Source organism: Kluyvera genomosp. 1 (assembly GCF_001266615.1).
Lineage (GTDB): Bacteria > Pseudomonadota > Gammaproteobacteria > Enterobacterales > Enterobacteriaceae > Kluyvera > Kluyvera cryocrescens_A.
Genome location: NZ_LGHZ01000001.1, coordinates 170268 through 227165 on the forward strand (window position 1 = coordinate 170268; position 56898 = coordinate 227165).

Annotated in this window: 57 protein-coding genes (2 of these 57 running past the window's edge); 29 read left to right on the forward strand and 28 right to left on the reverse strand. The window is 54.1% G+C overall.

All coding sequences use genetic code 11. The annotated features are described in order from the left end of the window. Positions 1–213, reverse strand: the start of a protein-coding gene (locus KP80_RS00825) for an alkyl/aryl-sulfatase (protein ID WP_052281667.1). It extends 1761 nt beyond the left edge of the window; the window shows 213 of its 1974 coding nt (coding positions 1–213); its start codon is at positions 211–213; its stop codon lies beyond the left edge, outside the window. Between the two features lie 220 nt (positions 214–433). Here KP80_RS00825 and KP80_RS00835 point away from each other — a divergent pair, with 220 nt between their 5' ends. Then, the gene (locus KP80_RS00835) at positions 434–1069 is read left to right on the forward strand and encodes a helix-turn-helix domain-containing protein (RefSeq protein WP_052281669.1); all 636 of its coding nucleotides are present in this window, start codon (positions 434–436) and stop codon (positions 1067–1069) included. Positions 1070–1159: 90 nt separating this feature from the next. Here the strand turns inward: KP80_RS00835 and ompW are convergent, their stop codons facing one another. Continuing rightward, positions 1160–1795: an outer membrane protein OmpW gene (gene ompW / locus KP80_RS00840; RefSeq protein ID WP_052281670.1), complete on the reverse strand. Its 636-nt coding sequence runs from the start codon at positions 1793–1795 to the stop codon at positions 1160–1162. 369 nt (positions 1796–2164) lie between these two features. Between ompW and KP80_RS00845 the strand changes: the two genes are divergently transcribed. Genes KP80_RS00845 through yciA form a run of 3 tightly spaced genes read left to right on the forward strand, consistent with a single transcriptional unit; the run spans position 2165 to position 3907 of the window. Next, on the forward strand, positions 2165–2908 hold the full coding sequence (locus KP80_RS00845; RefSeq protein WP_052281671.1) for a YciC family protein: 744 nt from the start codon (positions 2165–2167) through the stop codon (positions 2906–2908). 45 nt (positions 2909–2953) lie between these two features. After that, the gene (locus KP80_RS00850) at positions 2954–3493 is read left to right on the forward strand and encodes a septation protein A (RefSeq protein WP_052281672.1); all 540 of its coding nucleotides are present in this window, start codon (positions 2954–2956) and stop codon (positions 3491–3493) included. 15 nt (positions 3494–3508) lie between these two features. Then, positions 3509–3907, forward strand: coding sequence for an acyl-CoA thioester hydrolase YciA (gene yciA / locus KP80_RS00855; RefSeq protein WP_052281673.1), 399 nt, complete (start codon positions 3509–3511; stop codon positions 3905–3907). Between the two features lie 32 nt (positions 3908–3939). Here the strand turns inward: yciA and KP80_RS00860 are convergent, their stop codons facing one another. Then, a complete protein-coding gene (locus tag KP80_RS00860) occupies positions 3940–4476 on the reverse strand; it encodes a YniB family protein (protein ID WP_052281674.1) in 537 nt (178 codons plus the stop codon). Positions 4477–4609: 133 nt separating this feature from the next. On the opposite strand from KP80_RS00860, the gene hxpB reads away from it, so the two are divergent. The 4 genes from hxpB to KP80_RS00880 all read left to right on the forward strand — a co-directional run bounded on the left by hxpB (position 4610) and on the right by KP80_RS00880 (position 8441). Continuing rightward, a complete protein-coding gene (hxpB, locus tag KP80_RS00865) occupies positions 4610–5278 on the forward strand; it encodes a hexitol phosphatase HxpB (RefSeq protein WP_052281675.1) in 669 nt (222 codons plus the stop codon). Between the two features lie 151 nt (positions 5279–5429). Continuing rightward, the gene (kduD, locus tag KP80_RS00870; protein WP_052281676.1) at positions 5430–6191 is read left to right on the forward strand and encodes a 2-dehydro-3-deoxy-D-gluconate 5-dehydrogenase KduD; all 762 of its coding nucleotides are present in this window, start codon (positions 5430–5432) and stop codon (positions 6189–6191) included. Positions 6192–6280: 89 nt separating this feature from the next. Beyond that, a complete protein-coding gene (locus KP80_RS00875) occupies positions 6281–6871 on the forward strand; it encodes a metal-dependent hydrolase (protein ID WP_052281677.1) in 591 nt (196 codons plus the stop codon). 178 nt (positions 6872–7049) lie between these two features. Then, positions 7050–8441 (forward strand): L-cystine transporter, encoded by a 1392-nt coding sequence (locus KP80_RS00880; protein WP_052281678.1) that lies wholly within the window; start codon positions 7050–7052, stop codon positions 8439–8441. Between the two features lie 96 nt (positions 8442–8537). Here KP80_RS00880 and cedA read toward each other — a convergent pair whose 3' ends face one another. The 8 genes from cedA to osmE form a co-directional block, all read right to left on the reverse strand. Then, positions 8538–8777: a cell division activator CedA gene (cedA, locus tag KP80_RS00885; RefSeq protein WP_052281679.1), complete on the reverse strand. Its 240-nt coding sequence runs from the start codon at positions 8775–8777 to the stop codon at positions 8538–8540. Positions 8778–8908: 131 nt separating this feature from the next. Further along, a complete protein-coding gene (chbG, locus tag KP80_RS00890; RefSeq protein ID WP_052281680.1) occupies positions 8909–9664 on the reverse strand; it encodes a chitin disaccharide deacetylase in 756 nt (251 codons plus the stop codon). Positions 9665–9675: 11 nt separating this feature from the next. Further along, positions 9676–11022, reverse strand: coding sequence for a 6-phospho-beta-glucosidase (locus tag KP80_RS00895; RefSeq protein ID WP_052281681.1), 1347 nt, complete (start codon positions 11020–11022; stop codon positions 9676–9678). Positions 11023–11127: 105 nt separating this feature from the next. Next, entirely contained in the window at positions 11128–11952 is an 825-nt protein-coding gene (gene chbR / locus KP80_RS00900) for a transcriptional regulator ChbR (RefSeq protein WP_156315544.1), read from the reverse strand. A gap of 25 nt (positions 11953–11977) precedes the next feature. Further along, entirely contained in the window at positions 11978–12325 is a 348-nt protein-coding gene (chbA, locus tag KP80_RS00905) for a PTS N,N'-diacetylchitobiose transporter subunit IIA (protein ID WP_052281683.1), read from the reverse strand. Positions 12326–12380: 55 nt separating this feature from the next. After that, on the reverse strand, positions 12381–13739 hold the full coding sequence (gene chbC / locus KP80_RS00910) for a PTS N,N'-diacetylchitobiose transporter subunit IIC (RefSeq protein ID WP_052281684.1): 1359 nt from the start codon (positions 13737–13739) through the stop codon (positions 12381–12383). 80 nt (positions 13740–13819) lie between these two features. Further along, entirely contained in the window at positions 13820–14140 is a 321-nt protein-coding gene (locus KP80_RS00915) for a PTS sugar transporter subunit IIB (protein ID WP_052281685.1), read from the reverse strand. A gap of 285 nt (positions 14141–14425) precedes the next feature. After that, positions 14426–14767, reverse strand: a complete 342-nt coding sequence (gene osmE / locus KP80_RS00920; protein WP_052281686.1) for an osmotically-inducible lipoprotein OsmE — start codon at positions 14765–14767, stop codon at positions 14426–14428. Between the two features lie 217 nt (positions 14768–14984). On the opposite strand from osmE, the gene nadE reads away from it, so the two are divergent. After that, positions 14985–15812, forward strand: coding sequence for an ammonia-dependent NAD(+) synthetase (gene nadE / locus KP80_RS00925; protein WP_052281687.1), 828 nt, complete (start codon positions 14985–14987; stop codon positions 15810–15812). Between the two features lie 82 nt (positions 15813–15894). Here nadE and spy read toward each other — a convergent pair whose 3' ends face one another. The 6 genes from spy to KP80_RS00955 form a co-directional block, all read right to left on the reverse strand. Further along, positions 15895–16395, reverse strand: coding sequence for an ATP-independent periplasmic protein-refolding chaperone Spy (gene spy / locus KP80_RS00930; RefSeq protein ID WP_052281688.1), 501 nt, complete (start codon positions 16393–16395; stop codon positions 15895–15897). A 318-nt stretch (positions 16396–16713) separates the two neighbouring features. Then, positions 16714–17691, reverse strand: a complete 978-nt coding sequence (gene astE, locus KP80_RS00935; RefSeq protein ID WP_052281689.1) for a succinylglutamate desuccinylase — start codon at positions 17689–17691, stop codon at positions 16714–16716. Positions 17692–17700: 9 nt separating this feature from the next. Beyond that, positions 17701–19026, reverse strand: coding sequence for an N-succinylarginine dihydrolase (gene astB / locus KP80_RS00940; RefSeq protein ID WP_052281690.1), 1326 nt, complete (start codon positions 19024–19026; stop codon positions 17701–17703). Further along, positions 19023–20501: a succinylglutamate-semialdehyde dehydrogenase gene (gene astD / locus KP80_RS00945; RefSeq protein ID WP_052281691.1), complete on the reverse strand. Its 1479-nt coding sequence runs from the start codon at positions 20499–20501 to the stop codon at positions 19023–19025. Before astD ends, astB begins: the two co-directional genes overlap by 4 nt. Next, positions 20501–21532 carry an arginine N-succinyltransferase gene (astA, locus tag KP80_RS00950; RefSeq protein WP_052281692.1) on the reverse strand — a complete coding sequence of 344 codons (1032 nt, stop codon included), beginning with the start codon at positions 21530–21532 and terminating at the stop codon, positions 20501–20503. The genes astD and astA overlap by 1 nt, the downstream gene beginning before the upstream one ends. Further along, positions 21529–22749: an aspartate aminotransferase family protein gene (locus tag KP80_RS00955; RefSeq protein ID WP_052281693.1), complete on the reverse strand. Its 1221-nt coding sequence runs from the start codon at positions 22747–22749 to the stop codon at positions 21529–21531. The genes astA and KP80_RS00955 overlap by 4 nt, the downstream gene beginning before the upstream one ends. 448 nt (positions 22750–23197) lie before the next feature. Between KP80_RS00955 and xthA the strand changes: the two genes are divergently transcribed. From xthA to KP80_RS00990, 7 genes are all read left to right on the forward strand, one after another. Then, positions 23198–24001, forward strand: a complete 804-nt coding sequence (xthA, locus tag KP80_RS00960; RefSeq protein WP_052281694.1) for an exodeoxyribonuclease III — start codon at positions 23198–23200, stop codon at positions 23999–24001. Positions 24002–24203: 202 nt separating this feature from the next. Beyond that, a complete protein-coding gene (locus KP80_RS00965) occupies positions 24204–24863 on the forward strand; it encodes a TVP38/TMEM64 family protein (protein ID WP_072129028.1) in 660 nt (219 codons plus the stop codon). After that, entirely contained in the window at positions 24863–25567 is a 705-nt protein-coding gene (locus tag KP80_RS00970) for a TVP38/TMEM64 family protein (RefSeq protein WP_052281695.1), read from the forward strand. Before KP80_RS00965 ends, KP80_RS00970 begins: the two co-directional genes overlap by 1 nt. Beyond that, positions 25567–26757 carry an ABC transporter substrate-binding protein gene (locus KP80_RS00975; protein ID WP_052281696.1) on the forward strand — a complete coding sequence of 397 codons (1191 nt, stop codon included), beginning with the start codon at positions 25567–25569 and terminating at the stop codon, positions 26755–26757. The genes KP80_RS00970 and KP80_RS00975 overlap by 1 nt, the downstream gene beginning before the upstream one ends. Then, positions 26730–28265, forward strand: coding sequence for an ABC transporter permease subunit (locus KP80_RS00980; RefSeq protein WP_052281697.1), 1536 nt, complete (start codon positions 26730–26732; stop codon positions 28263–28265). Before KP80_RS00975 ends, KP80_RS00980 begins: the two co-directional genes overlap by 28 nt. Further along, positions 28265–28897: an ATP-binding cassette domain-containing protein gene (locus KP80_RS00985; RefSeq protein ID WP_052281698.1), complete on the forward strand. Its 633-nt coding sequence runs from the start codon at positions 28265–28267 to the stop codon at positions 28895–28897. Before KP80_RS00980 ends, KP80_RS00985 begins: the two co-directional genes overlap by 1 nt. A gap of 84 nt (positions 28898–28981) precedes the next feature. Continuing rightward, positions 28982–30286 carry a rhodanese-like domain-containing protein gene (locus KP80_RS00990; protein ID WP_052281780.1) on the forward strand — a complete coding sequence of 435 codons (1305 nt, stop codon included), beginning with the start codon at positions 28982–28984 and terminating at the stop codon, positions 30284–30286. Here KP80_RS00990 and KP80_RS00995 read toward each other — a convergent pair. Both KP80_RS00995 and KP80_RS01000 read right to left on the reverse strand, forming a co-directional pair. Continuing rightward, positions 30283–30915, reverse strand: a complete 633-nt coding sequence (locus tag KP80_RS00995; protein WP_052281699.1) for a CDP-alcohol phosphatidyltransferase family protein — start codon at positions 30913–30915, stop codon at positions 30283–30285. The two genes, KP80_RS00990 and KP80_RS00995, sit on opposite strands and share 4 nt — an antisense overlap. Next, positions 30905–31474, reverse strand: a complete 570-nt coding sequence (locus KP80_RS01000; protein ID WP_052281700.1) for a carboxymuconolactone decarboxylase family protein — start codon at positions 31472–31474, stop codon at positions 30905–30907. The genes KP80_RS00995 and KP80_RS01000 overlap by 11 nt, the downstream gene beginning before the upstream one ends. 78 nt (positions 31475–31552) lie before the next feature. Here KP80_RS01000 and KP80_RS01005 point away from each other — a divergent pair, with 78 nt between their 5' ends. Then, positions 31553–31969, forward strand: coding sequence for a pyrimidine (deoxy)nucleoside triphosphate diphosphatase (locus tag KP80_RS01005; protein ID WP_052281701.1), 417 nt, complete (start codon positions 31553–31555; stop codon positions 31967–31969). Here the strand turns inward: KP80_RS01005 and KP80_RS01010 are convergent. Further along, positions 31929–32198 (reverse strand): YnjH family protein, encoded by a 270-nt coding sequence (locus tag KP80_RS01010; protein WP_052281702.1) that lies wholly within the window; start codon positions 32196–32198, stop codon positions 31929–31931. The two genes, KP80_RS01005 and KP80_RS01010, sit on opposite strands and share 41 nt — an antisense overlap. 359 nt (positions 32199–32557) lie before the next feature. Here KP80_RS01010 and gdhA point away from each other — a divergent pair, with 359 nt between their 5' ends. Next, positions 32558–33901 (forward strand): NADP-specific glutamate dehydrogenase, encoded by a 1344-nt coding sequence (gene gdhA / locus KP80_RS01015; RefSeq protein ID WP_052281703.1) that lies wholly within the window; start codon positions 32558–32560, stop codon positions 33899–33901. Between the two features lie 54 nt (positions 33902–33955). Here gdhA and KP80_RS01020 read toward each other — a convergent pair whose 3' ends face one another. Both KP80_RS01020 and selD read right to left on the reverse strand, forming a co-directional pair. Then, the gene (locus KP80_RS01020; RefSeq protein WP_052281704.1) at positions 33956–35890 is read right to left on the reverse strand and encodes a DNA topoisomerase III; all 1935 of its coding nucleotides are present in this window, start codon (positions 35888–35890) and stop codon (positions 33956–33958) included. A 4-nt stretch (positions 35891–35894) separates the two neighbouring features. Next, a complete protein-coding gene (selD, locus tag KP80_RS01025; RefSeq protein WP_052281705.1) occupies positions 35895–36938 on the reverse strand; it encodes a selenide, water dikinase SelD in 1044 nt (347 codons plus the stop codon). A gap of 850 nt (positions 36939–37788) precedes the next feature. Here selD and KP80_RS22975 point away from each other — a divergent pair. From KP80_RS22975 to KP80_RS01040, 3 genes are all read left to right on the forward strand, one after another. Further along, positions 37789–37938 (forward strand): hypothetical protein, encoded by a 150-nt coding sequence (locus KP80_RS22975; protein ID WP_156315548.1) that lies wholly within the window; start codon positions 37789–37791, stop codon positions 37936–37938. A 305-nt stretch (positions 37939–38243) separates the two neighbouring features. Next, positions 38244–38564, forward strand: coding sequence for a hypothetical protein (locus tag KP80_RS01035; protein WP_052281707.1), 321 nt, complete (start codon positions 38244–38246; stop codon positions 38562–38564). Continuing rightward, the gene (locus tag KP80_RS01040; protein ID WP_052281708.1) at positions 38561–38752 is read left to right on the forward strand and encodes a hypothetical protein; all 192 of its coding nucleotides are present in this window, start codon (positions 38561–38563) and stop codon (positions 38750–38752) included. The genes KP80_RS01035 and KP80_RS01040 overlap by 4 nt, the downstream gene beginning before the upstream one ends. Positions 38753–38856: 104 nt before the next feature. On the opposite strand, the gene KP80_RS01045 is transcribed toward KP80_RS01040, so the two are convergent. Continuing rightward, entirely contained in the window at positions 38857–39408 is a 552-nt protein-coding gene (locus KP80_RS01045) for an NAD(P)H nitroreductase (RefSeq protein WP_052281709.1), read from the reverse strand. Positions 39409–39569: 161 nt separating this feature from the next. On the opposite strand from KP80_RS01045, the gene sppA reads away from it, so the two are divergent. From sppA to KP80_RS01065, 4 genes are all read left to right on the forward strand, one after another. Beyond that, positions 39570–41423, forward strand: coding sequence for a signal peptide peptidase SppA (sppA, locus tag KP80_RS01050; protein WP_052281710.1), 1854 nt, complete (start codon positions 39570–39572; stop codon positions 41421–41423). A 57-nt stretch (positions 41424–41480) separates the two neighbouring features. Next, positions 41481–42497, forward strand: coding sequence for an asparaginase (gene ansA, locus KP80_RS01055; protein WP_052281711.1), 1017 nt, complete (start codon positions 41481–41483; stop codon positions 42495–42497). Positions 42498–42507: 10 nt separating this feature from the next. Next, the gene (pncA, locus tag KP80_RS01060; RefSeq protein WP_052281712.1) at positions 42508–43149 is read left to right on the forward strand and encodes a bifunctional nicotinamidase/pyrazinamidase; all 642 of its coding nucleotides are present in this window, start codon (positions 42508–42510) and stop codon (positions 43147–43149) included. Positions 43150–43490: 341 nt separating this feature from the next. Further along, positions 43491–44744 (forward strand): glycoside hydrolase family 18 protein, encoded by a 1254-nt coding sequence (locus KP80_RS01065; RefSeq protein WP_052281713.1) that lies wholly within the window; start codon positions 43491–43493, stop codon positions 44742–44744. Positions 44745–44854: 110 nt separating this feature from the next. On the opposite strand, the gene KP80_RS01070 is transcribed toward KP80_RS01065, so the two are convergent. The 3 genes from KP80_RS01070 to ssuD are packed head-to-tail and all read right to left on the reverse strand — an operon-like array spanning position 44855 to position 48859. Further along, positions 44855–46252 (reverse strand): LLM class flavin-dependent oxidoreductase, encoded by a 1398-nt coding sequence (locus KP80_RS01070; protein WP_052281714.1) that lies wholly within the window; start codon positions 46250–46252, stop codon positions 44855–44857. 56 nt (positions 46253–46308) lie between these two features. Then, on the reverse strand, positions 46309–47673 hold the full coding sequence (locus tag KP80_RS01075) for an FAD/NAD(P)-binding protein (protein WP_052281715.1): 1365 nt from the start codon (positions 47671–47673) through the stop codon (positions 46309–46311). A gap of 13 nt (positions 47674–47686) precedes the next feature. Continuing rightward, positions 47687–48859, reverse strand: coding sequence for an FMNH2-dependent alkanesulfonate monooxygenase (gene ssuD / locus KP80_RS01080; protein ID WP_052281716.1), 1173 nt, complete (start codon positions 48857–48859; stop codon positions 47687–47689). 273 nt (positions 48860–49132) lie between these two features. Here ssuD and KP80_RS01085 point away from each other — a divergent pair, with 273 nt between their 5' ends. Then, positions 49133–51061 carry a sigma-54-dependent Fis family transcriptional regulator gene (locus KP80_RS01085; protein ID WP_052281717.1) on the forward strand — a complete coding sequence of 643 codons (1929 nt, stop codon included), beginning with the start codon at positions 49133–49135 and terminating at the stop codon, positions 51059–51061. On the opposite strand, the gene KP80_RS01090 is transcribed toward KP80_RS01085, so the two are convergent. Together KP80_RS01090 and msrB are read right to left on the reverse strand one after the other, a co-directional pair. Further along, positions 51058–51336, reverse strand: coding sequence for a YeaC family protein (locus tag KP80_RS01090; protein ID WP_052281718.1), 279 nt, complete (start codon positions 51334–51336; stop codon positions 51058–51060). The two genes, KP80_RS01085 and KP80_RS01090, sit on opposite strands and share 4 nt — an antisense overlap. A gap of 43 nt (positions 51337–51379) precedes the next feature. Continuing rightward, on the reverse strand, positions 51380–51793 hold the full coding sequence (msrB, locus tag KP80_RS01095; RefSeq protein ID WP_052281719.1) for a peptide-methionine (R)-S-oxide reductase MsrB: 414 nt from the start codon (positions 51791–51793) through the stop codon (positions 51380–51382). Between the two features lie 339 nt (positions 51794–52132). Between msrB and gapA the strand changes: the two genes are divergently transcribed. The 3 genes from gapA to KP80_RS22840 form a co-directional block, all read left to right on the forward strand. After that, entirely contained in the window at positions 52133–53128 is a 996-nt protein-coding gene (gene gapA / locus KP80_RS01100; RefSeq protein WP_052281720.1) for a glyceraldehyde-3-phosphate dehydrogenase, read from the forward strand. Positions 53129–53211: 83 nt separating this feature from the next. Further along, the gene (locus tag KP80_RS01105; protein ID WP_052281721.1) at positions 53212–54096 is read left to right on the forward strand and encodes a D-hexose-6-phosphate mutarotase; all 885 of its coding nucleotides are present in this window, start codon (positions 53212–53214) and stop codon (positions 54094–54096) included. Between the two features lie 331 nt (positions 54097–54427). Next, positions 54428–56898 carry the 5' portion of an autotransporter outer membrane beta-barrel domain-containing protein gene (locus tag KP80_RS22840; RefSeq protein ID WP_052281722.1) on the forward strand. It continues 1555 nt past the right edge of the window, so the window shows 2471 of its 4026 coding nt (coding positions 1–2471); its start codon is at positions 54428–54430; its stop codon lies off the right edge, out of view.

A 56898-nucleotide genomic window follows, 5' to 3' on the forward strand; every position in this document is an offset into this window, starting at 1 on the left:
TTTAATCACGCCTTGCGGTAAGGCCGCAACAAATCCCCGGTGGGCATTGGCGAAATCGGTGTTATCGGAAAATGGGAGTTTACTGTACAGCGCATTATTAGCCTGGACGGTTGCCGAGGTGGCATCCTGCTGCTCAGCAGCGAATGCCGAAACTGACAGTGAGGTTAATACACCGGCCAGCGCTAAATGCTTAGCGATATTATTAAGTATCATCGAAATGCCTCGTGGTTTGTTTTTATCGCTATCAATATTTTATTGAAAGGATAAATTGAAATATGAATGCAGACTGAATACTGACCATTTTAAAGTGAATACGTCGGCTGGATAGTCCCATATGGGACTGGTCATATTTAATGAGACAATCATTTCGAATCACGAGAGCCTTCGCTGCTATACTAGAAACGACGGAGAACTGCTTAGCAAGAGGCCTAGCGTGAATTTTGAGGATATACATAGCCATTATCAGCAGCTTAACCTTGATTCCTTTCTGCCCAGCATTCTCACGGAAGGTGAAGCGTTAACGGTTAAACCGCATAATAAATTAGAGATTCAGAAGGGATATATTTATTTCTGCGTCGAGGGTTCATTGACAATATTAATGCCGGGAGATGGTCTGAGTATTGGCAATACGATTGAGTCTATGCCCATCGGGTTAATGGAAAGATACTGCCCGCTGGCTAAATTCGAATATCGCGCGAGCGCTGCGGTAAAACTCATCAAAATATCTTACACGACATTTGATCAGATATTTTTCCAGAGTGGGCCCGAGCGCGTGCAGGAGCTGGCAACCATTTTGACCTATATGTCGATTTTTACTATCGACTTGCATAACGAGCGTGGCCAGCTCACCAGCTACCAAACCATTAAGCCCATGCTGTCGCGCTATCTCTATCGCCAAAACACGCATCCGGAAGAAAACGAAGGGCTGGCGCTGTTCATCATAAAGCGGACCAATCTCTCACGAACGCACGTTTTCCGTGTCCTGGCTGATTTAAAAACCGGCGGCTATATCACGATGAAGCGCGGTAAACTGATTTCCATTGATCGGCCGTTACCGGAAGCCTACTAACGCTACGGTAAACAGGGAGAAATCACGTGAACGCGTGATAAGAATGCCAGCAAAACGGGTTAGCCGTTTTGCTGGGATCTTGAGTCGAACTTAGAAGCGATAACCCGCCGAGAACATAAACACCCATGGATCCAGGCGAGTACTGACGCTCTGGTTCACGCCGCCGGCCTTAAATTTCACGTTGGTGTCGATATCCATGTACCAGACCGACGCGTTCAGCAGCCAATCACGGTTAATCAGATAATCAAGCCCTACCTGCCCCGCAGCACCCCAGGAATCATCCAGACTCAGGTCAGAGAGCCCTGCTGCTTTGCCGTTATCGTTAAAACTACTATCGAAGAAGGTGGTGTAGTTGATACCCGCGCCAACGTACGGGCGGAATTTACTCTGTGAATCGCCAAAGTACCACTGTGCCATCAACGTCGGCGGTAATTGATGCACGGTCGCAATATTACCGGTAGGTCCAGTGCCCACTGTATGGCGGAACGGGCTGGCGGCTAACAGTTCGATACCAATGTTATCCGTTGCCATATAGGTAAAGGTTAAACCCAGCTGCGTGTTGTTACTGACATTAAAGCTACCGAGGCTACCCAGAACGTTATCCGACCCTTCCGTTGGGCGAACCGTCGCCGACCCGGCACGGATAAAAAACTCCCCTGCTTCATGCGCCCAGACGCTGCCCGACAAGGTACTTAACGCAAGTGCAACCACTGCTAACTTTTTCATATCCACTTCCTCATTATGGTTTTTCTAGCGCGGCAAATATACCCATAACGAGTTACTTTTGATCCGTCATGGATCACACTAAGTCACGAGATTTAACATTTATTGATCCAGATTAATTTTTGCCATTTACTAACTATCCGTGATTAATACCCAAATCAATTTTTACATTTGGTGGATAATTCGACGTTACGCTGTACCTGTCGCCGAAATAATCATCAATCTGTAGGGGAATGAGCCGACGAACCCCATCAATGCGGCTTTTTCTTTACAAAGATATACTTAGCGAGGCTCGCGCAGAGACTGCTACGCCCGCGCGATTTGCGGTACAATTGCCGGCTAATTAACACCTGCAATACTCAAGGAGAGTGCATGTCTATCACGGCGCAGTCTGTATACCGTGACACGGGTAATTTTTTTCGTAATCAGTTTGTCACCATCTTACTGATTTCATTGCTCTGTTCATTTATCACGGTGGTGCTCGGCCATGCCTTTTCCCCCAGCGAAGAGCAGCTTGCTACGCTGACGGTCGGCGATCATCTGACCGGGAGTACCGGCCTGTTTGATTTAGTGCATAACATGACGCCGGAACAGCAGCAGATCCTGTTGCAATCATCCGCCGCCTCAACCTTTGCTGGGCTAATTGGCAATGCCATTTTGGCGGGCGGCATTCTGCTGATGATCCAGCTTATCTCTGCCGGGCATCCGGTTAGCGCCCTGCGGGCCATTGGTGCCAGTGCACCAGTTTTGCCTAAACTGCTGCTGCTCATCTTCATCAGTACTTTCCTGATTCAGATGGGTGTGATGCTACTGGTGGTTCCGGGTATTCTGCTCGCTATCGTGCTGGCGTTTGCGCCAGTCATGATGGTGCAGGATAAGCTAGGCGTATTCGCCTCCATGCGCAGCAGTACGCGCCTGGGCTGGGCCAATTTACGCATCATTGCCCCGGCAGTGGTTGGCTGGATGCTGGCAAAAACGCTGTTACTGCTGTTTGCATCCAGCTTTGCCGTGCTGACGCCTTACCTTGGCGCAGTCGTGGTCAATACGCTGAGCAACCTGGTATCGGCACTGTTGCTTGTCTATTTGTTCCGCGTGTATATGCTTATTCGCAACTAATCTGATGCTGCCCGTTGGGGCAGCCTTGAACTACGGAATCGAAGTATGAAGCAGTTTCTGGATTTTTTACCGCTGGTTGTCTTCTTCGCCTTTTATAAGATTTATGACATCTATGCGGCAACCTCGGCGCTGATCGTCGCGACCGCCGTGGTGCTGATTTATAGCTGGGTACGCTACCGCAAAGTCGAGAAGATGGCGCTTATCACCTTTGTTCTGGTCGCCGTATTCGGCGGTCTGACCCTGTTCTTCCACAACGATGAGTTTATCAAGTGGAAGGTGACTGTGATTTATGCTCTGTTTGCCGGTGCCCTGCTGGTGAGCCAATGGGTGATGAAAAAGCCACTGATCCAGCGCATGCTCGGGAAAGAGATAACGCTGCCAGAGGCCGTTTGGTCGAAGCTGAACGTTGCCTGGGCTATCTTCTTCATTCTTTGTGGCCTGGCAAATATTTATATCGCCTTCTGGCTACCGCAAAACATTTGGGTAAACTTTAAGGTGTTTGGCCTGACGGCGCTGACGCTGGTATTCACCGTGCTGAGCGGGGTTTACATCTATCGCCACATGCCGCAAGACGAAAACAAGTAAGCGCAGAGAACAAGAATGACACAGCAAAATGACGCTCCTCAGGGTGAGCTGGTATTACGCACCTTAGCCATGCCCGCGGATACCAACGCCAACGGTGATATTTTCGGCGGTTGGCTTATGTCACAAATGGATATTGGTGGCGCCATACTGGCAAAAGAAGTGGCGCACGGACGGGTTGTCACCGTTCGCGTGGATGGGATGACCTTTCTGCGTCCCGTAGCTGTGGGTGACGTGGTGTGCTGCTACGCCCGTTGCGTAAAGCGCGGCAATACGTCGGTGACGGTCAACATTGAAGTGTGGGTTAAGAAGGTCTCATCAGAGCCAATTGGCCAGCGCTATAAAGCCACCGAGGCGCTGTTTATCTACGTCGCGGTTGACCCTTCGGGAAAACCACGCGCGATTCCAACAGCATAATGACAAGCCCGGCTAAGCCGGGCTTGTTGCTTTTAGAGAAAGCCGAGGACTTTCAATACAAAGTAGCCGATAACAATCACGATAATCGGCAGCACGTAGAGCGGGAAAAACTGCACAAAAATGGTATGGCGCGGTACTTCTACGCGCGCTTCGAGGGCTTCACGACTTAGTCCTTCCGCTCCCTTCGCTTTCTCCAGAATCAGCTGATCTTCAACCCCTTCGCGCAGATGCTTCGCCTGACGCGCCATACGGGCGCCGGAATCCTGGAGCGCCAGGGCCACAAAAATCAGCGCAAAAATAATCCAGAACAGGACATTAAGCCCATTTTGAAAGTCGGGTTGCGGTGAGTTGTACCAAAAAACATTCAAAAACGGGGTGTTGAAACGCATCATGTCCACCATCACGTGAACAAAATCCATCATCACGGCATCGATACCCGGCTGCTTCGCGCTGTGTTCATACATGAATTTCAGCACGGAAATCAGGGTCGAAATGAGCGCGGGAATAAAGATAATCCACCCGGCAATGCGCTTGAGAATAGCAATGCGTCCAGCTTGTTGATACGTCATGGGTTCCCCTTGTTTTGACGCTTTTGTTCTGGGCTTAGCCTCAGTCTATCTGCTGAAGACGACTTTCGCCCGACTTTACGCGCGATATGATATACCATTCCCCTGCATTCGTTATCCTAAAGGAGAGGTAGTTATGTCCGCCGAGCGCCAAATACAAGCCGCCATTTTCGACATGGATGGATTACTGATCGATTCCGAGCCGTTGTGGGATCGTGCTGAACATAAAGTCCTGGGCGAGGTGGGCGTCGATTTTACCCGTCGCCATGAACTTCCCGATACGCGTGGGTTACGCATCGACCTGGTGGTGGAACTGTGGTTTGCTCATCAACCGTGGAGCGGCCCTGACCGCGCAACCGTCGTTCAGCGTATTATTGACTGCGTGATTGAGCAGGTTGAAGAAACCAAACCCCTGCTTCCCGGCGTACGTGAAGCGGTAGCGCTGTGCAAAGCACAAGGTCTTAAGGTTGGCCTGGCCTCCGCCTCCCCGCTGTATATGCTGGAAAAAGTGCTGACCATGTTTGATCTGCGCGATCAGTTTGACGCACTGGCCTCCGCTGACGCACTCGAGTACAGCAAGCCGCACCCGCTGGTCTACCTTAACTGCGCGGCCGCGTTGGGGGTGAATCCGCTGTGCTGCGTGGCGCTGGAAGACTCCGTGAACGGAATGATTGCCAGCAAGGCGGCGCGCATGCGCTCTATTGTGGTTCCTGCCGCAGAAAGCCAGAGCGATCCGCGCTTTAGCCTGGCCGACGTCAAGCTACAGTCACTTGAGTCACTGACCCGTGAAAATCTGCTAGGGTGATGTTTATGCGGGCACAGATTGTGCCCGCAAATGCTAACCGCATCATAAAAATGAAACGGCGTTTTATTTTTAATTGAGTTTTCCCATCCTCCCTTCTATGCTTTGCCCTGTAGTCATCTCATAACGATAAAAACCTTATACAGGGGTCGACATGATTCTTAATGCTTTCAATCTGCAAGGTAAAGTGGCGCTCGTGACCGGGTGCGATAAGGGTTTAGGCCAGGGTATGGCGCTGGGGCTGGCGGAAGCTGGCTGCGATATCGTCAGCGTCAGCCGCAGCATACCGCAGGAAACGGCGGAGAAAGTGCATGCGCTAGGACGTCGCTTGTACGCCATTCAGGCCGATCTCAGCCGTCCTGAGAGCATCGCTGATATCGTGCCCGCTGCTATCGCCGCTGCCGGTCGTATTGATATTCTGGTGAATAATGCAGGCACCATTCGCCGGGAAAATGCACTGAGTTTTAGCGAAAAAGACTGGGATGAAGTGATGAACCTGAATCTGAAGTCAGTCTTCTTCCTTTCGCAAGCGGTCGCGAAGCAGTTCCTGGCCCAGGAGAGCGGCGGAAAAATTATCAATATTGCTTCCATGCTCTCTTTCCAGGGCGGTATTCGTGTGCCATCCTACACCGCCTCCAAAAGCGGTGTCTTAGGTATCACCCGTCTGCTGGCTAACGAATGGGCGCAGCACGGCATTAATGTGAACGCTATCGCCCCTGGCTATATGGCGACGAATAACACACAGCAGCTACGCGACGACGCTGAACGCAGCAAAGAGATCCTCGACCGCATCCCTGCCGCGCGCTGGGGGACACCGGAAGATCTCAAAGGCCCGGTGGTGTTCCTTGCCTCGCCGGCTTCTGACTATATCAATGGCTATACCGTCGCCGTCGACGGTGGTTGGCTAGCACGTTAAAATTTTGACAAAGAGTTACACTGTAACCTCTTCCGCCTACTGTATAAAAACCCTATACTGTATGAATTTACAGAACAATGGGTTTTATCATGACGGCGGAAGGTCATCTGCTCTTTTCCATCGCCTGCGCGGTGTTTGCTAAAAATGCCGAACTCACGCCCGTATTGGCGCAAGGTGACTGGTGGCACATCGTGCCATCGGCGATATTGACCTGTCTGCTGCCGGACATTGACCACCCGCGTTCATTTCTCGGCCAGCGGCTCAGCTGGCTATCAAAACCCATTGCCCGAATGTTTGGCCATCGGGGGTTCACCCACAGTCTTCTGGCGGTATTTGGCGCCCTGACCCTGTTTTACCTGAAAGTGCCTGACAGCTGGATTGTTCCCGCCGACGCGGTACAAGGTATGGTGCTCGGCTATCTGAGCCATATTCTCGCCGATATGCTCACCCCCGCGGGCGTACCGCTGCTGTGGCCGTGCCGCTGGCGCTTTCGTTTCCCTATTCTCGCCCCGCGTAAAGGTAACCAACTGGAGCGCGTACTGTGCATGGCGCTGTTCGCCTACGCGGTATTTATGCCGCAATCGCTGCCGGAGAACAGCGCCGTGCGCTGGTCGTCCTCGATGATCAATATGCTACAGACCGACTTTAATCGCTTTATTCATCGGCGCGCTGAGCAATAATCCGCCACAAATCACCGTTTTGGCATAATCAATTCCATTTGGATATAAGCGTGTTATTCCAGTTCTGTTACCCTTCTCACATCCAGGCAAATCCTTTCGGGTTTGTCCTAAAAAAACACACGTCGCCGTGCCATCCACCGGTCGCGGACGGCGTGGACAATACTTCAGGAGAATGGGGATGAACTTTCCACTAGTCGCGAACATTATCGTGTTCGTCGTATTGCTGTTTGCGCTGGCACAGACCCGCCACAAACAGTGGAGTCTGGCAAAAAAAGTGCTGGTTGGCCTGGTCATCGGTGTAGTCTTTGGGCTGGCATTGCAGCTGATCTACGGTTCCGATAATCCGGTACTGAAAGACTCTATCCAGTGGTTTAACGTCGTCGGTAACGGCTATGTACAGCTGCTGCAAATGATTGTTATGCCGCTGGTCTTCGCCTCTATTTTGAGCGCGGTTGCCCGCCTGCATAACGCCTCTCAGCTGGGTAAAATCAGCATTCTGACCATCGGGACCTTACTGTTCACCACGTTGATTGCCGCCCTGGTCGGCGTACTGGTGACCAATCTGTTTGGCCTGACCGCAGAAGGTTTAGTTCAGGGTACGGCAGAAACCGCCCGCCTGAACGCGATTCAGAGCACCTATGCGGGTAAAGTTGCCGATCTGAGCGTACCGCAGCTGCTGCTCTCCTTCGTGCCGAAAAACCCGTTTGCTGACCTGACTGGCGCCAACCCAACGTCAATTATCAGCGTCGTTATCTTCGCTGCTTTCCTTGGCGTCGCCGCGCTGAAACTGCTGAAAGACGATGCACCGAAAGGCCAGCGCGTGCTAACCGCTATCGACACCCTGCAAGGCTGGGTGATGAAGCTGGTTCGCCTGGTGATGCAGCTGACGCCGTACGGCGTACTGGCGCTGATGACCAAAGTGGTTGCTGGTTCTAACCTGCAGGACATCATCAAACTGGGCAGCTTCGTGGTCGCGTCTTACCTCGGCCTGCTGATTATGTTCGTCGTCCACGGTATCCTGCTGGGTGTGAACGGTGTGAGCCCGCTGAAATACTTCCGTAAAGTCTGGCCGGTGCTGACCTTTGCGTTCACCAGCCGCTCCAGCGCCGCGTCTATTCCGCTGAACGTGGAAGCACAGACCCGCCGCCTGGGCGTGCCAGAGTCTATCGCCAGCTTCTCTGCTTCCTTTGGTGCCACCATTGGTCAGAACGGCTGTGCAGGCCTTTACCCAGCAATGCTGGCCGTAATGGTTGCGCCAACCGTCGGAATTAACCCGCTGGATCCGCTGTGGATTGCCACCCTCGTGGGTATGGTGACCGTGAGCTCCGCAGGCGTAGCTGGCGTGGGTGGCGGTGCGACATTCGCCGCGCTGATCGTGCTGCCAGCCATGGGTCTGCCGGTTACGCTGGTTGCGCTGCTGATCTCCGTTGAACCGCTGATCGACATGGGCCGTACTGCGCTCAACGTCAGCGGCTCGATGACTGCCGGGACCCTGACCAGCCAGTGGCTGCGCCAGACCGACAAAGAGGTTCTCAATAGCGAAGAAGATGCCGAACTGGCCCATCGCTAAAACATAAACGGCAGGATTATCAATACCTGCCGCATACCACGAAAAAAAACCGCTGATGCAAATCAGCGGTTTTTTTATATCCGGGTCGCGCCAGACTTACGCGTCCATTTCCCTATCTTGTCGGACTTGCACTGCCCAACGCTGGGCCGATTCAGGAATACTGAACGCCTGCGAACGTTGAAACGCATTGCCCATCAGCACAAACGCCACGTACTTACCTCGTAGCAGCCACACGTCGCGAAATCCGGCCACCTTGACGGCATGGTCTGGAGGAGCGGGCTCGGAGCGCGGTACATAGCTGATAATCTGCCGATTTTGTTGGCGAAGCGGTTTCATAAGCAGTTAAATTCACAATCATTAATGGCAAAAGCAGGAAAGTCTTATGATAGCAGGATTAACGCGTGCGCGTCATACACAAAAAAGCCCGGCAGGATGGCTGCCGGGCAAGGGTTGAGGGGGTTAATCTCTTACACGTCGCGGTAAGTACCGAGACGATAACCTCTTTCCGCAATCGCGTATTTCAGCGATGCCGAGGTCAGTACATCCAGTTCCGCCAGGCGCGGGTAGCAATATGCGCTGCCCATAATCGTGTTATCCACAAAGGCCGGGTGGCACATTACTTCTAAAGACTGTTCACCGCGAGCGGCTGAGCTATCCAGCGTCTGCAAGAACAGTTCATCAGAAATGGCATCACCGTAAAACTCACTGCTAAAACCTTCGCTGCTGCGCAGCCCCTGCGGAATCTCAAACGGATACGGAATAGTGCGATCAATACGCATCGCAATGCCTTTCGATTTCGCAAACTCCGCCACCAGCGGGAAAATCTGCGGGATCATGTGCACATGATGATGACTATCAAAATGTGTTGGCTCCGCGTCAAACAACTCGACAAAGCGGTTGTACTGACACTCCAGCTCATGGGCAATCTCATCCATCGGCAGCCCGTCTTCTTCAGCCACCTGCCAGATCCACTTGCCGAGTTTTCCCTCGCGGGTCAACCCCGGCATCGGCGACAGCGGCTCACCGAGCGTCAGCACAAAGTGCATACCGACGGCCAGTTCCGGCGTACGGCGGCTAAGGTAGGCCGCGTGTTCGATAGCCGCGCCGTTCACCAGCGCGGTTGTTGAGGTCACCAGTCCATTTTTACAGGCATCGAGAATACCGTAGTTCTGCCCTTTGCTCAGACCAAAGTCATCGGCATTGACGATTAACAAACGTTCCATGATGCCTCCTGTCACTTTTTCAGCTTCTCCACGGTAGCGGCGAAGTTCGGCAGCCATTTCTCATGGGCCAGAATCAGTTCACGCGCCAGAATCTCTGCATCTTTATCAGAGTGGATAAGCGGGCTTAAGTTCAGCGCCAGCAGCACATCGTTGAATTCGCCGCTTAATGCCGCATTGCTTGCCGCAATTTCAAAACCTTTGATCGTGTGGATAAGACCCAGCACTTTCTCATCGAAATGCGTCAAACGCGGATGCGGTTTCGCGCCGTCACGACCCAGAATAGAGGTCACTTCGATAGACCAGTCGGCTGGGATATTGTCGATATGGCCGTGGTGCGGAATATTCACGTAGTGCTCAGTTTGCTTATCGTTGTAGATAGCGTTGATCACTTCGCATGCCGCATCGGAGTAATATGCCCCGCCGCGCTGCTCCAGCTCTTTCGGCTTCACATCCAAATCCGGATTTTTGTACAGTTCGAACAGCTGTTTTTCAACTTTCTGCACGACCTGCGCACGCGCGCCGCCTTTGTAATACTCACCCATCTCGATAGCCAGCATCTCTTTTTGCTTGAAGTAGTACAGCAGATACGAGCATGGCAGCAGGTTCAGCGAGCGGATAAGCCCTTCGCTAAACGGCATATCGAAGATGTTTTTCACCGTATTGGCCGACAGCGTACCGGAGGCCACACCATCCAGCAGTTCTGCGAACCGGGATTCGCCGTTCACCAGCACATCACGGATGAAGACCATGTGGTTCAGGCCGAACAGATCGATAGACAGATCGTCAGTTTCGCTCAGGCGCAGTACATCGGTGATGAACATTTTCATCCCGATTGGGATGTTACAGACGCCGATGAAGCGCTTGAAGTTGGTGTGACGATAAACCGCTTCAGTCACCATACCGGCTGGGTTAGTGAAGTTGATAACCCATGCATCCGGGCAAACTTCCTGTACGTCTTTGATGATGTCGAAAATAACTGGAATGGTACGCAGACCTTTAAACAGGCCGCCAGCACCGTTGGTTTCCTGGCCCAGGTAGCCATGGCTCAATGGAATACGTTCGTCTTTTTCACGGGCCTTAAGCTGACCAACGCGCAGCTGCGTCGTCACAAAGTCAGCGCCCTGCAGGGCTTCGCGACGGTTAAGCGTTTTGTAGACCTTCATCGGTACGCCGGCTTTTTCCACCATGCGCTGGCAAAGAGCGTGGATAATATCCAGCTTCTCCTGGCCGTCTTCTACGTCCACCAGCCATAACTCGGTGACCGGCAGTTCGTGATAACGTTTGAGAAAACCTTCCAGTAATTCCGGCGTATAGCTGCTACCACCACCAATAGTAACGACTTTTAATTTCTGGCTCATATCTTTCTCCCTAGAGATCCACAAGCTAAACGTGGCTGACCCTCCGCATAATATGCGGCGAGCTAAATTCTTTGTTTCAGGACTACGAAATAATATCGCAGTGCGTTATTTGATAACCGTTAACTTCTTACGATAGTTACTTGGCGTAAATGACGTCAGCTTTTTGAAAGTTTTAATAAACAAACTTGGACTGCTATAGCCTGACTCATACGCAATATCGGTTACTGAGTAGTTGGTTATTTCCAACTGTTTTTTGGCAAAATTAATGCGGATATCATTAATAATCTGCATTGGCGTTTTACCGTAGTAGCGTTGGGTGGCTCGCGTTAAATATTCCTGGGTTTTCCCGGATAACTCGACCATATTATCCAACGCCCCTTCACCAAATTTTAATTTATCGTGCATGGCTTCAACCGTGGATTTTAACCACTGCGGCGTAACATCCTGCGCCTGCTCTTCACGGTGATGTCGGAGGCGATTAATCACGTAGAAGGAAACCAGTTCAATAAATTCGTCGAATTCCGTTTCGCGAAAGTGAAGTGATGCAATAACCGACTCAATGTAGCTAAGAAACGTGCTTTTAATCGAATAGACTTGCGAAGCAACCAGAGCAAACGGAACCAGCGCCTGATAATGCGTATCGAAGAAATCTTTGCTGATCCCAACGTTTAGGATTCTTGTCGCACCGAACTCGTAAAAGCTCTGATGGTGTGAACCCATAGGGATGAAGACAAAGTCTCCGCGCTCCAGCATGACCCGTTTGCCATTTATCACCTGATAGTAGCGCCCGGTCAGTACGATAGTGAACTCGTAGTAGTCGTGCTGGTGTAACCCACTGATACTTTCCGTTTTGTTGTAGATGAAGACATGAAAATTCTTACCGTTGAAGAGCTGTTGTTCTCTGGCGGTGTTGATTTCCATGCTGATCATCTTTGGTTGCCTCATAGGGAAAAGCCTATTGTACCTTCTCGTGAAGTTCGATCAATTCAGCAACGAGTTCGCGGGCCAACATTGAAGTCATTAGATGATCCTGCGCATGAACCAGCACCAGGCTCACTTTCATACGCCCTTCGCCTTCATCGCTTTCGATGAGCTGAGTCTGTACGCGGTGCGCTTCGCTCAGCGCAATGCGGGACTGGTCCATCGTTGCTTTAGCAGTTTCAAAATCACCCTGCTTCGCCTGCTTCAGCGCGGCGTATGCCAGGCTGCGTGCCTGTCCAGAGTTGATAATCAGGCCCATCACCACTTCTTCGAGATCGTTTTCCTGCACGTCCTCAGCAACAACATTATCCAAATCAAACATATCTATTCCCTTTTTGTGAGGGCGGTATGGAGACTCGCTCCATACCGCATTGGCATTAGAATTTCAGTGCTGCCGCGATGTCTTCTTCGCTTTCTTCTTCTTCAATGGTCTGCTGTGCCTTGTTCGAAATCATCACGAATGGAATGTAAACCATCGTGGCGACACAGAGGTTGAACAGAGCGACGAACAGCGCTGCGATGCTACCGTTACTGTTGAAGAATGCACCCAGACCGGTTGGCATGGTCCACGGTGCCAGGTTAGTGACCGGTGGAATGATACCCATGGAGTACGCTGCCAGAGTGATAGCAGCCAGAATTGGCTGTACCAGAACAAACGGGATGAACATAACCGGGTTCATGATGATTGGCAGACCAAACAGGATCGGTTCGTTAATCTGGAAGATGCCTGATGGCAGCGCCAGTTTCGCAACCTGACGATGGTCAGCGCGGCGAGAAGCGATAAAGATGGCGATAATCAAGCCCAGAGTCGCACCGGAACCACCCAGCAGGATGTAGGAATCCAGCATTGGTTTCGCCCAGAAGTGGAACTGCTGGCCCGCAGCGATAGCAGCATCAACGGAACCGTACTGGTTGTACAGTGCGATGTTTTCCAGCGCCCATGGGGTCATGATGCCGTTATCCAGCGCAGTCAGCGCCAGGGAACCGTGAACACCGAAGAACCACAGCAGGGAGTTGAACACCACGTATGCCCAGCCCACAACGCCACCCATTGCTGCCAGCGGTTTGGAGATGGAGTCCATGATGATCTGGTGGAAGTTGCTGCCGTAAGAGGACAGCATCCAGGAGATAATCCCGAAGATGGAGAGGATCAGGAAGCCTGGAATCAGCGCTGAGAATGAACGTGCGACAGAAGATGGCACGCTGTCTGGCAGTGTAATAACCCAGTTGCGACGGATAACGAAGGTGAACAGTTCAGCGACCACCAGACCGATAATCATACCGGAGATGATGTTCTGACCACCCAGCCAGTTAGCGCCTACCGCATACGCATCGCCGACGCTGTATGGGGTGACGGTCATGAATGCCGCTACCGCCAGCAGACCAGCCGCCATTGGGTCAACTTTGCGCTCTTCGGCTAAAGCTGAACCTATAAAGAAAGGCGCCATCAGGGACATAATACCCAGGGTACCGTTATAAACGTTACCACCGATGGCTTTAAAGCTGTCTAACGTTGCAATGGTTGATGCATCCAGACGAATGCCCATTGAATAGAAGAATGAGCCCTCACCAAAGCTCAGGAAAACGTTATTAATTAATACAAACATGGCCCCTGCGAGGGTCAGTGGCATTAATTTAATAAAGCCGTTTTTAATGGCGTTAATGTGAGGCTGCTTTCCTATTTTAACAGCAAAAGGAAGGAGTACCTTTTCAAGCGAATCGATCACTTTACTCATAGAAAATACCCTTAAAGGGCCGCAATTAATATTGCGGCGATTGTATGTGAAATAACTCTTTGACGGGAAAAATAATTAAATTACTGCGCAGCGGCTTTTTTAATTGCAGCAACCGCTGCTTTAAGCACGCCTAAACCATCTACTTTGCCATACAGCGTTGAATCAATAACTTCAATTGGTTTGTTTGGTAAAATCTTTTGAATATCGCCCAACATATAACCAATTTGTGGACCGAGTAAAATAACGTCAGCTTCAGGACCTTTTTCTGCAGCAAACGCTTCGGAGAATGCTTCAATTACGACAGGCACTTCGTATTTCTCAGCCTGTGCACGCATTTTGGATACCAACAATGAAGTGGACATCCCTGCAGAGCAAAAGAGATAAATATGTTTCTTTTCCATTCACGCTTCCTCAACTTGTGAAATCTGCCATCACCGGGCGATGTTCCTTATGCCCACTACCCTCGTATGTAACAGATGAGTTATCTTCTGTTTATGCCTTGAGTATACGGCAACAAATTGTGTACGGATAATTCTTACATCCCAAAAATTGTCTCTCATTGACCTCTCGTTTTGACTGCCTTCACACTTTGGTCAAAATAATTCGCGACAAGAAATAAGCATGATTTCTCATAAAAAAGCCCGACGCTAAGGTCGGGCTTTCGTAGATGTCCGATGAATACACGATTACTTACTGGCGGCCTGCGGGTCTGTGTCGTACTGCGCACAAGTTTGATAGCCAGAGTTGATCACATGCCCGGTATCGTCTAAGGCCACAAAGTAGGTTTCAGCTTTACCATCTCGTTGACCCAATATATAGGTCTGGCAAGTACCACGAGCATGAATCATCGATACTTCAGATGATGGTTTACCCGCTATCTGCGCAACCTGCGAACGGCTCATCCCTTTCTTCACGTCTTTCACTACCGGCTGAGTAAACTGGTCTGCCGTACGGTCGTATGCGGTACAACCCGCCAGCAGGGTCATTACAGCGGCGGCACCCAGGAAACCGACAATATTCTTATTCATCTTCCCTTCTCCTTTTTTATGAAGTGACTTAAGCCTGGAATAAAACATGCTATTTATCAACCAATCCGTCTGAATCAGCACCGGGTAATGGAATATTCGGATTAATTTACATCAGTCAAAACTGTGATCCTTGTCGTTTTACCGTCAAAGAGGTAGCTTTAACACATTGTTCTAATGAGCTATCGGCACAGGCTGGCACACATTTTCGGAGGGGTAAATGGCGTTACAACAAGAGATTATTCAGGCGCTTGGCGCAAAACCACAGATTGACGCAAAAGAAGAAATCCGTCGCAGCGTCGATTTTCTCAAAACCTACCTAAAAACCTATCCATTTATCAAATCGTTAGTGCTGGGAATTAGCGGGGGTCAGGACTCCACATTGACTGGCAAGCTATGCCAAATGGCGATTAATGAGCTGCGCGCAGAAACCGGTGACAGCGCGCTGCAGTTCATCGCCGTGCGTCTGCCCTACGGCGTTCAGTTTGATGAACAGGATTGCCAGGACGCCATTGCCTTTATTCAACCGGATCGCGTACTGACAGTAAATATCAAAGCCGCAGTACTGGCCAGCGAGCAGGCGCTTCGTGAGGCAGGTATTGAGCTGAGTGACTTTGTTCGCGGCAATGAAAAAGCCCGCGAACGTATGAAAGCACAGTACAGTATCGCCGGAATGACTCAGGGCGTGGTCGTGGGGACCGATCATGCGGCAGAAGCTATCACCGGGTTCTTCACTAAATACGGGGATGGTGGCACCGACATTAACCCGATTTTCCGTCTCAACAAACGCCAGGGTAAACAGCTGCTGGCAGAACTCGGCTGTCCTGAGCATTTATATCAGAAAGCACCGACCGCCGATCTTGAAGATGACCGCCCTTCTCTGCCCGATGAAGTCGCACTTGGCGTCACTTACGACAACATTGATGACTATCTGGAAGGCAAAACGCTGGACGCCGCACAAGCGAAGACCATTGAAGGCTGGTATCTGAAGACGGAGCATAAACGTCGTCCGCCAATTACCGTGTTTGATGATTTCTGGAAGAAATAAAGAAGAAAACCGCCGGACCTGCCCATAACCTATTGGTATTTATGGGCAGGTCCGGCGGTCTTAAGACAGTGTGCCGCTAAACTTATTCGGCAGGCGCAGGAGGCATTTTACCTTCTGGCGCTTTGTGTTCTGTCAGACGCTTCTCAAAATTGGCATTAAACTGTTTTTTCTGTTCCGGCGTTAAGATGTTGTAAATCTTGTTCTGGGTTTCCAGACGAGACAGCATCATACCTTTATGCTGTTCTTCCATTTTGGCGATCTGCGCTTCGGCTTTTGCTTTATCGAAACTGTCGCTGGCGACCAGATTATGCATCGCACGCATCTCATCCTGCGGCGGACGTTTGTTGTGTTCGCGGCCCTCTTTCATAATGTCGCGCATCTGTTGTTTTTGCGCATCGGTCAGGTTCAACCCCTGGAACATCATGTCATGGCGTGGGCCCATTTTACCTTTGTGATGATTCATCATCTTGGCGTTTGGCTGAGCCGCTTCGGTGGTGGTAGAGGTGGTGTCCGCAGCGTGAGCCAGGTTAGCAGCACCCAGAGCCAGCGTAGAAGCAACAAACAGAGCAGTTAATTTTTTCATTATCGGGTCCTTACTTTCAATTATTCTGACGGCGCATTGCCGTGTTGACGAGATTAACTTTACGGGGTTTATCGTCAATTAATCAGAGCCTGCGTAAAACAATGAAAGTGTAAAAAACGATTTCCAACCAATTATGAAGAAATTGAGGATAAACTGTGGAGAGCTGCAACTAGAATATTCAAGATGATGATTAAGAAGGGATTTTGAAGAAGTATAAAGCACCGCAGATTATTAATAAAGCAATAATCCAGGATAAATCTGTAATAAGCAAAATGAGAATACATTAATACCGCCAGGCTCACCCGGCGGTACGGATAATTAAATCATCGGCGGGCAACGTTCCAGCATTAATCCCGCCCGAAGCCCTAGCGCCACATCAGGATTCGGGAACAGCACGTATTCACAGGGGGATGACACCACGTAACGAATGTCCCCATCTTCTGCCAGCAGCGTCCCTTTGGCAAACGGCGTAAAGTTCAAGGTCTGAGGTGACATATAGAGACGAAAATCGGCACTGCGCCGGGTTATCTGTTGCACCACCCGATAGTGGAGGGGTTCAGTGGTCGAACCGCCGCCAAATTCCCCCGCCAGCAGGTTTGTCAATTGGCGTTCCACCAGCGCAAACTGCGTCAGATCGTTTTGCCCAAATGGTCTGGCTTTCCCCAATTCCAACGTGCAGGACTGTGCATCAAACGATTCACAGGTAAAATGACTGAATGTTCCTCCCGGGGCCTGATGAAACACCAGCGCCTGCAACCCGGCTGAACCCAACCAGTTGAGAAACTGCGGATCCCACGGTGCTTCACGCGCCGGCATAACACCAAAACGCAAATGATGCGACCCACGAATGGCGGTATGCATATCGAGGTGCCAACGCACATCTGCCGGGCTGCGCTGATAAAACGCCGCCACGGTTTGCTCAAGGCTAGCGGCGCGAATCGTTTCATCGCTCACCGGGAAATGCCGCCAACGTGCGCCAAACATACGATTGAGATCGCTATGCAGATAACGTTTATTGTCGCGTATCGCCGGCGGATTGCCCAAAACCACCAGCAGATGCCAGCGCAGTTCCTGCCGTCCGCTGACCAATGCATTCAGCAGATTATCGACAATTTCTATCGGCGCCGTTTCATTACCATGTATCCCGGCCGATAGCACCAGCGCTTGCGAGCAAGGCTGATGAGGCGTGAGCTGTAAAACGCCTGCCTCACGCCACTCCCAATGGAAGTTTTCCGTATCCCCTTCAGGCTGAGGCGGTAGCCGCCCCGCCAGCGTCAATGCCAGAAACTGTTTCATCTGCTCTCCTTAACACTGGAAGGGATAGACAGAACCCAGCTGTAAAATCTGCGTCAACCGGTCAAGTGCCTCGCGCCCTTCCAGCAACAGCTGCGGATCGGCAAGGTCACCTACGGTCAGGCGGTCGCGATAGTAGCAATCCACCCAATCATTTAAGGTGGCAAACAGGGCATCGTTCATCATCACCGCCGGATTAACCGCCTGACGTTCAGCCTCATTCAACACCACTCGCAGCCGCAGACAGGCGGGCCCTCCGCCATTAGCCATACTTTCACGCAGATCGAACACTCGCAGCGTATCGATTGGGTTGTCCTGAGCAATCAGCTCGTTGAGATAGCGCCAGACGCGAGGATTCTCCTGCGCCTCACCGGGAAGCACTAGCATCATGCTGCCGTCCGGCTTACTCAACAGCTGGCTGTTAAACAGATAGGTCGACACGGCCTCTGCTACGGTGACCTTGGTTGTGGGCACCTCAATGGCCATAAAACCGGGAACGCGTTCGCTAAGCTGCTGCATCAGCTGCGACTGCTGAACAAATGCCTGTTCGTGGCAAAACAGCAATTGGCGGTTGCTGACCGCGATAACATCATTATGGAACACGCCCTGATCAATCACCTGAGGATTTTGTTGGGCATAAATCACCTGATTGAGATTGGTTTGGTTCAATCTCGCCACCGCCTCGCTGGCGGCACGGGTCTGCCGCGCCGGATAATGCTGCGGCATCGCCCCGCTCGTCGTGTCCCGTCCATAAATAAACAATTGGGTGCCCGGCGAACCATAATCGCGCCCTAAACGGTTATGGTTCGCGGCCCCTTCATCGCCAAAGCTTGCGACCGCAGGCAATGGCCCATGGATAGCAAATCGCTCTGAGTTATTGAAAATGCCCTGCAGGATAGACTGGGTCGTTGGCGCTTCGCTGGCGCGGTGCAAAAGGCTGTTCAGGTTTGCCACGGTCAGGTGAACCTTGCCATCCAGCGCATCAGCGGACGGGCACACCGTGGCGGCGTTCGCCACCCACATGGCCGAAGCAGAACTGGCTGCGCTGAGTAATTCCGGTGCCTGCACTGCCGCTTTAGCAATCACCTGTTCATCGCGGCCACTAAACCCCAACTGACGTAACAGCACTACGTTCGGCCGTTCCTGCGGCGGTATCACCCCTTGCGCAAACCCGGCATCGGCCAGCGCTTTCATTTTCAGCAGCCCCTGTTTTGCTGCCCGCTGCGGGTTTGACACTTGATACTGATGTTTGGTCGACGCTTCATTACCAAACGACAGCCCGGCATAGTGGTGCGTTAGCCCTGGCAGGCCGTCAAAGTTCACTTCCCAAGCGTTCATGGCTGCACCTTCGTGGCAAAATCCAGCCCCGGATTGAGGGTGGCCGGCAGCGTCAGTGCCGGCGACTCCAGGCTTGCCATTGGCCATGCGCAGTAATCGGCGGCATACCATGCCCCCGGACGATGGTTACCGGAGGCACCGGTTCCACCAAATGGCGCGCTGCTAGCGGCCCCGGTCAGCGGTTTGTTCCAGTTGACGATCCCGGCGCGCGCCTCGAGCAGCAGGCGGTCGAATTTGTCTCTGTCCGGGGAAATCAACCCACAGGAGAGCCCGTAGCGCGTGGCGTTGGCGAGCGTAATCGCCTGCGAAAAATCGTCATAGCGCCACACGCCAAGCAGCGGGCCAAACACTTCTTCATCGGCAATATCATGTGCTTCGCTCAGCTCGACGATCCCCGGCGTCAGGAGTGAAGTGCCAGGGTTTATCAATCGAGGTGCCAGCAGCGTGGTTCCTCCTTGCTCTACCAGCATCTGCCAGGCCTGATACACCCGCTCGGCAGCGGCTGGCGAAATCAGACCGCCGATAAATGGCTGCGGCTCCGCATTCCAGACATCAGGGACAATACGCCCGCTCACCTCCACCAGGCGCTGAATAAACTCATCGCCAACTGGCCCACGCTTCACCAGCAGACGACGCGCGCAGGTACAACGCTGGCCTGCGGTAACAAAGGCCGACTGGATAGTTAGATGCACCGCGGCATCAATATCATCGGGATCGTCGACAATTAGCGGATTATTGCCGCCCATCTCCAGGGCAAGCATTTTTTGCGGCTGCCCGGCTAGCTGACGATGCAGGTGGAAACCAGTGGCTGAGCTGCCGGTAAAGAGCACCCCATCCAGTCCAGGCTGGCTACTGAGCGCTTCGCCGGTTTCACGTCCGCCCTGCAGTAAATTCAGTACACCCGCCGGTAAACCGGCCTTTTCCCACAGTTTGACTACCGCCTCACCGCAGTTGGGCGTCAGCTCGCTCGGTTTAAATACCACCGTATTTCCGGCAAGAAGTGCTGGGACGATATGACCATTCGGCAGGTGGCCAGGGAAATTGTACGGGCCAAATACCGCCAGCACGCCGTGGGGACGATGACGCAATGTTGCTGCACCGTCGGCCATCTCGGTATGGCTTTCGCCAGTGCGACTGCGGTAAGAGGCCAACGAAATGGCAATCTTGTTGGTCATGGCCGTTACTTCCGTTGCGGCTTCCCAACGTGGTTTGCCGGTTTCTCGGGCAATGACGTCGGTCAGTTCCGTTTTGTGGCTCTCCAGCAGCCCGGCAAATGCCTCAACAATCAGCTGGCGTTCGATAAACGGCCGACGCGCCCAGCCCGGAAATGCTCCGCGCGCCGCAGTAACCGCCAATTCAACCTGCAATGGTGAGGCATCATTTCCTGCCCACGTCGCGTCGCCCGTCACCGGATTAGCACTCTTCCGCGATGCACCGTTGCCCGCTTGCCATTTTCCGTTAATCCATAAGCTCATTATTTTTTCTCCTCAGGGCACAGGCGCACCAGGCGCACGCTGTCGCCGGGATGGCAGTTCAGGGCATCCAGCTGTTCGGCGTTTAAAACAAGGCGTTCCGTCTGTGGGTCGGCATGGACCAGCATCGCGCGATAGTGCTGATACTGTTCGTTAGCCACCACGCACAGCGGTAAATCGCTGCCGCCGGGCTCACCTTCCATTACGGGCACCATGCGACTTTTACGCACCGCGCGTACACGGTCGATTTCACACTCCAGCGTCGGACCACCATCGAAAATATCGACGTAATCGCGATAGCGGAAACCTTCTTTTTCAAGTACCGCGCGCGCTGGGGCGGTTTGCGGATGAACCTGGCCTATCACCGCGCGAGCCTCTTCGCTGAGGAAATCGGTATAGATCGGATGTTTTGGCATCAGTTCAGCGATAAAGGCTTTCTGCCCGGTGCCGCACAGATAATCGGCGCGGGCAAACTCCATGGAGAAAAAGCGGCTGCCAAGGCTTTCCCAGAATGGGGAATAGCCATGTTCATCAATCACGCCGCGCATTTCAGCCACCACCTTGTGATTGAAGTGGTCACGAAATGCCGCCATAAATAAAAAGCGGGACGATGACAGTAGATGCCCGTTGCTCTCCTTACGCCATGCCGGGTCGAGGAACAGCGTGCACAGCTCGCTGCTGCCAGTGTGATCGTTAGTAAGGAACAACGTCGGCAGCGCGTTATAGACGTTCAGCTCTTTCGAAGCGTGGACTAACGTGCCCACGCGATAGTTGTACCAGGGGTCATTAACCCCCACCGCCACCTCAATGGCACACACCCCGACTACCGCACCGCTGCGGGTATCTTCCAGCACGAACACATAGCCTTGATCGCCACGCGGCAGTGTGCCTTGCCAGGTCGCCTGCGAGCGGGCGATGCGCGCCGCAAGGGTATTTTCATCGGCGGGTAACGAGGTGAGACCGCCTCCCGTCTCTCCCGCTAACGTGAGCAACCCCTGGAGATCTCCGACGGCAACAGGACGAATAATCATCATGATGATGTCTCCGCGATAAAGCGTTCACAGGCGGCTTCGAAGCGGTTGAGACCCAACGTCACATCCTCTTCGTTAACGATAAGCGCGGGGGCAAAGCGCACAACGTTGGCGCCCGCAATCAGAACCATCAGCCCTTCTTCGGCGGCCAACAGGCTTATCTGTTTGGCCTTACCCGCATATTCATCACGCAGCGCGCAGCCGATCAGCAAACCCACACCCCGAATCTCTTTAAACAGGTCGAAGCGGGCGTTAATAGCCTGAAGCCGCTCTTTAAACCACTGTTCGCGCTGTTTTACACCGCTCAATACCTGTGGTGTGTTGATTATCGACAGGACTTCTCCCGCCACGGCGCAGGCCAACGGGTTGCCGCCGTAGGTGGTACCGTGCGTCCCTACGGTCATCACGCTCGCCATCTCTTCGCTTGCCAGCAGCGCGCCAATCGGGAAACCACCACCCAGCGCCTTAGCGGTGGAGAGCAGATCCGGCGTGATGCCGTAGTGCATATAAGCGTACAGTTCTCCGGTACGGCCAACGCCGGTTTGCACTTCATCAAAAATCAGTGCCGCATGATGGCGGTCGCACAGCTCGCGCAGCTCACGCAGAAACGCCTGCGACGCTGGGATCACCCCGCCTTCACCCTGAATCGGCTCGACAATCACCGCGCAAGTATCATCATCAATCAACACGCGAGCGGATTCGATATCGTTGTAAACGCCATGGCGAATATCCGGCGGCAGCGGTGCAAAGTCCTGTGAATAGGCCGGCTGACCACCCGCCGTTACGGTAAACAACGTGCGGCCATGAAAAGCATTTTTGAACGCCACGATGCCGGTTTTATGTTCGCCAAAACGATCGTGGGCATATTTACGTGCCGTCTTCAGGGCGGCTTCGTTGGCTTCCGCCCCGGAGTTACAGAAAAAGACACGATCGGCAAAGGTGGCGTCAATCAGCTGTTTGGCCAGCCGCAGCGCGGGTTCGTTGGTATAGCCGTTACCGGTGTGCCAAAATTTACTGGCCTGCTCGGTCAACGCACGGATCATCGCCGGATGGGCGTGCCCCAACGCATTGACGGCAATACCTCCGGCAAAATCGATATAGCCTTTCCCCTCTTGATCCCACAACCATGCCCCTTCACCGCGTACAGGAATAAACTGAGCTGGGGCATAAACCGGCATCATCCACTGATCAAAATTTTGACGGCTGATTGACTGAGACATAGCGACCTCGATAAGTAAACAAATGGTTTAATTTATGTTAATGATTTTGGTTATTTCTCCTTAAATGTAGATTGCACGGTTCGTGCCAGCGAGCGATAAAAATGCATAAATGCGGGGAGGAAGAGGAATATCAATATGTTACAGAAGTCACTTATGCACTAAAAGTGCATACAAAGTGAATATTGGTAACATTAAGGGACTATGCAGGGCAAAATTAAGAAATATTATGCATCTACAAAATATCGTTCTGGATTTGTGATCGACTGCGAAATTTATCGTAGATTTACGCCTCATTACGGCGCAGATTGCCCAAATCTGGTGCAGTTCTTGCTCGGCAACACGGCAGCGGCGATAAAAGAAATTGGTCATACCGCCGTACAAGAGCAGCGAGATAATCTAATTTCTGCTACTATCCCGTCACAATTCATCCCGCAAAGTGGCAACGACTATGAAATTTGTCTCCTTCAATATCAACGGCCTGCGCGCCCGCCCTCACCAACTGCAAGCCATTGTTGAAAAACATCAGCCTGATGTGATTGGCCTGCAGGAGACAAAGGTGCACGACGACATGTTCCCTCTTGAAGAGGTCGCAAAGCTCGGTTACCACATTTTCTATCACGGACAGAAAGGCCACTACGGCGTCGCAATCCTGACGAAAGCAGAACCTATTGCCGTCCATCGCGGATTCCCTACCGATGATGAAGACGCACAGCGCCGTATCATCATCGCCGAAGTGCCCTCTGAATTTGGCAACGTGACGGTGATAAATGGCTATTTTCCACAGGGAGAAAGCCGCGACCATGAAACTAAATTCCCGGCCAAAACCAAGTTCTATCAGGATTTGCAGGACTATCTGGACACTCGCCTGAACAAAGACAACCCGGTGCTGATCATGGGTGATATGAACATCAGCCCAACCGATCTGGATATTGGTATTGGCGAAGAGAACCGTAAGCGCTGGCTGCGCACCGGCAAGTGCTCATTCCTGCCGGAAGAGCGCGAGTGGATGCAGCGTCTGCTCGGTTGGGGTCTGGTGGATACGTTCCGCAACGCCAACCCGGAAACAAACGATCGCTTCTCGTGGTTTGACTACCGCTCGAAAGGCTTTGACGACAACCGTGGGCTGCGTATAGACCTGCTGCTAGCCAGCCATCCGTTGGCGGCGCACTGTGTCGAAACCGGTATTGATTATGAAATCCGAGGGATGGAAAAACCGTCTGACCATGCGCCGGTATGGGCAACCTTCAAATAAGTGTCTTCATTTGCCCGGCGTCGACCAGACGTCGGGCAGCCGTATCAATTCCCCTCGCTGCGGGATAATTCTGAGCAATATCAATAAACCAGCGCTAAGCTCTTGCTGTAGCAGCGAAGTTATAATAACGTCGCGCACTCTTTATCTTCCCGGCAGGAGGACCCCATGCAAAAGAAGTCGGTATTCCACAGCCTCTAAGCTCCTGCTCATTGCCGCTGTTATCAGCCTGATTTATCTCCTGATTCACCGCTTCGGTCTGGCCGAGCTGGTCACCAATTTTCGCCATTTGCAGCAGTTGATTGGTCACAGCGGCACGCTCGGTTACGTTCTCTATATCGTCTTGTTTATCCTTGCCACGGTCTGCCTGATGCCCGGCAGTGTGCTGGTACTGGCTGGCGGGATGGTCTTTGGCCCATGGCTGGGTACGCTGCTATCGTTGGTCGCCGCGACGCTGGCCTCTGCGCTCTCTTTTCTCCTCGCGCGTTGGCTGGGACGCGCGCTGTTGCTGCAATACGTCGGCCATACCACCACGTTTCAGGCGATTGAGCGCGGAATTACCCGCAGCGGCACCGACTTTCTGATCCTCACCCGGCTGATCCCACTGTTTCCCTATAATATTCAGAACTATGCCTACGGTTTAACGGCGATCCCATTTTGGCGATATACGCTGATTTCCGCTCTCACCACGCTGCCCGGTATTTTTATCTATACCTTTATGGCCAGCGAACTGGCGGAAGAAGGCATAACGTGGTCATTTATTTTCAAACTCACCCTCGCCGGTCTCGCGCTGTTTGCCCTGATACAGGCGGCCAAAGGATACGCCCGGCGTAAACGGGTTGAACTGCCGCCCAAGGAGGCCTGATGGCAGAGCACAATCGCACTGTTTGGTATGCCCGCGGGCTGATTATTGCCGCAGCCGTGGCACTGCTGCTCGCCTGGTTTTTTATTCCCCAAGTCGCGGCGTTTATCGACAATAGCGTCAGTGCGTTTATGGCAGTCGATCAGCACGGAATTGAACGGTTTATTCAATCCTACGGTGCGCAGGCCGCGGTAGTATCGTTTCTGCTGATGATTTTTCAGGCTATCGCCGCCCCGCTGCCAGCATTTCTGATTACCTTTGCCAACGCCTCGCTATTTGGGGCCTTCTGGGGCGGGCTACTGTCGTGGAGCAGCGCGATGGTGGGTGCGGCGCTGTGCTTTTATATCGCTCGCCTTCTGGGACGCGAGGTCGTCGAGAAGCTCACCGGTAAAACGGTTCTCAACAGCGTCGATGTTTTTTTTGAGCGCTACGGCAAACATACTATCCTGGTCTGCCGCCTGCTGCCGTTCGTACCCTTCGACCCGGTGAGCTATGCCGCAGGGCTTACCTCCCTGCGTTTTCGCCACTTTATGCTGGCGACCGGCCTCGGCCAGCTTCCCGCGACCATCGTCTATTCATGGGTTGGCAGCATGCTAACCGGTGGCACCTTCTGGTTTGTCAGCGGGCTACTGATTCTGTTCGCGTTAACCATTGTGGTGGTTGCTGCGAAGGCCTTCTATCAAGAACGAGACAAGAGGAATTCCTGATGCGTTATCACACAGAGACCGGGCGCCGACTCAGGCTCGGTTTGCTGAGCCTGACAATGTTATTACCGCTTGCCGCCCACGCGGATAGCTGGCAGCAGCTTGAAAATGACGCCAAAGGCCAGACCGTTTGGTTTAACGCGTGGGGCGGCGATCAAGCCGTTAACCACTATCTTGACTGGGTGAGTGGTGAAGTGAAGCGCGACTATGGCGTCGACCTACGTATCGTGCACATTGCCGACGCCGCCGACACGGTCAAACGCATACAGACCGAGGCCCGCGCCGGGCGTAAAACCCAGGGTTCGGTTGATCTACTGTGGGTCAACGGCGAGAACTTCCGTACGCTGAAAGAGGCCAACTTATTGCGCACCGGCTGGGCGGAACAGTTACCAAACTGGCGCTATGTCGATACCAGCAAGCCGGTACGCGAAGATTTTTCTGTGCCAACCGAAGGTGCTGAATCGCCATGGGGCAGCGCGCAGTTGACCTTTATCGCTCGCCAACAGCAAACCCCGCAACCACCAACGTCACCGCAGGCATTGCTGGACTATGCCCAGGCCCATCCCGGCACCATCACCTATCCGCGCCCGCCGGATTTCACCGGCACCGCGCTGCTGGAACAGCTATTGATTAACCTCACCGCTAACCCGGATGCCTTAAAACAACCGCCGAATGAGAAAACCTTTGCGACCGACACCGCGCCGCTATGGGCATACCTTGATAAGCTGCATCCACTACTTTGGCGGCAGGGCAAAGATTTCCCTCCGTCTCCTGCACGCATGGATACCCTGCTCGGCAATGGCTCTTTGCGTCTGTCGCTGACCTTTAACCCCATGCACGCCAAACAAAAAGTCGCTAAAGGCGAACTGCCCAAAGACAGCTACAGCTTTGGCTTTACGCAGGGGATGATCGGCAACGTCCACTTTGTCACCATCCCAGCCAACGCGTCGGCCAGCGCGGGCGCCCAGGTGGTTGCCAACTTCCTGCTCTCACCCGAGGCCCAACTGCGTAAAGCCGATCCGGCCATCTGGGGCGACCCGAGCGTGCTGGATGCCACCAAACTGAATGATGAACAGCAGCAAACCCTACAGAAACTGGTCCCGCAAAATACGCCGCCGGTACTGGCGGAGCCGCACTCGGCGTGGGTAAACGTGCTGGAGCAGGAATGGCTGCGTCGTTACGGTACGCACTAACTGCCCTGTGCTGGGGGCTGATGCTGATTATCTATTTGCCTCTGCTGCCAGCAGGATGGCTTATGCTGGCACCCGCAGCATCTCTTGCTCGTTGGCAGCAGTTATTCACTGACCCGCAGTTGCCGCAGGCCATTATCGCTACGCTGATCTCAACGCTTGTTGGCGTTGGTGGCGCATTGCTATTGGCGCTGCTGGTCATTGCAACCCTGTGGCCTTCGCCTCGCTGGCAGCAGCTGGCGTCACGGTTGCCGTGGCTGCTGGCGCTTCCGCACGTCGCCTTTGCCAGCTGCGCCCTGCTGCTTTTTGCCGAAGGCGGTGGGCTTTATCGCCTGCTGCCGATGTTCAGCCCAATTCAGGATCGCTACGGTATTGGTCTTGGCGTGGTGCTGGCGGTCAAAGAAAGCGGGTTTATTCTGTGGGTGTGTTGGGCGCTGCTCGGCGAGCGGCAACTGGCGGAACGCGTGGTGGTGTTTAAGAGCCTTGGCTACGGACGCGGACAGTGTTTGACCCACGTGATCCTCCCTGTTCTGATCCCCTCACTTGGCATCGCGCTACTGGCGACCACTGCGTGGACGCTATCAGTGGTCGACGTCGCGATGATCATTGGCCCCGGTAACCCGCCCACGCTGGCGGTGCTCGCCTGGCAATGGCTCAACGCAGGCGATACAGATCAGCAAGCAAAAGGCGCGATCGCCTGCTTGCTGTTACTCGTCATGCTGTTGATTCTCTCGACGCTGGCGGTTGGGCTGTGGCGAATCTGGCTGCGTCAAAATCCGCATCCGGATGGCCACCGCCTGCCGCAATTCCCCTTGCTACCGGGAAAATCCATCGGCCTGCTGCTGCCGCTGAGCGGCCTGCTGTGCACAGCGATGCTGGCCTGGCTTGCACAGATATCTCTTCCGTCAATACATCTCTTCGGCAACAGCCTGTGGCTGGCGCTGCTGTCGGCGTTTATTGGCGCGACGGTCTGCCTACTGTGGCTGGAATGGGGGCCATCTCATCATCCTCGCTGGCTGGATTTACCCTTATTGCTCCCAGCCCTGCCGTTAGCGGCCGGGCAGTATCAGCTGGCGATCTACGGTTGGATTGATGGACAGTGGGGTACCGTGCTCTGGGGACATTTACTGTGGGTAGTGCCGTGGATGCTGTTCGTCCTGCGTCCCGCCTGGCGGCAGATTGACCCGCGTCAGACGCTGCTGGCCAGAACCCTGGGCTGGGGACGTGGACGGATTTTCTTGCGTTTGAAATGCCCGCTGATTGTCCGGCCACTGCTCTCTGCGCTGGCGATCGGTTTTTCCGTTAGCATTGCGCAATATTTACCGACCCAGTGGTTAGGCGGTGGACGCGTTCCCACCTTCACCACTGAAGCGGTCGCCTTAAGCAGCGGTGGCGCAACGGCAACGCTTGCCGCGCAGGCGCTATGGCAGCTGTTGTTACCGATGTCATTTTTCCTGCTGACCGCGCTGCTGGCGCGGCGGATCAGCCATTTTCGCCGGGGATTACGCTAATGTTGCAGGTGCAGAATTTAACCCTTTCACTGGCCGGCAAACCGCTGCTGCGGGAGGTCAATTTTACCGTGCAAGCGGGTGAAATAGTTACCCTGATGGGCCCTTCCGGCTGCGGGAAATCAAGCCTGTTTGCGTGGATGGTTGGCGCACTTGACGGCGCGTTTCGCGCCTGCGGCGAGCTGTGGCTCAATGGCCAGCGTTGCGACGCCTTGCCGACGGAAAAACGACGGATCGGCATCTTATTTCAGGATGCGCTGCTGTTCGATCACCTAAGCGTTGGGCAGAATTTGCGGCTGGCGCTGCCCGCCAACGTGGCGGGGGCACAGCGCCAGATTCAGGTTGACCACGCGCTGGAACATGCGGGGCTTGCCGATTTCGCCTCACGCGATCCGGCCACCCTTTCCGGTGGCCAGCGCGCCCGCGTGGCGCTGCTGCGCGCGCTGCTGGCACAACCCGACGCCCTGCTGCTCGATGAGCCCTTCAGCCGTCTTGATCAACAGCTGCGGGGAAGTTTTCGTCAGTGGGTTTTTAATGAATTAAAACAGCAGAATATCCCGGTAGTCCAGGTCACTCACGATCCTGATGACGTCCCCTTACAGGGGCGTTGTCTACAATTGGCAAACTGGCGCTGAAACGGCAAACACTGCGTTAACGCAAGGTAATTACCCTGGCAGAGGTGCAGAATGATGCTCCATTTTTCCCCGTCGGATGATTTGATGAAACGTGTTTCTCAACTGACCGCGCTGGCCCTCGCGCTTGGTCTTGCCTCTTCTGCTTTTGCCGCCGAAACGGCAAAAACGCTCACCTTTACCCATCTGCTTCAGCAAAAAGGCGCGGCAATTGATACCCGCCTGAGCGCGTTTTATAACGGCTGGCCGCAGCAGGCGAACGGCACGCAGGGTCATGAACCGGGAGCACTCAACCTCTCGGCAAGCTGGCTGTCTGCGATGAACAACGAACAGTTAACCGCCTGGGCGCAGCAGCATCAGCTGCAAAAAAATACCGACATTGCGCTGTACGGTGAGAGCAAAGACAACGATGCGGTCGCCAAACGTCTTAAGCAAGCAGGCTTCACCAATATCTCCACGCTGAGCGATGCGCTGCAGCAGCCCGACCGCCTGCAGAAGCTGCCACATTTCGAACAACTGGTGTACCCGCAATGGCTGCACGACCTACAGCAGGGTAAGGACGTTGCGGCGAAACCGACGGGCGATGTGAAGGTGATTGAAGCCGCTTGGGGCGCACCAAAACTGTATCTGGTGAGCCATATCCCGAACGCGGGCTATATCGATACCAATGAAGTGGAAAGCGAACCGCTGTGGAACAAAGTTTCTGACGCGCAGTTGAAAGCGCTGCTGGCCAAACACGGCATCCGCCACGATACCACCGTGATCCTCTACGGACGCGACGTATACGCTGCCGCGCGTGTCGCGCAAATCATGCTTTATGCGGGCGTGAAAGACGTGCGCATTCTCGACGGCGGTTGGAAAACCTGGTCTGACGCTGGCCTGCCGGTTGAACGCGGTTTGCCAAAAGATGTTGCTCCTGCGCCGGACTTTGGCGTCACCATCCCGGCGCAGCCGCAGCTGATGCTGGATATGGAACAGGCACGTGGCCTTCTGCATCGCAAAGATGCCTCACTGGTGAGCATCCGTTCGTGGCCTGAGTTCGTCGGCACCACCAGCGGTTACAGCTACATTAAGCCAAAAGGTGAGATTGCTGGCGCACGCTGGGGTCATGCGGGGAGCGATTCTACGCACATGGAAGACTTCCATAACCCGGATGGCACCATGCGTAGCGCCGATGACATCGCCGCGATGTGGAAAGCATGGAACATTCTGCCAACCCAGCAGGTCTCCTTCTACTGCGGCACCGGCTGGCGCGCCTCCGAGACCTTTATGTACGCCCGCGCCATGGGCTGGCAAAACGTCAGCGTCTACGACGGCGGCTGGTACGAGTGGAGCGCCAACCCTAAAAATCCGGTGGTAACCGGCGATCGCGGCCCGGACAGCACGCTTTAATCAGGCTCAACATGACGCTGAACGCTTTTCAGCGTCATGTACCCTCCCCACACCCGGTTAAAGGTCGTCAGCCAGCACAGCGCGCCAAATAACCAAGCCATCCAGGCAAACCCATGCGGAAACAGGCATCCCAGCACAAAGAGCGCGATGGTTTCTGTGCCTTCGGTCAATCCTCCCAGGTAATACAACGATTTGTGCGCATAGCCCGGATTATCTATCTGATGCTTCGCCGCCAGCGCGGCAAACGCCAGGAAGCTGCTACCGGTGCCGATAAAAGCAAACAGCAGCCAGCCGCCCGCCAGCGCATTCGACACCGGGTCCGCCAGAATAAAACCAAATGGCACCAGCGCGTAAAACAGAAAGTCGAGTGCAATATCCAGAAAACCCCCGGCATCCGTCAGACCGCGTCGGCGCGCCAGTGCGCCATCAAGCCCATCCAGCACGCGGTTAAGCACGATAGCCACCAGCGCTGCGCCGTACCAGCCCAGCGCCAGAAACGGCAGCGCTAGTATGCCGATGGCAAATCCCAGTAGCGTAATACCGTCTGCGCTAACGCCCGGGCGATCAACAGCTTCTGCCATTCGATTAAGCCAGGGTTTGATCCGCGGATGAAGATGTCTATCGAGCATCGTTACGCTCCTTCATCGTACACAGGCCCTGCGACGGGATCTCCAGCGCGGCATTGAAACGCGCGGATAAATTCTGGAATGCAATCAACGCGGTCATCTCGGTGATTTGCGCATCACCAAAGTGACAGTGTAACTCTTTTTTAATCGATTCATCGATGCGCGGTGGGGTCGCCGTCATCGCGTCCGCGTAGTCCAGTGCCGCGCGTTCAGCCGCGGTAAACAGCGTTGAAGTCTGCCACGCGCTAAGCGCTTGTACTTTATCCATCGCTCCGCTGCGCTCTGCCAGCCGTAGGCTGTTCGCATCGATGCAAAATGCACAGTCGCACTGCTGTGATACCCGGGTCATCAGCAGCGCCCGCAGCATCGGTTCAAGACGGGCTTTTTTACGCTCGAGATAACCGACAAACAGCGCCACCAGCCAGAACAGCCGAGGCATGCGTCCCCACCAGCGGGTGGGATTCAGGACATCGCCGTAATGCTTTTTCTGCATAGCCACGATCGGTTTCAGACTGAGGGGTAACTGGCTGAGCGGCTGTACCCAGGGTTGTTGATTTTTCACCCGGAGACTCCTGCAAAATTTGGGCAAACGACAAAGCAGCGATAATATGGCATTCCATTCATCACGTCTTTGACCGCTATGCTAAAAACCATCGATGTTGTTGCCGCCATTATTGAACAAAACGGCAAAATCCTGCTCGCTCAGCGCCCTCTTCATGCCGATCAGGCGGGCCTATGGGAGTTTGCGGGCGGGAAAGTAGAGGCTGGCGAGAGCCAGAGAGAGGCGCTGATTCGCGAGCTGCAAGAAGAGCTGGCAATTCACGCCTATCCGGCACGCTACATCGCCAGCCATCAGCGTGAAGTGTCCGGGCGAATCATTCATCTCCACGCCTGGCACGTGCCGCGCTTTGACGGTGAGATGATTGCCCGCGAGCACAGCGCGCTAGTGTGGTGCACGCCGCAGGAAGCGCTGGATTATGCGCTTGCTCCTGCCGACGTGCCGCTATTAAAAGCGTTTATGGTTTTACCCGACGCCACACCAGCGGATTCGTGCTGATCGTCCGCTCATCACGCTGGCACTGAAGCAGCACGCCTTCACTTTTCACTACCGCACCTTCGCTGTAGTTCTGATCCTGGAAAATGCAGCACTGTGAACAAGGCTGCACGCGCTGAGTCGTGCCGCTGTTGCTAAACACTTCAGGCGGAACGTTAACTTCCACCTGCGGTCGTGCCTGCGCAGCATGGCAAAACAGCATCATTGCCCCCGCTATCCATAACATTTTCATCGCTATCCCCTTAAATAATCACCTTTTATACCCAAAATAATTCGAGTTGCATGGAGGCAGCCAGGGAGTGAATCCTCAGGAGCGTACATGAGTACGTGACTGGGGTGAACGCGCGCAGCCAACGCACAGGCAACTTGAAGTATGACGGGTATATAACTATCGACCAAAATGGCCGGTAACTTAACTTTTTTCCATTATCGCTTTTGGTTATGACCCCACCCTGAGTATTAATTTTATTCGGCTTCCGGAATTTCCTTGTCATCCGTTAGCCGGGTAGTGATATAGTCGAAAAAAAGTCATTTATTAAACACAACCATAACAACTACATACATCCACAATCATAAGAGGTACTTATACTTATGGATCAAGTTTCTTCTCTGAATCAATTCCTGGCTCATGTTCAACAACGCGACCCACACCAGACCGAGTTTGCTCAGGCTGTACGCGAAGTCATGACAACGCTCTGGCCGTTCCTCGAACAGAACCCGCGCTATCGCCAGCTTTCGCTGCTGGAGCGATTGGTTGAACCTGAGCGTGTTATTCAGTTCCGCGTCGTGTGGGTAGACGACCGCAATCAGGTTCAGGTTAACCGCGCATGGCGCGTTCAGTTCAGCTCGGCTATCGGTCCATTTAAAGGTGGAATGCGTTTCCACCCTTCCGTTAACCTGTCCATTTTGAAATTCCTCGGCTTCGAACAGACCTTTAAAAACGCCCTCACCACGTTGCCAATGGGCGGCGGTAAAGGCGGTTCTGACTTTGACCCGAAAGGGAAAAGTGAAGGCGAAGTGATGCGCTTCTGTCAGTCGCTGATGACCGAACTGTACCGACATCTGGGCGCAGACACCGACGTACCGGCCGGTGATATCGGCGTGGGTGGACGTGAAGTCGGCTTTATGGCCGGGATGATGAAAAAACTCTCCAACAATACCGCCTGCGTATTTACCGGCAAGGGCCTCTCTTTCGGCGGCAGCCTGATTCGCCCAGAAGCGACCGGCTACGGTCTGGTGTACTTCACGGAAGCGATGCTTAAGCGTCACGGCCTTGGTTTTGAAGGCACCCGTGTAGCCGTCTCGGGTTCCGGCAACGTCGCGCAGTACGCGATTGAAAAAGCCATGGAGCTGGGCGCACGCGTCATTACCGCCTCCGACTCCAGCGGCACCGTCGTCGATGAAACGGGCTTCACTAAAGAGAAGCTGGCGCGTCTGTGCGAAATTAAAGCCAGTCGTGACGGCCGCGTTGCCGACTACGCGCGCGAATTTGGTTTGGTGTATCTCGAAGGCCAACAGCCGTGGAGCGTTCCAGTTGACATCGCCCTGCCGTGTGCCACTCAGAACGAACTCGATGTTGATGCCGCTCGCGTGCTGATTGCCAACGGCGTGAAGGCCGTAGCGGAAGGCGCCAACATGCCAACCACCATCGAAGCAACCGATCTGTTCCTTGAAGCCGGTGTGCTGTTTGCACCGGGTAAAGCGGCTAACGCCGGTGGCGTGGCGACATCCGGTCTGGAAATGGCGCAAAACGCCGCGCGTATGGGCTGGAAAGCGGAGAAAGTGGATGCCCGTTTGCATCACATCATGCTGGATATTCACCACGCCTGTGTGGAGCACGGCGGTGAAGCGAAACAGACGAACTACGTTCGCGGTGCGAACATTGCAGGCTTTGTGAAAGTGGCCGATGCAATGCTGGGCCAGGGTGTGATCTAATCTGTTCATTATCGCGCCGACACCGGGGCTTCCGGGCGGCGCGATATCTTTTAGCTACGCGTCCTGTGCAGGACTCGGTGCTCGCTTCTTGCCCTTCCCTTTGCTGAACGTTTTCTTCGCCCCGCCTCCCGGTGCGGCCAATCCTCTGAACTGCCTGACCGGCGTGCTGCGTGCCTGATCGATAAGCTGGAACAATGTACCCACCAGCGGCTGCATAAAGTCCTGGTAGCGACACTGCTTTTCGCTGATTTGCGTCAGCGTCGATTCCCAGTGGGCGGTCATATCCGGGCGAGTAGCCATCTCCGGCAACGAATGGAAGAGCGCACGGCCAGGATCGGTTGAGAGAATGTTACGCCCTTTTTTAGTCAGAAAACCGCGCTTAAACAGCAGCTCGATAATCCCCGCACGGGTGGCTTCAGTCCCTAACCCGTCGGTCGCACGCAGGATTTTTTTCAGATCTTTATCCTGCACAAAACGCGCAATACCGGTCATCGCTGACAGCAGCGTGGCATCGGTAAAATGGCGCGGGGGCTGCGTTTGTCGCTCAACCACTTCGCCGCTTTCACACAGCAGCTCATCGGCTTTCGCGACCACCGGCAGCGGCGTACCATCGTTGTCCTCATCACGCTCTTTCGCCCCTAATAGCGTCCGCCAGCCGGCTTCTGCGAGGAAACGCGCTTTAGCAATAAATTTGCCGTTGGCGATATCGAGGTCAATCTGGCATTTGCGGAACACGGCATCCGGACAGAATTGCATCAGATACTGACGGGCGACCAGGTTATACACTTTGGCTTCGTTATCCGTCAGACTCACGTTGCTGGCGCGCGCGGTAGGAATAATCGCGTGGTGAGCATCGACTTTTTTATCGTCCCAACAGCGGTTACGAATCTCCGGATCGACGACCGGCTGCGGAAGCAGATCCGGCGCATGAACGCTGATAGCGTTCATCACCGCCTGACGCCCGGCAAAATGTTCTTCCGGGAGATAGCGGCTATCGGAACGCGGATAGGTAATCAGCTTGTGGGTTTCATACAGTTTCTGGCAGATATCCAGCACGTTCTGGGCGCTAAAACCAAAACGCTTAGCGGCTTCAATCTGTAAGGCCGAGAGCGAAAACGGCAGCGGTGCAGCTTCCGAATCGCGCTTATCGTTATAGGCCGTCACTAACGCAGGCTGGCCGCTAATGCGCTTAACCACATGCTCGGCCAGGGTTCGGTTAAGCAAACGCCCCTCTTCATCCTGGTGCGGCTCGCAGGCTTCACTCGGCTGCCAGACGGCGGTAAAACGCTCATCTTTTGGTGTAACGATGTGCGCTTTGACTTCAAAGAAGTCTTTCGACACAAAGTTTTCGATCTCTTCGTCGCGACGCACCACTAGTCCCAGAACCGGCGTCTGTACGCGGCCCACAGAAAGCACGCCCTGATAACCCGCGTTACGCCCAAGAATGGTGTACGCACGGGTCATGTTGATGCCGTACAGCCAGTCGGCGCGGGCGCGGGCCAGCGCTGAGACGCACAGTGGAATAAATTCACTGTTGGCGCGCAGGCGAGAAATCGCCCGCTCCACGGCCTGCGGGTTGAGATCGTTGATTAAACAGCGCTGTACCTGCTGGCGCTTTTCTGCCGCCAGCTGGAGATAATCCAGCACTTCATCCACCAGCAGTTGACCTTCGCGATCCGGGTCACCCGCGTGGATGATTTCACTGGCCTCATGGAGAAAACGTTTAATGACGTTGAGCTGCTTGGTTACCGACGCCCGGGGTTGAAGCTGCCATTTTTCCGGGACAATCGGCAAATCTTGCAAATTCCAGCGCGCATAGCGGCTGTCATAGACATCCGGTTGCGCCTGTTCCAGAAGGTGACCAATACACCAGGTCACCACCTGGCCGTTACCACACTCGATAAAACCGTCGCCCTTGCGGTGCGGTTTTGGCAAGACGTCAGCAATGGCACGCGCCAGGCTCGGTTTTTCCGCGATAAACAGGCGCATGGACTCAGCGCAGCTCGATCATCGGACGGCCACCGCGTGCGGTCACCAGCTCACCGATGGCGGTCAGGTTGATACCGTATTCCGCCGCCGCCGCTTGCACAGCGTCTTCGGCATCCGGCGTTACCGCCAGCAGCAGGCCGCCGGAGGTTTGCGGGTCGCAAAGCAGCGCGCGCTGTTCGGCGGTCATCGCCCCCATCAGGTGGCCATAGCTGGCAAAGTTACGCTCGGTACCGCCAGGAACGGCGCCCTGAGCGATGTACGCTTCCACGCCAGGCAGCTTAGGCACCGCGGTAAAGTCAATCTGCGCCTGGACGCCCGCCCCCTGACACATTTCGCTCAGGTGCCCCAGCAGACCAAAACCGGTGACATCAGTCATCGCTTTGACGCCTTCAATATTGGCAAAAGCGGAACCGACCAGATTCATTTGGCACATCACTTCCGTCGCCAGCCCCTGATGCTCTGGCTTGAGCAGCGATTTCTTCTCGGCAGTAGTGAGTACACCAATCCCCAACGGTTTGGTCAGGAACAACTTGCACCCGGCCTGCGCGGTGCTGTTTTTCTTCACACGCTCCGTTGGCACAATACCGGTCACCGCCAGGCCGAAGATCGGCTCAGGGGCATCAATCGAGTGGCCACCCGCTAGCGCAATACCGGCCTGTTTGCAGGCAAAGCGGCCGCCTTCGGTCACTTCACGGGCAATCTCTGGTGCCAGTTTGCTGATAGGCCAGCCGAGAATAGCAATCGCCATAATAGGCTTGCCGCCCATCGCGAAGATATCGCTGATGGCATTGGTGGCGGCGATGCGGCCAAAGTCGAACGGGTTGTCGACAATCGGCATAAAGAAATCGGTGGTGCTGATGACCGAGGTACCGTTACCCAGGTCATAGACGGCGGCATCGTCGCGGGTTTCGTTGCCAACAAGCAGGTTCGGGTCGATAAACTTCGTCTGCTCGCTGTGCAGGATGGTTTCCAGCACCTTCGGTGAAATTTTACAACCGCAACCTGCTCCGTGGCTGTATTGCGTTAAACGAATAGCCTGCTCGCTCATGGACAACTCCTGATTGTCTAAGAAACCTATAAACCTTGATTTACCTTGGTTTTCCTAACGACTAAGACCGTAGTTTGCCTACAGTTTAGGGTAAAAAATCATGGCATCGATCACCGCATCACGACGTCTATCAGCAAAGGTCACCCGCGTGTCAGGTTCCGGTATGCTTCAAAGACATAGGAACCCGAACAGTAAAACCTTTGCGACTCGAAAGTGGCTAAAGCATGGCGTGATGAACGTGGAACATTTTACAACGATGTCATCGCATCAGTCCAGGAAGCCCCCGCCTACGCGTTCGCGGTTAAGATGATGAAGGATACACAGTATAGAGAGGTTGTAGCTAAGAAAGGGTCTAAATTATATGATCACGTTAACGTCATGATGGCCAGGCGGTTATTTACCCAACAGATCGTCTGTTTTTATAGCGATAACGCGCTGTTCTCTTGTCAATTTAAAACATAGCATTCTCATTATCCCTAACGGTGAAAGTCAATATTCTTAACAGTATTTTAAATTAGCTGGCTATTCAATGCGGATAAAGCATCAGTTATAAGTAAACATATAAATACAATGCATGTTAATAAATTGGTTTCATGTCGGCACTATTGATTAAATCCCGCATGCCGGGTTAAGTTACTTTCCCCAGAAAGGAAGCTGCATTTAATATCATTCTGGTTAGTACTGAATAAAATGGCTTATATAAAACACCGCTGAGTGACAGCGTAGGCCAACGGTAAAAATACACTACCGTATCAACAATAAAAAATAACATTTAACACCTATCCCATAACAATAAAAATAGGATCGGGTTTAGCAAACATCAACAGAGAAATCACCACAGGTAAGTAGAATGAAACTGACACTCTCCAGCCCACCGATACGTAGCTCTCAGCCTATGGGACTGGCGACGCATGCTCAGGCTTGCGCAACGGATACTCCCTCTTTACATCGCCTTTCTATCAACGTGTTAATCGTGGGTCATCGCGTTATTGATGAATGAGTGAGTTAATCGGAAATATCGTATTTACGCTCTGGTGCTCATTATGCCTTATCGGTTGGATCATTTTATTACTCATCGATTTGGAATAGCGATGACAGTAATAACTCCAGTCGTTATTTTTTCAGGGGAAGCATTACGGAGCGATCCGACCGGCATCATTAATTATGCTGTTCTACTGATACATAAATAACCGCTACCTTCAACGTTAATGATGGTAGCGTACGTCATCATATTGACTATGCGTTCAATATAAGAACCAGGTAAATATGATGTTATAGAAGATGTAATATATAAAGGGTAAAATAATGAAAAAATTAATACTGGTAGCGATGGCAATTTCCTTAAGCGGCTGCGTAATTGCAGCGCCACTCCATCGAATGGATGGTGATGACGTCGCCCCTTCGCAATATGCTTCTGGAGCGAATGAGTGTACTCAGAGAGCTGAAGCCGCCGGTGAGTGCGTGATGCATAAAAAGCATCATCATAAAAAAACTGACGACACCTATAAAAGCAGCGATGGCTATACCATGATAACCAAACACGGCGTTACTCTTCCGGATTGTGAAGAAACCGGCGGCAGTCAGGCGTCGCAAGGTTCCACCTGCTGGTATACAAACAGCAAATGATATTGACTCAGCAGGAAGGGTTGGCGCATCTCGACAAGATAACCCGTGACTTGGCGGTGCTGGATAAGGCTATCGATGTACTTCGAGAGATGGAGCAAGCAAAAGCTGATGTTATCAGCTATCTGATTGGTGTCAGAAATCTTAAAGAGATCATGATTATCGAACTGAAAGGTGAATTTATCGTGTAATCAAGATTAAGCCCCTGCTTATAGTCATCTTCAGTGATGACTGGAGGCAGGGGCTTTGCATGAAGCGGCTGCGTTAGCTACGCCAGGCAAGCTTTCACATCAAGTCAGAGATAGCGAACAAACGGTGCAGTATCCGCAGCGGTAAAGGTGGACGATGCTTTCAGCTGCGGCGTGCCCAAATAGAGGAAGCCAACAATTTTGTCCAGGGTACCACAGTCCAGACCGGCACGGACCAGTGGGCTTTCAGTAAGCGCACCGGTGCGCCAGATACCGTTAAAGCCCTGTGCAACGGCGGCCATTTGCATAGCCATCACCGCGCAGCCTGCGGACATCTCCTGTTCCCACACCGGCACTTTAGGGTGATCCTGGCACTTGGCGATAACCGCAATAATCATCGGCGCGCGAAACGGTGCGCTACGGGCTTTCTCAATGGCTTTTTCATCGCTTTGTGCCGCGACCGCACCTTGCTCCAGCAGCTGGCTAAAACGCTCGCGCCCTTCGCCTTCGATGACCACAAATTGCCATGGCTGCAGCGTGCCGTGATCCGGTGCGCGCATACCGGCACGCAGAATATTCTGCAATTGTTCACCGGCAGGTGCAGGCTCAGCCAGTCGGGACGCGCTACGGCGATTCACCAATAATTCAAGGGCATCCATAAAACCACTCCTCTCACGTTATTTTTCATAAAATTAACATGCGCGAGGATTTTGTTACAGCACCGAAGGCGATTCCTGCTGACAACCGGCGACGGTCTATTTAGGATAGCCACACGTTTCACCGTTTCGGTGAACCTTTTTCGTTTTTGCAGGGAGATTACATGCGAACCGTATGGCGCTTCATTGTCGGATTCTTTAAATGGACGTGGCGATTGCTCAATTTCGTCCGCGAACTGGTGCTTAACCTGTTCTTTATTTTGCTGGTGCTGGTCGGCGTTGGCATCTGGATGCAGCTTAGCAGCAGCACCACCGAACATAGCAGCCGCGGAGCATTGCTGATGGATATCAGCGGCGTGGTGGTCGATAAACCATCGACCAGCAGCAAGCTCAGCGTTATCGGGAAACAAATTTTTGGTGCCAGTTCTGACCGTCTGCAGGAAAACTCCCTGTTCGATATCGTGCAGACCATTCGCCAGGCGAAGGATGATCGCAATATCACCGGTATTGTGCTGGACCTGAAAAACTTCGCAGGTGGCGATCAGCCTTCAATGCAGTACATCGGTAAAGCGCTGCGTGAATTCCGCGACAGCGGCAAGCCGGTTTACGCCATTGGTGACAGCTATAGCCAGGGGCAGTACTACCTCGCCAGCTTCGCCAACAAAATCTGGCTGTCGCCGCAGGGCGTGGTTGACCTGCACGGTTTCGCCACTAACGGCCTGTACTACAAAACGCTGCTCGACAAGCTGAAAGTCTCGACTCACGTCTTCCGCGTCGGCACCTATAAGTCCGCCGTTGAACCGTTTATCCGTGATGATATGTCTCCTGCGGCCCGCGAAGCGGATAGCCGCTGGATTGGCGAGCTGTGGCAAAACTACCTCAACACCGTCGCGGCGAACCGTCAGATTACCGCACTGCAAGTGTTCCCTGGCGCTCAGGCTATGCTGGATGGGCTGAGCAAAGTTGACGGCGACACGGCGAAATACGCACTGGATAACAAACTGGTTGATACGCTCGCATCCAGTGCTGAAATCGAAAAAGCGATGACTAAAGCGTTTGGCTGGAGCAAAGCGGACAATAACTTTAGCGCCATCAGCATGTATGACTATGCGGTGAAAACCCCGGCGGATACCGGCTCAAGCATTGCCGTGGTCTTTGCGAACGGCGCTATCATGGACGGTGAGGAAACCCCGGGTAACGTCGGCGGCGATACCACCGCGGCACAAATCCGCGATGCACGTCTGGATCCGAAAGTGAAGGCTATCGTCCTGCGCGTCAACAGCCCTGGCGGCAGCGTTAGCGCTTCCGAGGTGATCCGTGAAGAACTGGCAGCAGCCAAAGCGGCAGGCAAACCGGTAGTTGTTTCGATGGGCGGTATGGCGGCATCCGGCGGTTACTGGATCTCAACGCCGGCGGATTACATCATCGCCAGCCCAAGCACGCTGACCGGCTCGATCGGCATCTTTGGGGTCATCAACACCGTCGAAAATACGCTCGATTCCATCGGCGTACACACTGACGGCGTCTCCACCTCTCCGCTGGCAGACATGGCGGTGACGAAAGCGCTGACCCCAGAAGTGCAGCAGATGATGCAGCTCACCATAGAGAACGGCTACAAACGCTTTATCAACCTCGTGGCGCAGTCGCGTAAGAGCACGCCGGAAGCTATCGATAAAATCGCCCAGGGCCACGTGTGGACCGGTGAAGACGCGAAAGCGAATGGGCTGGTCGATAGCCTCGGTGACTTTGACGACGCGGTAGCGAAAGCTGCAGAGCTGGCGAAGGTTAAAGCCTGGCACATTGACTACTACCAGAGCGAACCGACCTTCTTTGATATGGTGATGGACAGCATGTCAGGTTCAGTGCGCGCCGCCCTGCCACAGGCGCTGCAGGCTTACCTGCCGGCACCGCTGGCCTCGGCGGCAAATGCAGTAAAAGCCGAAAGCGATAAACTGGCGGTATTTAACGATCCGCAAAATCGCTATGCAATTTGCCTGACCTGCGCCAATATTCGCTAATCGTAATCCCCTCCGCTAAGGAGGGGATTTTCTTTGGATTACTCATTCGACGACCTCATGCAAAAAAAATCCATTTACGTCGCCTACACCGGCGGGACCATCGGGATGCAGCGCTCCGATCACGGCTACATTCCGGTTTCCGGTCACCTGCAGCGCCAGCTGGCGCTGATGCCTGAATTTCATCGTCCGGAGATGCCGGACTTTACTATCCACGAATACGATCCGCTGATGGACTCTTCCGACATGACGCCGGAAGACTGGCAGCACATCGCCGACGACATTAAAGCGCATTACGACGAGTACGACGGCTTTGTTATTCTGCACGGCACCGACACCATGGCCTTCACCGCCTCCGCGCTGTCGTTTATGCTGGAAAACCTCGGCAAGCCGGTTATCGTCACCGGCTCGCAGATCCCGCTGGCTGAATTGCGTTCCGACGGGCAAATCAATCTGCTCAATGCCCTGTACGTAGCCGCCAATTACCCGATTAACGAAGTGACGTTGTTCTTCAACAATCGCCTCTATCGCGGTAACCGCACCACCAAAGCCCACGCCGACGGTTTTGATGCCTTTGCCTCGCCAAACCTGGCGCCGCTGCTGGAAGCCGGTATTCACATTCGCCGTCTCGGCACGCCGCCTGCTCCGCACGGTGATGGCGAGCTGATTGTGCATCCCATCACCCCACAGCCAATTGGCGTAGTGACCATTTACCCGGGAATTTCCGCCGACGTAGTGCGCAACTTCCTGCTGCAGCCGGTCAAAGCGCTGATCCTGCGTTCTTACGGCGTCGGCAATGCGCCGCAGAACGGCAATTTTATTAAAGAGCTGACCGAAGCCAGCCTTCGCGGCATTCTGGTAATTAACCTCACCCAGTGTATGTCCGGCAAGGTGAATATGGGCGGCTACGCCACCGGTAACGCGCTGGCGCAGGCGGGCGTGATTAGCGGTTCGGATATGACCGTAGAGGCGACGCTGACCAAGCTGCATTACTTGCTGAGTCAAGGGCTGGATACCGAAACCATCCGTCAGGCCATGCAGCAAAACCTGCGTGGCGAGCTGACGCCAGACGATTAGGGAGAGCGCCATGACGCAACGCGCACTGTTATTGGTCGATTTGCAAAATGATTTCTGCGCCGGCGGCGCGCTGGCCGTGGCCGATGGCGATAGCACCATCGACGTCGCCAATCTGTTGATTCGGGCGGCGAATATCCTTGGCGATACGGTGGTGGCAAGCCAGGACTGGCATCCGGCCAACCACGGCAGTTTTGCCAGCCAGCACGGCGTTGAACCGTACACGCAAGGGACGCTGGACGGACTGGCGCAGACCTTTTGGCCGGACCATTGCGTTCAGGACAGCGACGGCGCGGCGTTTCACCCGCTGCTGACGCAGCAGGATATTGATGCCGTATTCCATAAAGGCGAAAGCGTTAATATCGATAGCTACAGCGCCTTTTTCGATAACGGACATCGGCAAAAAACCGGTCTCGATGCCTGGCTGCGCGAGCATGCGATCAACGAGCTTATCGTTCTGGGCCTGGCAACCGACTACTGCGTCAAATTTACGGTGCTCGACGCATTGCAACTTGGCTATACGGTCAACGTCATTACCGACGGCTGTCGCGGCGTCAATATTCAGCCGCAGGATAGCGCCAACGCCTTTATGGAGATGGCTGCCGAAGGGGCAACGCTGTATACCCTCGACGACTGGCTTGAGAATCAGGGATAGCCTGACAGCCACTTAGCGCCCGGAGGTTCTGGACACTCCCAACGTCGGGTAACACCGTGAGTGTCAGATTGAGATACCCGGGGCGACCGCCGGGTTTGGCGTCCCTTCGGGAACCCAATCCCGGCGTTTCCCCTAATCGCTTTGCTTAAGTGAACGGTGTTACGCCCCCGGGCGGCTTCTAACGATATTCCACTAACCCGGTCAATTTTCCTCCACCCGCCTTCTCCCCCGTGAACCGCTTCGCAGATTTTCCCCTTCGGCGATGCTATGTTCCAACGGTTGTTTTTTCGCCACACCTTTTCCGTGGCGCCTGTGTTTTTCAATGTCAAAGAGGACCGAGTATGAAACTTTTGCCTTTGCTGGCAGCTTTACCCCTGCTCTGCGCTTCCGTTGTGTCTGCCAATTCACTGATGTCCGTCGGCTACTTTAACGGTGGCGGCGATGTCACAGCCGGGCCGGGTGGCGATATCAATAAACTCGATGTGCGCCAGATTACCCACCTCAACTATTCATTTGGCCTTATCTATAACGATGAGAAAGATGAAACCAACGACGCGTTAAAAGACCCGACAAAACTACATCAAATCTGGCTGTCGCCGAAGGTACAGTCCGATCTAGAAAAAATCCCCGTCTTGCGTAAACAAAATCCGAACCTGAAAGTACTGCTCTCCGTCGGCGGCTGGGGCGCTCGCGGATTCTCAGGTGCGGCCGCTAGCCCTGAAGCACGCGCGGTGTTTATCCGTTCGGCACAGGATGTGGTCGCCAAATATGGCCTCGACGGCATCGATCTTGACTGGGAATACCCGGTTAACGGCGCCTGGGGCCTGGTGGCTAGTCAGCCTACGGACAGAGACAACTTCACCACGCTGCTGAAAGAACTGCGCGCGGCGTTTGGCAAACACAAGCTGGTCACCATCGCCGTCGGGGCCAATGCTGAGAGCCCGAAAAGCTGGGTGGACGTGAAGGCCATCGCCCCGCTGCTGGACTACATCAACCTGATGACCTACGACATGGCGTACGGCACGCAGTACTTTAACTCCAATTTGTACGATTCAACCCAGTGGCCAACGGTGGCGGCAGCGGATAAGTACAGCGCTGATTTTGTGGTCAATAACTATATCGCCGCCGGCCTGAAGCCGAGCCAGATGAACCTCGGCATCGGTTTCTACGGCCGCGTACCAAAACGCACCGTCGAGCCGGGCATCGACTGGAGCAAACCGGATGCGCAGAAAAATCCGGTCACCCAGCCGTACTTTGGCCCACATGAAGTGGTTCTGTTTAAATCACTGGGCGTGGATTTGAGCAAAGACACCTACGTGAAGTACAACGACATCGTGGCGAAATTGCTCAATGACCCGCAGAAACGTTTTACCGAGCACTGGGACGATCAGGCGAAAGTGCCGTGGCTGTCAGTGCAATCCACCGACGGCAAAGCGCTGTTCGCCCTCTCCTATGAGAACCCGCGTTCAGTGAGTATTAAAGCTGACTACATCAAGAGTAAAGGGCTTGCTGGAGCGATGTTCTGGGAATATGGCGCAGACGATAACAACCAGCTGGCGAAACAGCTGGCCGAGTCGCTAGGCATTAAACACTAACGTTCTGAGTAAAAAGCCAACCGTTATCCGGGCACGGCTTGCCCGGATAACGGTGACAGAATGATTTCAAACCACACAACGACACTCATGCTTAACGCCAGCACTTCTGGTTATACCGGCGCTAAGATACCGCTGTCGGCGTGAATACGATATCCGGCTCCCGGATGTGGCGCCTGTAGCCGCGCGCTACCGCCGAACAGTTTTTCGCGCAGTGTCCCCTGGCTGTACTCTTGCTTGTAGACGCCGCGTTTTTGCAATTCGGGGATCAGCAGCTCCACCACATCAGTGAACGTTTCATGCGTCACGGCGTAGGCAAGATTAAAACCATCCACGTCGGTCTCTTCGACCCATGACTGCAATTCATCAGCGACGGTTTGCGCACTGCCAACGACCAGCGGACCAAAGCCGCCAATCCCCACCCAATCCGCCATTGCTTTCACCGACCACTGACGGCCAGGATCGGCGGTGGAGAACGTATCAACAACGGATTGAATGGCATTAGTTTTCGAATAGGTAAACACTTCATCAGGCTGGTACTGACTAAAATCGATTCCGGTCCAGCCGGAGATCAGCGCCAGCGCGCCTTCATAGCTGGTATAGCTTTTGTACTCCTGCCATTTGGCCTGCGCGGCTTTATCAGTCTCGCCAACAATCGCAGTCTGCATGTTGAAAATCAGAATGCTGTGCGGATCGCGCCCAGCCTCCTGCGCCCGGCGGCGAATATCGGCGACCGTTTTTTTCAAAGCGCTTTTTGACGGCGAGGCCACAAATACGCACTCGGCATGGCTGGCTGCAAACTGCTTACCGCGGCTTGAGGCACCGGCCTGATAGAGTACCGGCGTACGCTGCGGCGACGGTTCGCAAAGGTGATAACCCGGTACGTCAAAGAATTTACCGTGATGATTAATTGCATGAATTTTACTTGGGTCGCTAAAAATCCGCCGTTCGCGATCGCGCAAAATCGCCCCCTCTTCCCAACTGCCTTCCAGCAGTTTGTACACGACTTCGAGATATTCGTCGGCGTAATCGTAACGGGCATCATGAGCGGTTTGTGCCTGTTGACCGATATTACGCGCACCGCTCTCGAGATAGGAGGTGACGATATTCCAGCCCACGCGCCCTTTGGTTAGATGATCCAGCGTCGACAAGCGACGAGCAAACGGATACGGATGTTCAAACGACAATGACGCCGTGAGGCCAAAGCCAAGATGTTCGGTCACCAGCGCCATCGGAGTCACCAACGCTAGCGGATCGTTGACCGGCACCTGTGCCGCCTGCCGAATGGCCGCATCGCCATTACCGTTAAAGACGTCATAAACACCGAGCACATCGGCGATAAACAGGCCGTCAAATTTTCCCCGCTCCAGCAAACGCGCCAAATCAACCCAGTAGTCCAGATCCTTGTACTGCCAGGAACGGTCGCGCGGATGTGCCCACAGTCCCGGCGATTGGTGGCCAACACAGTTCATATCAAAAGCATTCAGTCGAATTTCACGTTGCGAAGCCATAATAGTCTCCCCGTACACCCGGCGTTGTGCCCGGTGTAAGCAATAGTTTTAATGGGTTACGATAAGATGAGCTGGCGGCAGCCCAGCGTTTCCAGCACATGTTGCGCCACCTGCTGCGCGTGTTCGGCGACCTGCGGTAGCCCCATGAGTTCGCCAAATCGTCCGCGGGCGGCAGGCCCTGCCACCCAAATATTCTGTGAGGCTTGCGACAGCACATTGACCTCAATTCCCATGTCCAGCGAGTCCGGATGAATCAGCCCCTCACGATGCAAGGCCTGCAGAAATGGCTGACTGGCAATCAGATCCGCGTGATCGGGACCGGTGGTCAGCACCAGATAATCAACGGTCTCCTGTTGCGCCTTTCCACCTCGCAGCGTCAGGTGAAGCTGTAATGCGTTGCTTCGTGCTTCCAGCGTTTGCAGGCGGGCCGCGAGCGGACGAAAAGTGCCCATCTGGCGTTTATCCGCAATCGCCTGGGCAACCTGCGGGGCAATACGGTAGCGGTGCACATCCCAGAAGCGGCGCACGTGACGCAAAAATTGCCGTTTTTCCGCCTCGTTGAGCCGTTGCCAGATAGCCTGTCCCTGCTGACGCACGGCATCCAGCACTACTTGCCACGGCAATCCATGAGTTTTCGCGCGAGTAATATCCTCGCGAATCCGCCGTAAGCGCTGGCGCAGCGAACCGTACTGGTAGTCGGCGGTCCATTGCGGCAGGTTTATCGGCGCGTTAGGCCGTGAGAGCAATCCATGGCGTGAAAAAGCCAATACCTCACCCTGATGCCCCTGCCGCGCCAGTGATGCCACCACGTCGGCCATACTGAGCGCCGTGCCCATGATCGCCACTTTCGCCGTGGCAGGAATGTCTGCCAACGCACCGGGCTGCCATGGATTAGCGATCAGTCGTGGGTGTTGACTCAATGGCTGCACCACTGGCGATAAACGCGGAGGCGGATGACTCACGGCCAGTATGATGCGGTCTGCCTGCAGACGTTGGCCTGTGGAGGTGATAAGGCGGCCATGTTGCCAATCCACCGCCCGTTCCTGAATGTGAGCCACCCGTGAGCCGTGCGCTTTTGCCGCCTGATGGAAGGCCGCCTCGACATAACGGCCAAATGCGCCACGCTGGGGGTAAACACTGCCATCGGCCTGCAGAGCCTGCGGATCCTGAGGGAAATCACCGTAGCGGCGATACCAACGATCAAATGCACCGTCGTCATCTCCAGCCAGTTGCATCCGTGCGGCAGGGACATTAATTCGATGGGCCGAGTCGGTTGCCGAATAGGCCACACCCTGCCCAAGATGCTCTCGAGGCTCAATCACGCTAATGCGCAGTGAACGCGTCGTCTCACGCATCAAATGAATGGCGACGGCCGTACCGCTGAAACCACCGCCGACTATCACCACATGGGGTTCTGCCATCGTCATCCCCCTTTCAGCTCGCGCTGACGTGTTTGGCCGGGCGTTTTGCCCCACCAATAGTTTCACCAAACGGACCGGTGTTAACCTCGCCTTTTGCCGAACGCGGTTGGGTACTGAGAGGCAGCAGTGGCATCACCAGCTCGGCAAAGCGATGCGCCTCTTCGAGATGCGGATAGCCTGAGAAGATAAAATGGGTCACTCCCAGCGCCTGGTACTCGCGAATACGTTCCGACACCTGCTCAGGGCTGCCCACCAGTGCGGTACCCGCTCCGCCGCGCACCAGGCCCACACCCGCCCACAGATTGGGCGCGATGCGCAGGTTTTCGCGGCTGCCTTTGTGCAATGCGCTCATACGCGCCTGGCCGGTAGAATCCATCCGGGAGAATATCTGCTGCGCCTGAGCGATGGTGTCATCATCCAGGTGGGCGATCAGTTTATCCGCCGCCGCCCAGGCTTCCTCTTCGGTCTCACGGACAATGACATGCAGGCGAATCCCATACTCCAACTGGCGTCCCTTCTCTTCGGCACGGGCCCTGACTACCACCAGTTTTTCCGCTACCTGAGCAGGAGGCTCGCCCCAGGTGAGGTAGGCATCAATGTGATTGGCGGCCACATCGATAGCCGGTTCGGAGGAGCCTCCGAAGTACAGCGGGGGACCATTTTTTTGTACCGGAGGGAACAGCACTTCAGCCCCTTCGACTTGCAGATGGGTGCCGTGATAGTCGACCTTCTCTCCGGCTAACAAACGGCGGTAAACCTCGAGGAATTCATGCGTTACCTGGTAGCGCTCACTGTGGTTGAGGAAGATGCCGTCGCCTTTGTTTTCCACCGGATCACCACCGGTTACCACGTTAATCAGCAGACGCCCTTCAGACAGCCTGTCGAGCGTCACAGCCATACGTGCAGCCAACGTCGGCGGCTGAAGACCCGGACGAACGGCCACCAGATAACGTAAGTTGCGCGTGATGGGTGCCAGCGCAGCCGCCACCAGCCAGGAGTCCTCACAACTTTTGCCGGTTGGGATCAGTACGCCGTAGTAGCCAAGGCTATCCGCCGCCAGCGCGACCTGCTGTAGATACGGCAGGTCCACCGGGCGTCCGCCCTCGGTGGTCCCTAAATAGCGCCCATCGCCATGGGTCGGTAAAAACCAGAAGACGTTAATTTTCTCAGCGGCATGTACGGTCATTATCCATTTCCTTTATAACTATATTTGGTATTTATAGAAGCGGTTATTTAAGTCGGTTATAAAGGAGTTAGCGAAATCCATGCCAATTATTGAAATTAAAAATTTCTTTATTTATCAACAAATTATTAATGGATTAATGGATGCCGTTCTGTTGCAGATGCAACACGTTGATGGCTAAAACTGCCGCAATGGCAACAACCGGTCAGTTCCCCCCTCTGGCAAATGGCGGCGGCAAAAGATACCGTCCAGAGAGGAATTAGCTGGAGACTCACGATGCTCAACGCAGAACTTACCGCAACCGGTCCATCGCTGGTTGACCCCGCCTCTCAGGCGTTTCAAAAAATACTGATTCGCCTTGCCCCGACGGATGCGACGGTGCTTATCATCGGTGAAACCGGCACGGGTAAAGAGGTGGTGGCGCGCTACCTTCACCGCCATAGCCCGCGTGCGAATGCGCCGTTTCTGGCGGTAAACTGCGGAGCACTCACGGAGTCTTTGGCGGAATCTGAATTATTCGGACACGAGAAAGGCGCCTTTAGCGGCGCGACGCATACCCATCAAGGGTGGTTTGAAGCGGCAGAAGGCGGCACCCTGCTGTTGGACGAAATTGGCGAACTGAGTCTGGCGCTGCAGGTCAAGCTATTGCGCGTATTGCAGGAGCGCGAAATAACCCGCGTCGGCTCGCATAAACCCATTCGTATCAATGTGCGGGTTATTGCGGCGACCCACGTCGATCTGGTGCGCGCCATTCAGGAACGACGCTTTCGTGAAGATCTGTTCTATCGACTGAATATCGCCGCGGTAACGCTGCCCCCGCTGCGCCAACGCCAGCAGGATATTACGGTGTTAGCCAAACATTTCATCCAGCTTTATGCCACGCGTTTAGGCCGCCCAACTCCCCAACTGGCACCTGACACACTGGACCTTCTGCGCACCTATCCGTGGCCTGGCAACATTCGCGAGCTCGAGAACACGTTGCACAACGCCGTGTTGCTAAATATTGACCCGATTCTCACGCCGGATAGTCTGCGGCTAACGTCTACGCCATCGGTCCAGCAACTTCCCGTTGAAGAGAGCGATGAACTCACCGGCTTCATGCGCCGTCAACTGCTCACCCACAGCGGCGCGCTGTACGACAGGCTGCTGCGAGCCATGATCCAAACGGCCATGAGCCAAAGCGATAACAACCAAAGCCAGGCCGCATCGCTACTGGGGATCAGCCGCCATACGCTGCGTACGCAATTAGCGCATCTGGGCGTCATTAAACAACGCCGCAAACCGGGGGTCGCAATAGTCTCTGCGCCACGTGAACGGGAATTACGTATCGGCTATCAGCGTTTTGGCAATCTGGGCGTGCTGAAAGCCCGTCAGCTACTGGAGCAATCATTTGTGGAGCTTGGCGTTAACGTGCTGTGGAGCGAATATCCCGCGGGCCCGCAGCTATTACAGGCGTTGGGGAACGACGAGATTGATTTTGGTACCACCGGTGAAGCGCCGCCGATTTTTGCTCAGGCGAAAAACAATGCGCTGCTATACGTGGCCTGGGAGCCACCTGCCCCACGCAGCGTCGCCATGGTCGTTCCCAACGCCAGCGATATCCGTACGCCACAACAGCTGCGCGGAAAGCGCATTGCGCTCAATAAAGGGTCGAACGTTCATTGGCTGCTGGTGCAAATACTGGAAGAGGCAGGACTCGGGCTTCATGACGTCAAGGTGGTCTACACGCCGCCGAAATATCCGTTAACCGCTAGCGACTATCTGGCCGCCGACGCCTGGATGATGTGGGATCCGGTACTGAGCGCGGCTGAAAAGAGCAGCACGCTGCGCGTGCTGGCAACTGGCGAAGGCCGCGTTAACAATCATCAGTTTTATATCGCGCGACGCCAGTATGCTCAGCAAAATGAGGAAATCATCGCCGGGATCGTGGCGGCGTTGGTAAAAACCGGGAAATTTATTGACCGTCATCGTCACGAAGCAGCGCAGCTGTTGGCAAGTGAATTGGGATTAGATGTGGGTTCACTCACCTGTGCACTGGCACGTCGTAGCCATCAGACGCGGGAGATGGATATGCAGGCGATACGGGCGCAACAATCTATTGCCGACCGCTTCTACGCGTTAGGCCTGTTGCACAGGCCCGTCGCGGTGAGAGAAGCCATCTGGTACGCCCAGGAGCGCTTGATAAAACCGTGGGCGGCGGCTTAGTGTTGCTTAAACGTCGCAATAGGCTTCGGTGAAATGCCGAAGTCTTCTTTGAGCTGTTGCTTACTCTTCATCACCATCTGCCCTTGGGTGTCGATGGTCATGTGCTGCGCGTCGGCATTGTGACGAGACTGCCAGAGCATCACCAGCTGTAGGCTGTTTTCTTTTTGCTCTTCAGTCAAGGCAACACCGTCAGGCCATTTTCCCAGCTCCACGGCGGTGACTAAACGCTGGTAAATTTCCGGCGTCATATTGTCGATCATTTGCTCAATACTCATCTTCCGCTCCTTCTCCTCAGGAATAATTTGCTGAATCGTTTTTTCAACCTTTTGTTGAGGTACCGCTCTCGTCATCCGTGAAGTTCAGCGAGGCAGAATTGACGCAAAAACGTTCACCCGTAGGCTGTGGGCCATCCGGGAAAACGTGCCCCAGATGCGCATCACAATTTCCGCAACGAATTTCAGTACGTTGCATGCCGTGAGAGTAATCGTTGAGATAACGAATCGCCGTATCGCTCACCGGCTCGTAGAAGCTGGGCCAGCCGCATCCAGAATCAAACTTACTTTGGGAATGAAATAACGGCGCATCGCACACCAGGCAGTGGTAGATCCCATCGCGCTTATTGTGCAGTAGACGCCCGGTAAATGGCGGTTCTGTACCGTGTTTCTGGGTGACATAGAACTGCATTTCGCTAAGAGTATTTTTGAGTTCTTCTGGGGTGGGTTTATTTGCCATTTTGCTCACATCTCACTATGGAAAATACAATTACCAGAGGATTCTAACAAAACATTAACAATGAAGTGTGAACTTTTGTTCTAAACTTAATCGGCGTGAAAAGGCCGAGGGTTAATTGTGATATACATCACACTTTTATCTCCTGAGCCCTTTAAAAATCCCGGCCCCGCCCTCATGTGGTTACAAGCTCATAGGAAGAGTGAGGCAGGTCAGTCGTGCAAAGCTTAGGCAGAGGATTGATTTGTCGCAATGATTGACACGATTCCGCTTGACGCTGCCTAAGGTTTTTGTAATTTTACACGCAACCTTTTATTCACTAATAAATAGCTGGTGGAATATATGACTATCAAAGTAGGTATCAACGGTTTTGGCCGTATCGGCCGTATTGTTTTCCGTGCTGCTCAGGAACGTTCTGACATCGAAATCGTTGCAATCAACGATCTGTTAGACGCTGACTACATGGCATACATGCTGAAATATGACTCCACTCACGGCCGTTTCAACGGTACCGTTGAAGTGAAAGACGGTCATCTGGTCGTTAACGGTAAAAAAATCCGTGTTACCGCTGAGCGTGACCCAGCTAACCTGAAGTGGAACGAAGTCGGTGTTGACGTCGTTGCTGAAGCAACTGGTCTGTTCCTGACTGACGAAACTGCTCGTAAGCACATCGCAGCTGGCGCTAAAAAAGTTGTTCTGACTGGTCCTTCCAAAGACAACACCCCTATGTTTGTTAAAGGCGCTAACTTTGACAAATACGAAGGCCAGGACATCGTTTCTAACGCATCCTGCACCACCAACTGCCTGGCACCACTGGCTAAAGTTATCAACGACAACTTCGGTATCGTTGAAGCACTGATGACCACTGTTCACGCAACCACCGCAACTCAGAAAACCGTTGATGGCCCGTCTCACAAAGACTGGCGCGGCGGCCGCGGCGCATCCCAGAACATCATCCCATCCTCTACCGGTGCTGCTAAAGCAGTAGGTAAAGTACTGCCAGAACTGAATGGCAAACTGACTGGTATGGCGTTCCGCGTTCCTACCCCGAACGTATCCGTTGTTGACCTGACCGTTCGTCTGGAAAAAGCTGCTTCTTACGAAGAAATTAAGAAAGCACTGAAAGCTGCTTCCGAAGGCGCAATGAAAGGCGTTCTGGGTTACACCGAAGACGACGTTGTATCTACCGATTTCAACGGTGAAGTTTGCACTTCCGTATTCGATGCTAAAGCGGGTATCGCTCTGAACGACCACTTCGTGAAACTAGTTTCCTGGTACGACAACGAAACTGGCTACTCTCACAAAGTTCTGGACCTGATCGCTCACATCTCCAAATAAGTTGAGATGAGAATCTGATCCAAAAAGGCGACCTCGGTCGCCTTTTTTTATGGCTAAGTATTTTAAACACCAAGGATTGCAGCATGATTAACAAAATTTTCGCTCTTCCGGTTCTTGAACAGCTTACCCCTGTACTCTCGCGTCGCCAGCTGGACGAGCTGCCGCTTATCGTTATCGACCACCCAAAAGTAAAAGCCTCCATCGCCTTCCAGGGCGCACACCTGCTCTCCTGGAAACCCGCGGGTGAAGAAGAGGTTTTGTGGCTCAGCAATAACACCCCATTTAAAAACGGCGTCGCGCTGCGTGGCGGCGTACCCATCTGCTGGCCGTGGTTTGGCCCAGCAGCACAGCCAGGTTTCCCGGCACACGGCTTCGCCCGTAATCTGCCGTGGGAGCTGAAAGCGCATAATGAAGACGATAACGGCGTGGTGCTGACATTTGAACTGAAAAGCAGCGATGCGACTCGTCAGTACTGGCCGCACGAATTCAGCCTGCTTGCCCGCTTCAAACTGGGTAAAACCTGCGAAATGGAGCTGGAAGCACACGGCGAATTCGAAACGACCACCGCCCTGCACACCTATTTCAACGTCGGCGATATCCACGCGGTGAAAGTGAGTGGCCTTGGCGATCGTTATATTGATAAGGTGCAAAACGCTGAAATCGGTCAACTGAGCGATGGCGTACAGACCTTCCCGGACCGTACTGACCGCGTCTATTTGAATCCAGAAGCCTGCAGCGTTATTCATGATACCGCATTAAACCGTGCGATTGACGTGGTGCACCATCATCACGTCAACGTTGTGGGTTGGAACCCAGGCCCAGCGCTTTCCGTTAGCATGGCCGATATGCCGGACGACGGGTATAAAACCTTCGTTTGCGTAGAAACCGCCTGCGCTAGCGCACCACAGAAAGCCACTGCGGATAAACCGGCACGCTTGAGCCAAACTATTCGCGTTGTAAAACGTTAATTCCCTACCCGCGCTCCTCTCTGGGCAACACCCCCGTTGCCCAGCTTATCCCCTCTCTATCCCATCAAAAGCTTCATTTATTCATAATTAGTTACCGGTAACATCTATTAGATCAAACTTTCCCCAGAAACAAATCCACAGTGTATTTCACGGGAGTAATATTAAATCATTAGTGCTAAGCACCAGATAAAAATAAACAACCAAAATATTTAACCAAAAATCATCACCTCTACAACCCTCATGCGCTGCGTGGATTAGGGACTGGTACAGCTCAAATACCGCCTATCCACGGTTCTTATCTGTCAGACCCCGTAAAATGTAGAGGACCCACATGTCTGTTTTTTACACACCTCCTTTCCGGCGTAATACCCTTGCGCTCACTATCGGCCTGGCGCTTTGCGCCCCAGTCCCTTATACCGCTCACGCTGCCGATGGTTCCGATGGCAGCACAGCGACCTCTGACGCAAGCGCCCAAGGTGGCCACGGCGGCGATATGGACCTTACCACCGGTGCTGGTGGCAATGGCGGTGCAGGAGGTTCAGGTGGTCGCGGTCAAGCCAGTAGCGATGGTGAGAATGGCTATCCTGGTAGCGTAAACACACCTGATAACCACGCAGGCACCGGTGGGCATCACCAGGAACCCGATCGTAATGCTAACAACGGTTCAGGCGCTGCCGGCGGCGGTGGCGGTGGCGGCGCTGCTGGTGTGGTACAAAATGGCGGTGGCCAGGCCAACAACACCGGAGCCATTGTTGGGGGGAACGGCGGACACGGCGGCAATGGCGGTTCAAACACCACCGATGTCACCGAAGCCGGTAATGGCGGCAACGGGGGCGACGGTGGCAATGGCGGCAGCGGTGTCTTACTGACCACCAACGGCAGCTATACCAACAGCGGTACGATTGATGGCGGTAACGGTGGCAACGGTGGTAACACCGGTAGCGCAAGCGCTAACGCGCAAACCGACGGAGGTACCACAATTCATGCCGGTAGCGGCGGCGCAGGCGGTAAAGGTGGCGATGGCGTCACAGCAACCCAGGGCGGTAATGTTACCAATACCGGTACCATTACCGGTGGGCATGGGGCAACCGGCGGTCTGGCTGCCGATGCGAATAACTCACAAAATAATACCGTCACGGGCGTTGGTGGTACTGGCGGTAAAGCCGCTGACGGCGGTAACGGCGTCTGGTTAAGTGATACCAGCACCATAACCAACAGCAACAAAATTATTGGCGGTGACGGTGGCAACGGCGGTAACGGCGGTGCGGTGAATGCAGGCCAGGGAACCGGGGTCGTTGGCGATGGCGCCATCGGCGGCAACGGCGGCAGCGGGATTACGGTAGTCGGCAGCGGCACTGTCACTAATGAAGTGACCGGCAGTATCGTCGGCGGCAATGCCGGTACCGGCGGCGGCGGCAACTCCACCAGCAGCGGCCTCAATCTGAGTGGGGGTAATGGTGGCGATGGCGGTAATGGTGGTACCGGTATTGCGCTGCAAAATGGTGGGAACGTGACTAACGCAGGCTCCGTCATCGGTGGTTCGGGAAACCGTGGCGGCGGCAGCGGGAGTCTCACCAGTTCGCGCGGCGGTGACTCAGGCACCGGCGGCATCGGGATCGATATTAATCAGCAGGGCACCGTTATTAATGAATCCACCGGTAAGGTCCAGGGCGGCAAAGGTGGCGATGACTCTGCGGGTGGCGGTGGTGTTGGCGGTGTTGGGGGGACGGCAGTCAACATCACGGGAGCGGGTAGCGTAGAGAATCACGGCGAGTTTATCGGCGGTGACGGCGGTGCGGGGGCAAATGCCAACGGTACCGACGCCAACGGCGGGACTGGGGCACAAGGCGGTAGCGGGCTGGCCATCAACGGCGCCGGTACTGTTGTTAACTCATCCGGTGCCTCCATTCGCGGTGGGATGGGCGGAACCGGTGGCGGTGGTAGTCAGGGCGACGGTGGCGTCGGCGGCAAAGGCGGTGATGGCGTCGAAATTGGTGCCGGCGGCTCGGTTGTCAACAATGGTAATATTCTCGGCGGTACCGGGAATCGCGGCGGTGGTGGTGGTAAATCCAATGGCGGTAGCGGCGGCGACGGTGTGCACATCACCACCGGTGGCGGCACGCTCAATAACACCGGTACCATTTCCGGCGGCAGCGGCGGCGACGCGGGGACTGCAACGGGTGATGCCGGAACTGGCGGTGTTGGCGTTTATGGCAGCGATATGACCATCATCAACAGCGGGACATTACAGGGCGGGCTGAATCAGGACGGAACGACCCGCTCTCAGGCGGTGATGTTTGTCTCCGGCACTAATTCCCTGGAGTTGCAAGCGGGCTACCAGGTTTTGGGCGACGTTGTCGCCGGTGATGGTGACGATACGCTAATCCTGGGTGGTGAGAAAAATTCCACCTTTGATGCAGCAAGTATTGGGGATGCAGCTCAATATCAAGGCTTTGATCATTTCAGTAAAACCGGTAATAGCACCTGGCTTTTGCAAAACACTACCGATGCCATTACGCCGTGGACAATTTACGACGGTATATTGCAGGTAGCTGAAGATGCCAGTCTTGGTGCAGCCAGCAGCACGCTAACCTTTGACGGCGGCACGCTACAGATGGTGGGCGGATTCAATTTCGACAATTCACGGCCGATTGTTATCGACACCGCGGGCGGCACGCTGGATACCCAGGGTTACAACACCACTATCTCTCAGGGAATCACCGGTAGCGGCGATTTCACCAAACTGGGTAGCGGAGCATTAACCTTAACCGGTAACAGTACGTTTAGCGGTGAAACCACCCT

Coding starts and splice junctions, on each gene's coding strand:
- KP80_RS01010 (WP_052281702.1), bottom strand. CDS start 32,198: ATGAAAATGTTATGGATAGCGGGGGCAATGATGCTGTTTTGCCATGCT.
- osmE (WP_052281686.1), bottom strand. CDS start 14,767: ATGAATAAGAATATTGTCGGTTTCCTGGGTGCCGCCGCTGTAATGACC.
- cedA (WP_052281679.1), bottom strand. CDS start 8,777: ATGAAACCGCTTCGCCAACAAAATCGGCAGATTATCAGCTATGTACCG.
- gapA (WP_052281720.1), top strand. CDS start 52,133: ATGACTATCAAAGTAGGTATCAACGGTTTTGGCCGTATCGGCCGTATT.
- KP80_RS01070 (WP_052281714.1), bottom strand. CDS start 46,252: ATGGCTTCGCAACGTGAAATTCGACTGAATGCTTTTGATATGAACTGT.
- hxpB (WP_052281675.1), top strand. CDS start 4,610: ATGTCCGCCGAGCGCCAAATACAAGCCGCCATTTTCGACATGGATGGA.
- nadE (WP_052281687.1), top strand. CDS start 14,985: ATGGCGTTACAACAAGAGATTATTCAGGCGCTTGGCGCAAAACCACAG.
- chbR (WP_156315544.1), bottom strand. CDS start 11,952: ATGATCAGCATGGAAATCAACACCGCCAGAGAACAACAGCTCTTCAAC.
- yciA (WP_052281673.1), top strand. CDS start 3,509: ATGACACAGCAAAATGACGCTCCTCAGGGTGAGCTGGTATTACGCACC.
- KP80_RS00845 (WP_052281671.1), top strand. CDS start 2,165: ATGTCTATCACGGCGCAGTCTGTATACCGTGACACGGGTAATTTTTTT.
- KP80_RS01020 (WP_052281704.1), bottom strand. CDS start 35,890: ATGCGCCTGTTTATCGCGGAAAAACCGAGCCTGGCGCGTGCCATTGCT.
- KP80_RS00955 (WP_052281693.1), bottom strand. CDS start 22,749: ATGTCTCAGTCAATCAGCCGTCAAAATTTTGATCAGTGGATGATGCCG.
- KP80_RS00860 (WP_052281674.1), bottom strand. CDS start 4,476: ATGACGTATCAACAAGCTGGACGCATTGCTATTCTCAAGCGCATTGCC.
- KP80_RS01090 (WP_052281718.1), bottom strand. CDS start 51,336: ATGAGTATTGAGCAAATGATCGACAATATGACGCCGGAAATTTACCAG.
- chbG (WP_052281680.1), bottom strand. CDS start 9,664: ATGGAACGTTTGTTAATCGTCAATGCCGATGACTTTGGTCTGAGCAAA.
- KP80_RS01045 (WP_052281709.1), bottom strand. CDS start 39,408: ATGGATGCCCTTGAATTATTGGTGAATCGCCGTAGCGCGTCCCGACTG.
- kduD (WP_052281676.1), top strand. CDS start 5,430: ATGATTCTTAATGCTTTCAATCTGCAAGGTAAAGTGGCGCTCGTGACC.
- KP80_RS00970 (WP_052281695.1), top strand. CDS start 24,863: ATGGCAGAGCACAATCGCACTGTTTGGTATGCCCGCGGGCTGATTATT.
- KP80_RS00975 (WP_052281696.1), top strand. CDS start 25,567: ATGCGTTATCACACAGAGACCGGGCGCCGACTCAGGCTCGGTTTGCTG.
- KP80_RS01035 (WP_052281707.1), top strand. CDS start 38,244: ATGAAAAAATTAATACTGGTAGCGATGGCAATTTCCTTAAGCGGCTGC.
- KP80_RS00895 (WP_052281681.1), bottom strand. CDS start 11,022: ATGAGCCAGAAATTAAAAGTCGTTACTATTGGTGGTGGTAGCAGCTAT.
- KP80_RS00985 (WP_052281698.1), top strand. CDS start 28,265: ATGTTGCAGGTGCAGAATTTAACCCTTTCACTGGCCGGCAAACCGCTG.
- gdhA (WP_052281703.1), top strand. CDS start 32,558: ATGGATCAAGTTTCTTCTCTGAATCAATTCCTGGCTCATGTTCAACAA.
- astB (WP_052281690.1), bottom strand. CDS start 19,026: ATGAACGCTTGGGAAGTGAACTTTGACGGCCTGCCAGGGCTAACGCAC.
- KP80_RS01065 (WP_052281713.1), top strand. CDS start 43,491: ATGAAACTTTTGCCTTTGCTGGCAGCTTTACCCCTGCTCTGCGCTTCC.
- KP80_RS01005 (WP_052281701.1), top strand. CDS start 31,553: ATGCTAAAAACCATCGATGTTGTTGCCGCCATTATTGAACAAAACGGC.
- KP80_RS00880 (WP_052281678.1), top strand. CDS start 7,050: ATGAACTTTCCACTAGTCGCGAACATTATCGTGTTCGTCGTATTGCTG.
- KP80_RS00850 (WP_052281672.1), top strand. CDS start 2,954: ATGAAGCAGTTTCTGGATTTTTTACCGCTGGTTGTCTTCTTCGCCTTT.
- sppA (WP_052281710.1), top strand. CDS start 39,570: ATGCGAACCGTATGGCGCTTCATTGTCGGATTCTTTAAATGGACGTGG.
- KP80_RS00995 (WP_052281699.1), bottom strand. CDS start 30,915: ATGCTCGATAGACATCTTCATCCGCGGATCAAACCCTGGCTTAATCGA.
- ompW (WP_052281670.1), bottom strand. CDS start 1,795: ATGAAAAAGTTAGCAGTGGTTGCACTTGCGTTAAGTACCTTGTCGGGC.
- msrB (WP_052281719.1), bottom strand. CDS start 51,793: ATGGCAAATAAACCCACCCCAGAAGAACTCAAAAATACTCTTAGCGAA.
- KP80_RS00915 (WP_052281685.1), bottom strand. CDS start 14,140: ATGGAAAAGAAACATATTTATCTCTTTTGCTCTGCAGGGATGTCCACT.
- ssuD (WP_052281716.1), bottom strand. CDS start 48,859: ATGACCGTACATGCCGCTGAGAAAATTAACGTCTTCTGGTTTTTACCG.
- astD (WP_052281691.1), bottom strand. CDS start 20,501: ATGAGCTTATGGATTAACGGAAAATGGCAAGCGGGCAACGGTGCATCG.
- KP80_RS01040 (WP_052281708.1), top strand. CDS start 38,561: ATGATATTGACTCAGCAGGAAGGGTTGGCGCATCTCGACAAGATAACC.
- chbC (WP_052281684.1), bottom strand. CDS start 13,739: ATGAGTAAAGTGATCGATTCGCTTGAAAAGGTACTCCTTCCTTTTGCT.
- KP80_RS01085 (WP_052281717.1), top strand. CDS start 49,133: ATGCTCAACGCAGAACTTACCGCAACCGGTCCATCGCTGGTTGACCCC.
- pncA (WP_052281712.1), top strand. CDS start 42,508: ATGACGCAACGCGCACTGTTATTGGTCGATTTGCAAAATGATTTCTGC.
- KP80_RS00875 (WP_052281677.1), top strand. CDS start 6,281: ATGACGGCGGAAGGTCATCTGCTCTTTTCCATCGCCTGCGCGGTGTTT.
- ansA (WP_052281711.1), top strand. CDS start 41,481: ATGCAAAAAAAATCCATTTACGTCGCCTACACCGGCGGGACCATCGGG.
- xthA (WP_052281694.1), top strand. CDS start 23,198: ATGAAATTTGTCTCCTTCAATATCAACGGCCTGCGCGCCCGCCCTCAC.
- KP80_RS00980 (WP_052281697.1), top strand. CDS start 26,730: ATGGCTGCGTCGTTACGGTACGCACTAACTGCCCTGTGCTGGGGGCTG.
- astE (WP_052281689.1), bottom strand. CDS start 17,691: ATGAAACAGTTTCTGGCATTGACGCTGGCGGGGCGGCTACCGCCTCAG.
- KP80_RS22975 (WP_156315548.1), top strand. CDS start 37,789: ATGAAACTGACACTCTCCAGCCCACCGATACGTAGCTCTCAGCCTATG.
- KP80_RS01105 (WP_052281721.1), top strand. CDS start 53,212: ATGATTAACAAAATTTTCGCTCTTCCGGTTCTTGAACAGCTTACCCCT.
- KP80_RS01075 (WP_052281715.1), bottom strand. CDS start 47,673: ATGGCAGAACCCCATGTGGTGATAGTCGGCGGTGGTTTCAGCGGTACG.
- selD (WP_052281705.1), bottom strand. CDS start 36,938: ATGAGCGAGCAGGCTATTCGTTTAACGCAATACAGCCACGGAGCAGGT.
- chbA (WP_052281683.1), bottom strand. CDS start 12,325: ATGTTTGATTTGGATAATGTTGTTGCTGAGGACGTGCAGGAAAACGAT.
- astA (WP_052281692.1), bottom strand. CDS start 21,532: ATGATGATTATTCGTCCTGTTGCCGTCGGAGATCTCCAGGGGTTGCTC.
- KP80_RS00990 (WP_052281780.1), top strand. CDS start 28,982: ATGAAACGTGTTTCTCAACTGACCGCGCTGGCCCTCGCGCTTGGTCTT.
- spy (WP_052281688.1), bottom strand. CDS start 16,395: ATGAAAAAATTAACTGCTCTGTTTGTTGCTTCTACGCTGGCTCTGGGT.